Source organism: Aeromonas cavernicola, assembly GCF_002795305.1.
Lineage (GTDB): Bacteria > Pseudomonadota > Gammaproteobacteria > Enterobacterales > Aeromonadaceae > Aeromonas > Aeromonas cavernicola.
On record NZ_PGGC01000154.1, the window covers coordinates 1 to 57,671 of the forward strand.

Below are 57,671 nucleotides of genomic sequence, written 5' to 3' on the forward strand. Positions count from 1 at the left end.
TCACAAACATGGGCCTTTAGCTGGCCCACGGCGCTGGTGCTGATCGCCAGCCTCTGGTCCCTCTGGTATCTGCTGCGTAGCCGCCAGATCCGCGATTATGCCGCCGACCAACCCCACTAGCGGGGCTGATGCCTTATTGGCGAGTGACTCGGATTTGCAGGGTCTGCCGCTCGCTCTGGCTGCCACGCCCTCCCTGGAGCTGGGTACCAAGGCGGCTCCCCTGATCCGCAGAGCGGGTCGAGAGTTCCCCTACCGTCAGCCACTGACCCGGAGCACCGCTCACTTCGGTGCCACTCTGCCCCGTGCTGACGGTGCCTTGCTCTAGCCTCGCTTGTTCGCTGCTAAGAGCAATCTGCACCCGATCACCCATCAAGGTGGCGGTGGCATAGAGGCCGTTGACAAGCGGCACCATCCCCACCACCGCCCCCCCGTTCCACTGATAGAAGGTGACCGGCTGATAAGACCCCATCTGTAACAACACGGGGCGGCCCGACAAGCCGCGCACCTGCCAGTTGTCATTCTGGCTGCGCTGGTACTGCTGGGCATTGCCATCGAGTAGCCACTGCCGTTTGGCCTCGCCGCGACGGAGTGTCCCCCCCAGTTGCTCGCCGCTGGCGACCTCCTCTACCCGCCACTCAATAAGCAGGCTTTGCGGTGGTTGGTTGAGCTCGGCCAAGGTTGCCTTGGCCTCTCGCAACTGCGCGGGTGTCCCGCTTAAGACCAGCTGATTGCCCATAGCACTCACCCCAAGCTGGGGGTAGATCTCCTTGAGAGTCTGTACTACGCCGGGGCCATCGAACACCGGGATCACGCTGACCTCTGCCCATAACGCAGGGCTCCAGCAACAGAGCCACAGCGCCAGATAACCTTGCCGACCGATGATGTTGTTCATGATATTCCCCTTGCGCTGATACCAGACCCCATTGACCATGCCGATACTCAAACGTGGGGCTCCCGCCTAGCGTCGATTATCGCGTAAGATAACGCCCTGTTTTCCTAATCGGGCCCATCCATGTTGAAAAAACTCTGTTTGCTCTCCCTCACGCTGTTGTTGGGGGGCTGTTCCCTCACCCAGTACAACGTCAGCGAGAGCGAAATCAATCAATACCTCAAAGAACAAGTGGCTTTTGAAAAGCAGCTTGGTATCCCTGGCATCATCTCAAGCAAAATTCGCTTAGACGAGATGCAAAGCCGAATTGGCCGCAGCCAAGCAGACCGCATCGAGTTAGATGCTGCGGGTGATCTGCAGGTAAGCAGCCCCCTTGGCAGTCAGCAGATGAAAATCCGCTTCGCGCTGCGAGCACGGCCTGACTATGTGGCTGACCAAGGCGCCATCTATCTGCGTGACCTTGAGCTTATCTCGGTCAAGACCGAGCCGGCCGACATCGGGGCTGCCCTCACCCCGCTGCTGCCCACCTTTAACCAATCGTTCTCCCTGTTCTTGTCACAGACACCGGTCTACCGGCTCGACAGTCGCCGCAAGAACGAAGCCATGATCAAGGAGAAGGTCGAGGCGTTAAAAGTAGAACCCGGTCGGCTGGTGATCCCGTTCAAACTGCTCTGACCCTGACCCGTCAGGCACTATCCCTATCGGCGGTGTTTTCGGTGCTCACCTCATGCACCGCCCTCCTCTCTTCGCAAAGCCATCCCCTTCAACCTGCTGTTGACGCAGATTAACGACCTGTTAGCCCTTCTCAAATGGCCATGCAAAGCACATAATGCACTCCATTCTCATTTAGATTTATATTGATACGTATCAAAATAACATGAAGGTAAACAAAGACATGAGAAAGACCGTATTGGTACACTCCATGGCTTGCGCGCTGATCAGCGGTGGCGTTCACGCCGCCGTCAAGGTGACAGACAAGACATTCAATACCGCCGCTAGCATGCTGGCCTATACCGAATTTGAGCTCTCCGGTGAGCCGTTGGCCGAAACACTGGGGCTGGATCTGGATGTGCTGGATGCAAACCGTGCCGATGAGCCGACCCCGTTCGACTTCACCGCCGGCATTGAATCCTACGAATACTCCGAAGAGGCGATGTACGCCCTTAACTACCAATCCGCCATGGGCCCTCATCTGGTGAACGGGCCGCAAAATATCGCCCGTGGCGGCACCTTAGCCGATCTTGGCAAACGGGTCCTGATCATGGCAGAGGCGGTGGGCTTCCCTGCCGATGAGATCCCACAAGGCATGTATCCCCTCTCTTTTCCTTATGCCTCAGCTAATCCCGCCTTTGCCCAAGCGGTCAATACCGCTCCGGTCAATGGCGACCAGCTCACCATCAAGACTGCTAAAGGCACTGAGAAAACCGTCAAGACTCAGGTGCCCGCCTACTTCCGTGACTACAGCACCCTGCGTTGGAGCGGCAGCGACAACCTGCTGGTGCCCGCCGCCGTGGGTGGCATCCTGCTCAAAGAGGTGATGTGGTCGCAGGACTTCCTCGGCGGTATGCACGTGGCCGAGACCGATGAAGAGGTCGAAGCCGCCTCCGCCACCATGGATCAGGATGGCAAGCACAAGCTGGGGGTCTCTGCCGCTGACGGCTTCAACGGCATGATGCTAACCGAGCAGTCCATCGACAAGCTGGCCATCATGCAAAACCAGCTTGGTTTTGATGGCAAGCAACTGGGCGCCAAGATCACCCCGCAGTACGATCCGGCCAAGGGTGTCGTCTACTTCCCCCATCAGGTGAAAGTGACCGAAACCCGCAACAACGAGGTCGGCGCCATCGGCAAGCTGGAGGTAGTAGATGGCTCCGCCCAGTTGCGTGATACTTGGATGCTGCTGTGGCCACTCGCTGAGTTTTATGCCTTCAGCGATCAGCGCACTGCCAACACCAACCAAAACCCCGCCTTCCACGCCGTGTTTGACGGCGCGCCATTTGCCGCCGCACCCGCTGCCAACCAGGCCAATGACTTGGCCAACGCCGTCGTGGGCAGCGATGCTTTCTCGCTGGCGCTTAACCTCTCCAACCTCACCGTCAAAAACCTAGCCGCCCTGCACTTTGAGCCAAAGAGCGGCACCTTGGTCGATAGCTGGCAAGCCGGCAAACAGGGCCAGCACGTCACCACCTTCGATGCCGCTTACGTACTGGTCGCCCTGCAGATCTTCCAGCGCGCTCAGGATGCGCTGCCAGTCGGTTACGCCGCCGGTGACAATGGCGAGCTCAACCTCAAAACTAAGCAGGGCCAGCAGGCCCTTGACTTGATCCGCAAGCAGGCGGATTTCATCTTGGCCAATCTCAAAGGTCAAAACGGCTTAGTTCACGATGGGCTTACCTTGGGCGGTCAGCGCGATGCAGGCCAGTCTGTCGATGCGCAGTTTGCCGCTATCCGCGGGCTAACGGCCGCCTTCCTCGCCACCGCCGATGCCAAGTACCGCACCGCCGCCCGCGAGCTGTTTATCGCCACCGACAAGTCCTATTTCAATGCCAACGCGGGCACTTGGCTGGCGGGTAAACAGGGGGAATACACCCCCTGGACTCAGGCTGCCATCTCCGGCGCCCTGCGCTCTGCCATGCTGAACCTGCGCAACGAAGGGGCCGAGCAGGCACCCGAACTAGAGCTGGCTAAGCTAAGTGGCCAGTACGTCAGCTGGTTCCGTGGTACCGTCAACGGTGGTATGCAGATGGCTGAGTGGATCGGCGACTCTGGTGAAAACGTCATCGAAGGGGCTGGCAGCGATACCGATGAGGATGGTGTACCGCAAGTGACCGCCGCCGGTGGCCAGCATGGCACCGCCATGGTGATGGCCACCCAAGCCGTGGTAAGCGAATAGTCCCGACTATTCATGCCCGCGCCTTAGCACCGATGACAAAGGGAGCCAATATGGCTCCCTTTTAGCCCCCTACTGCCGATCCGCACCGAACGAAGGTGTAGGTGGATCACGTTCCCGTGATAGTGCGGCTCACGCCAGCTTGCTGAGCATCTCTTTGGTCACCAACACAATGCCCAGCTCAGAACGGTAGAAGCGGCGGCTATCTTCATCGGCATTCTCCCCCACCACCAAGCCATCTGGTAGCTTGCAGCCTTTGTCGACCACCACTCGCCGCAGTCTACAACCCGCCCCAATCTCGACCCCCGGAAAGATGATCGCTTGATCAAGGGTACAAAACGAGTGCACCCGTACATCAGTAAACAGCACCGAGTTGAGCACAAACGAGCCGCTGACGATGCACCCGCCCGAGAACATGGAGTTGATCGCCATGCCATGTTGGCCGTTGCGGTCCTGCACAAATTTTGCCGGCGGCGTCATGGTTTGGCTAGTCCAAATGGGCCAGTTTTGATCATAAATATCGAGTTCAGGCACTACGGAGGCCAGATCCATGTTTGCCTCCCAGAATGAATCTAAGGTGCCCACATCGCGCCAATAAGGCTCCTTCCCCTCTTTGCTGCCAACACACGACATGCTAAACGGGTGGGCAAACGCCTTACCCTCACCGACGATACGGGGGATCACATCCATTCCAAAATCGTGTTTGGACTCCAGATTAAGGATGTCCTCTTCTAGCAGTTGGTAAAGGTAGTCAGCCTCGAAGATGTAGATCCCCATCGATGCGAGCGAGCGATCATCGCGGCCCGGCATGGCGGGGGGATTGGCGGGTTTCTCCACAAAGGCGCGGATTTTGCGCTGCTCGTCGATATCCATCACCCCAAACGCTGATGCTTCGGCCCGCGGCACTTCGATACACCCCACGGTCACCTTGGCCCCAAGGCGCACATGGTCCAGTAGCATGGCAGAATAATCCATCTTGTAGATGTGATCCCCCGCCAGTACCACTATGTATTTCGGACCATAATCCCGAATAATATCAACGTTTTGGTAGATAGCATCCGCCGTGCCACGATACCAGCTCACCTCATCGACCCGCTGCTGGGCTGGCAGCAAATCAATGAACTCGTTCATCTGATAACGCAAAAAAGACCAGCCAGATTGCAAATGACGCAGCAAACTGTGGGACTTGTACTGCGTCACCACGCCGACCCGCCGAATGCCAGAGTTGATGCAATTGGAGAGCACAAAATCGATGATCCGAAATTTGCCACCAAAATGGACCGCAGGCTTAGCGCGATTGTCTGTCAATTGCTTGAGCCGACTACCACGCCCCCCTGCGAGCACCAACGCCATACTTTGATTTAATAATTGCCGTGCTTTCGCAGTATCTACTGGCTCTAACAACATGATTTATCCCCACCTTTTTATTTCATCTATTTGCAACCCATCTTCGCTTGTTGGGCCGAGCATGACCGTGGTTTTACTCACATTTTGTTGATTTCAATTGAACCTTTTTCACATCTTGGAAGAGTATCCATCCCTACCAGTGATAGCTCTCCCCCTTTTTGTTCATCTCGTCACCACCTATGAGGGTGCAACGCTCACCTCCTCTCTGCTGTGATCATCGTCGGCCATGGCCTTATCAGCCCTTCATTAGCGAGGCGTTCTAAGCCGAAGCAGCGTCAGAATCACTTCATTGAGCTGGCGATAACGTTCGAGTTCTTTCTGGTCATAGCGCGTCGCCAACGAGGTAGGATTAGTGCGATTTTTAAGGTAACGATTGAGCTGCAGCCGATTAAAACCAGCCACTTGATAGATTTTGCCAAGTAAGAGGTTAAGTTCATCATCGGCTAATCCAGCGCGAGTGAGATAGTCAGGCTGACTCGGGCTCTCGATCTGATAGTGCCACGTTGCAATCCGCCCAGTCTCCGCCAAATAACTCAGCCACTGCTCGATATAAAGCGGTTTGCATCCTGCTAACAGATTAAAAAAGCCCACGGCGTCGCAGCGACAGCCGCTCAGCAGGATCACGGCCAAGGTGTCGTCATCACACTGAAAACTCACGGGGCCGCCTTGCCCCCAGTCTAACGCTTGGACTAGGAGGCGCGCGCTCCCTCCTGCAATTCCCGTGGCCTCGAATAGAAACATGCTACCCCCTTGGCAAAGCATTGATGATGGCTCATCCAACGACAGCTGCACAGGCTTATCTTGGTCATGGGCGTCGTCCGTGATAGCAATATTGGGGCCTGATTGCCCACCAATCTTGCCATCTATCCCTCTGTCTCCCCCTGCCTGTGGCTGGTGAAGGACGCCAATTGAAAGCGACAAGTACCCACCACCAGTGGTAGATTAATAAATCAAATTAAATAGATAGCATTCATCCGGTTTTACTATGCAACGCTGGCCCAGTCTAAAACAACTGCAATACCTGGTTGCTCTTGATGAGCACAAGAATTTCAATCGTGCAGCCAAAGCCTGCCATGTCAGTCAGTCAACCCTGAGCACCGGCATTCAAACGCTAGAAGATATGATGAACCTGCAGCTGGTCGAGCGGGACCATAAAAGCTTTATCATGACCCCTGTCGGCATGGATATTGTTGAGCGAGCCCGTCACTTGCTCTCTGATGCGCGGGATCTGATGGAGCTAGGCCAACATCAGGGCGGCGTGATGAGCGGCACGGTTCGGTTAGGTTGTATTCCCACCATCGCCCCTTTTCTGCTGAGTAAGTTATTGCAAGAGTGTGGCACTGCCTACCCAGAACTAGAGCTTCTGTTGCGGGAAGATACCACCACCAACCTCCTCAAGCAGTTAGAGCAAGGGGTGCTTGACCTGCTGATCTTGGCATTACCGGTTGAAATCAGCGGCTTTCACTGCAAGACCATCGGCCAAGACCCCTTTCACATGGTGATGCCTGCGGATATGGCAGCCAATTTACAGGCGCCCTTTGACTATAAGGCGCTACCCAACCAGAGCATCTTCTTACTGGAGCGGGAACACTGCTTGACGGAGCACGCGGTCAGCGCTTGCCGTTTGCGGGATAAAAGCAAGATCAACCCATTTGCGGCAACCAGCCTACACACGCTGGTGCAGATGGTGGGCGCGGGACTGGGCACCACCTTTTTGCCGCAAATGGCGATAGATTCGGGCATTTTAGATAACACGGATTTGGTCGCCCTGCCGCTGCCTGGGGAGAAACCTTATCGAGAAATCGGCTTGGTCTGGCGACCCAGCACAACCCGAGTGCAAACCTTTTATAAACTGGCCGAACTCCTGACCCAGTTCATGACAAGCAAGGCACCCACCGCTTCGTAACCGTGTCGTGGTCAAGACAGCGGCTCCTGCAACCCCACACCGCTGACCTCACCGCGCGGTGCAGGGGTCGTTTACTCATCCAAACGCTCAACCTGATGCAGCATGTCCTGAAAAATCAGCGCAAGCACGCCGCCTGGGGCAAATTGTTTTTTGATCCACTGCGTCACCTGACCGGTGGCCGTGTGCTGAGTGGCTAATAACATCTGGGAATCTTGCCGCGGATTGTGAATATGGCGAATGAGTAATAGCCCCTCTTCCACCGGCCCCTTCACTAAATAATCGGGTAAAAAACCGATGCCCTCACCGAGGATTTGGCACTGACATTTGGTATTAAAGTCAGGCACCATAATGGCCTCTTGACCATGTAATAACCAACCAATCTTTTTATTGATGGTGTGCGCTGTATCCTCCACCATGATATTTGGATATAGCCTTAATTGACTTTCTGAAATAGGTTCCGGCATAAAAGCCAGGGGGTGATCGGGCGAGATTGCAAATACCCAACGAATCGCCCCGATCTCGGTATAGTCAATCCCACCACCATCCAGCAGCGTATCGGGTGCACCGATGGCAATATTAGTTTGGTTATTAATGATGGCATCCCACACGCCATTATATACTTCGGTGGTCACCGTAATATGGCAGGTGGGAAATTTCTGCTTTAACACTTGCAGTAATTTAGCCGTATGTCGTGGTGTATAGAGCAATTGATTAATACAAATACGCACTCTGGCCTCAATGCCTTGCGAAATGGTATCAATACCTTGGCGAATAGCATCAAAATTATGCAGTAACTCGGAGGCTTTTCGGTACAAATAAAATCCAGACTCGGTCAATTCAATACTACGGGTGGTGCGGGTAAAAAGTACAACATCGAGTCCAGTTTCCATCCGTTTAATCGCATAACTGATCGCTGACGTGGTTAAACCGAGCTCCTCTGCCGCTTTACTGAAACTGCCATAGCGAGCTGTCGTCGTGAATGCCAGCAAATTTTCCTCGGTAAAAATAGAATTCATAAGCACTGACCTATTATTTATTTTCGCAATCTGGCGATTGCCTAACCGCGTTATTATCGGTGAGTCATGATAAATTATCAGAGTGATATTTACATGGCTGCTACATTTAGGTAGACATAGCTCACAGTTTCTCAATTTATGATCTATTGAAAGCCGTCATCCTATTTACTAAGCAACAATAACCCGCCCCCCTATTTTTAGCTTAAACGGTATTTTCATCATTTTAAAAAGTGTGCCATCGCACATTTTAATGCGATTATTGAATTATTTTCAACAATCGTTTGCCTTCCGGTGAATGCTTTTTAAGCGGATTTCTTTCCATAAATAAGGTTGCTATTCTAATTTCCGTCAATTCAACCAAGTAACAGGAGCAGCACCATCCATGTCTCACCATGAACTTGTCAGCAATTTCCTACAAGCTGCAGAGCAAGGGCAAGCAGATACGTTAGCGCAGTTGCTGGCACAGGGGGTCGATATTAATGCGACCAATCGTCAAGGCCGCACTGCCATTGTGATAGCTAGCCTCAATCGACATTATGATTGTGTACAACTGTTAATTAATGCGGGCGCTGATATTAATAAGCAAGATCAAACCTGTTTTAATCCGTTTTTACTGAGCTGTTTAAATAACGATCTTACTTTGCTTAAATTAGTATTACCCGCTAAGCCTGATTTAGAAAGACTGACCCGGTTCGGTGGTGTTGGTATTACCCCTGCCAGTGAGAAAGGACATGTTGAAATTGTCCGGGAACTCCTCGCCAATACCGATATTAACGTCAACCATACTAATTTTGTTGGTTGGACGCCGCTCTTAGAAGCGATCGTATTAAATGATGGTGGCCAACGACAGCAAGAGATCGTGGCCTTACTATTAGCCCATGGGGCAAATCCGCACATGACGGATAAATATGGTAAAAAGCCGCTCGAACTTGCCCAAGAAAAAGGTTATCACGAGATTGCTGAGTTATTAATTGCTGCTGGTGCATAACGCCATCGCTCACGCAGTAAAATAATTCGAGATAGCCTGTATCTCTCACTGTATGCAGGCTATCAATGAAATATGTCATCACTTATGTGCATTACCATAATGGCATAATTCACGTTATCACTCAGCAGATCTACACTAACAGCTTATTTTTATTAACTGATGCAGTCTGTCTTTATTTCAGCGAACACCATGACGTCTCATCGTTTGTTAGCAATGTCATGATGATATTGAAACACCGCTGCACGTTATTTTATTTACCTCACCCTTGATAGGAGGTTGATTATGGCTATTGATGTAATCATAAAAAGCAATACTTATTTTGACTCAGTATCACTGATGTCTATCTCAACTAAAGCCAATAAACTGGATGGGGTTGAACAAGCATTTGTGGCGATGGCAACCGATATGAATAAAGGGGTGCTAGAAAATTTAGGTTTATTAACAGCAGAGTTAGCCGCTGCTAAAAATGGCGATTTAATGATTGTTATTAAAGGCGTGAGCCGTGAGGCTAATGCGGTCAACATTAAAGAGATTGAAAACCTATTTACGCAAAAAGAGACTCGTCAGCACCATGAAGCGAGTTACGCCACCCTGAGTAGCGCGAAAAAACATCTCCCAGAGAGTAATTTGGCGGTGATCTCGGTTAATGGTCAGTTTGCGGTGCGTGAAGCCCGGCAGGCGCTAGAAAACGACCTGAACGTGATGCTTTTCTCCGATAACGTATCACTCGATGATGAGCTTGCACTGAAGCAGTTAGCCCATCAAAAAGGGCTGCTGATGATGGGTCCAGATTGCGGTACGGCCATTATCAATGGAGCGGCAATATGTTTCGGTAATGCGGTACGGCGCGGCAACATCGGCATTATTGGCGCATCTGGCACCGGTAGCCAGGAGCTGAGTGTGCGGATCCACGATTTTGGCGGCGGCATCTCGCAATTAATTGGCACCGGTGGCCGCGATTTAAGTGAAAAAATCGGCGGCATGATGATGCTCGATGCCCTCGGCATGTTAGAGCAAGATGAACAAACCGCGGTCATTGTGTTGGTCTCGAAACCACCAGCCCCTGCGGTGGCGAACAAGGTATTAGAACGAGCAAGGGCCTGTCGTAAACCGGTCGTGGTCTGCTTCTTGGGCAGGGATCTGCCTCCTGCTGACGAGGCCGGTCTCCAGTTTGCGCGCGCCACCAAAGAGGCCGCCCTCAAAGCGGTGCTATTAACTGGGGTGAGTAAAGATTCCCTCAATTTGCACTCGCTCAACTGGCCTTTGATTGAAGAGGTGCGGGCACGCTTAACGGCGAAGCAAAAATACATTCGCGGGCTATTTTGTGGTGGCACCTTGTGTGATGAAGCCATGTTTGCGGCGATGGAAAAACACTCTGAGGTGTACAGCAATATCCATCCTGATCCCGCATTTCGTCTTGCGAATATCAACCAAAGCCAAGGCCACACCTTCCTTGATTTTGGCGACGATGATTTTACCAACGGTAAGCCCCATCCCATGATCGATCCGACTAATCGGATCAGCCGCCTCTTACAAGAAGCGCAGGACCCCGAGGTGGGGGTGATTGTGATGGATTTTGTGCTCGGTTTCGGTTCCCATGAAAATCCTGTCGGAGTGATGATTGAGGCAATCAAAGAGGCAAAAGCCATCGCGGCGGCCGAGCAGCGTCCGTTAGAAATTCTGGGTTATGTGCTTGGCACCGATTTGGACACCCCCTCACTGCAGCAGCAATGCCAAATGCTCACCGATGCCGGTGTTATTTGGGCCAGCAGCAGTACCAATACCGGGTTACTGGCACGTGAATTTGTCTGCAAAGAGGAGAGAGCATAATGAGTCAGACTTTATTTAATCAGCCACTGAACGTGATCAATGTGGGTATTGCCATGTTCAGTGACGATTTAAAGAAACAGCATGTTGCCGTGACCCATCTTGATTGGACCCCGCCCGGCCAAGGCAATGCCATGGTGGTTGCGGCTTTAGATAAGATAGAGGCCCCGCAATGGGCCGCCAGGATCGCAGCGGCAAACCAACTGGCGCTAGAGCGGATTATTCAGTCTCATCCGGTATTAATTGGTTACGACCAAGCGATCAATGTTGTGCCGGGCATGACCCGCAATACCATTCTTCACGCGGGCCCCCCCACCTCGTGGGACCAGATGTGCGGCGCCATGAAAGGCGCCGTAACCGGCGCCTTGGTGTTTGAAGGGTTAGCCAGCGATTTGGACGATGCGGCCAGGTTAGCAGGCTCTGGCGAGATTATTTTCTCCCCCTGCCATGAACATGATTGTGTGGGTTCGATGGCGGGCGTGACCTCTGCCTCGATGTTCATGCACATTGTGGAGAATAAAACCTACGGCAACCGCGCCTACACCAACCTAAGTGAGCAGATGGCAAAAATTCTGCGCATGGGGGCCAATGATGAGAGCGTGATCACCCGATTAAATTGGATGCGTGATGTGCTCGGCCCGATGCTGCGTGATGCGATGAAGTTGGCGGGCGAGATTGATCTGCGCTTAATGCTGGCGCAAGCGCTGCACATGGGGGATGAGTGCCATAACCGTAACAATGCGGGCACCACCTTACTCATTCAGGCCCTCACCCCTTGGATCATTCAAACCGGCTATCCGGTCGAGCAGCAGCGTGACGTCTTCGAGTTCGTCGCCAGCAGTGATTATTTCTCTGGCCCGACTTGGATGGCGATGTGTAAAGCGGCCATGGATGCCGCCCATGGGATTGAATACTGTACGGTGGTGACCACCATGGCCCGCAATGGCGTCGAGTTTGGCCTGCGGGTCAGTGGTCTGCCCGGCCACTGGTTTACCGGTCCAGCACAGCAGGTCATTGGGCCTATGTTTGCTGGCTATAAAGCGCAAGACTCTGGCCTTGATATTGGCGACAGCGCCATCACCGAAACCTATGGTATCGGCGGTTTTGCCATGGCGACAGCGCCCGCTATCGTGGCGCTGGTGGGGGGAACGGTTGAAGAAGCCATTGATTTTTCCCGTAAAATGGGGGAAATCACCTTAGGGGAGAACCCCAACATCACGATCCCCCTGCTCTCATTTAGTGGGGTACCGACCGCGATTGATATTACCAAAGTCGGCAGCAGTGGCATTTTACCGGTCATCAATACCGCCATTGCTCATAAAGATGCTGGAATTGGCATGATTGGGGCTGGGATTGTCTACCCCCCCTTCACTTGCTTTGAGAAAGCACTATTAAAATTTAGCGACGTTTATTGCCAATAGAACATAACGAGGCCATTGATATGGCCTCATCTTTACTCCGGCCGCCCGATGTGGGGCGCCCTGAGTGTTTGCTTATCGCAGAGCGGATTTATTGTATAAAGGAATTCTCATGAGCAAAATTCAGCTATGGCAGCGCGGTGATTGGGCTGCTTATTTTGGGTTAATGACCAATAACCTCACTAATTTAATTACGATGATGGGACTACTTATTTTTGTAGTAGGTATTCCCAAAGAGATGGTGTACGGCCAAATCGCCCCCGCGTTTGGCATGGCCGTGCTGGCCGCGAGTATCTGCTATGCCTGGTTTGGGGTGCAGATGGCACGTCAAAGTGGCCGTAAAGATGTCACCGCGCTCCCTTCTGGCCCCAGCGCCCCCTCTATTTTTACCGTCACCTTCTTGGTCTTGATGCCGGTTTATCAGCAGACCAAAGATGCCCAGTTTGCTATTCAGATCGGCTTGGTTTGGTGCTTTGTCGAAGCCTTGATCCTCAGCGGTGGCTCATTTTTGGGTGAGACCATTCGTAAAATGGTGCCGCGCACCGTGCTGCTGTCATGCTTGTCTGGCTTGGGATTGCTATTACTGGCGATGAACCCGATGCTGCAAGCCTTTGAGGCACCCACCGTCTCTTTTATTGTGCTGCTGCTGATTTTCATCAACTGGTTTGGTAAAAAACCCATCTTCGCCCGCATTCCAACCGGTTTACTGTTATTGATTGCTGGGACATTGCTGGCTTGGGTATCTGGCTTACAAAGCCCTGAAGCGATCACCGCATCGGTTGCCTCATTTGGTTTTAATCCACCACAATTTCATGTCGACAGCTTTTTGCAAGGGCTGCCCCACGCATTGCCCTACTTAGCCTCGGCGATTCCGCTTGGCTTGGCTAACTACATCTTTGATTTGGAAAATATTGAGAGCGCTCATGCGGCTGGGGATGAGTACAACACCCGTAAAGTGATGCTCGCCAACGGCTTATCGTCTATTTTTGGCTGCCTGTTAGGTAACCCGTTCCCCGTCACCGTCTATGTTGGCCATGCTGGCTGGAAAGCCATGGGGGCAAGCATTGGTTATACCTTGGCCTCGGGCATTACCATGTTTATTGTGCCGCTGCTGGGGCTTGGGGCATTTATGCTCGCCATTATTCCGATGGCCGCTATTGTGCCGATCTTGGTGTTTATTGGGGTAGTCACCGCCAACCAAGTGGTGCGCGAGACCCCAAAAATCGAGGTGCCGGTTATCTTTATTTGCCTCTTTCCGTGGATTGCGAACTGGGCACTGACCATGGTCAATAACGTGATGGGGGCAGCGGGTACCTCGGCTGCGGTATTGGGAACAGAAGCACTGCTCAAGAAGGGGGTCTACTACCAAGGGTTGGTTCACTTGGGCAATGGTGCCCCGTTAGCCAGCATGTTGTGGGGCTGTATCGCGATTTTTGCCATCATGGATAAACCATTACGTGGCGCAGTATCTGCCTCGGTGGGGGCGCTGCTCTCGTTATTTGGTATTATCCATGCCCCTATGGTGGGGTTTTCCAAGGGCAACTCGCTATTATTTGTGGTGGCCTATTTAATGATGGCTGCGTTATTTGTCGTAAAACAGGTGATCGACCAACGCGCGCGACAATTAGATCCCGTTATTACACACGATAAAGCAGCATAACTTCCCTCCTTTATTGTGAATAGTTAGGTTGTGGCAAACAATATAATATCAATTTGCCACAACCTATTTTATATCCAGCCTCCTAGTTAACGTTAGCCGGTGGTTATTTAATGATCGTTATTTATATCAAAATAACTAATATCTCCCGCCATGATATTTAACTAACATCAGTGATTGGAGTAATAACATGAAAGAGTTGGTCGTTGTGGCCATTGGTGGCAATAGTATTATTAAAGATAACGCCCATCAATCGGTAACCCATCAAGCTGCTGCGGTAAAACAGGTTGCTGCCGCCGTGCTTGAAATGCTTGAGCTCGGTTACGATATTGTATTAACCCATGGTAATGGTCCTCAAGTTGGCCTCGATTTACGTCGTGCCGAAATAGCTCATGAAAAAGAAGGGTTACCGCTTACCCCGCTGGCTAATTGCGTAGCGGATACCCAAGGTGGTATTGGTTATTTAATTCAACAGGCACTGAATAATTTACTAGTTGAACGTGGCTATAAACATGCGGTGGCGGTAATTACCCAAGTCGAAGTAGATCAACACGATCCCTGCTTTGCCCATCCCACTAAACCGATCGGGGCATTTTTTGATATCCAGCAGCGTGATGCGCTGCAGCAGGCACATCCCGATTGGCATTTTATCGAGGATTCAGGGCGCGGCTATCGCCGCGTTGTTGCCTCGCCTGACCCCAAACGTATTGTGGAAGCCGATGCCATTAAGGCACTCACCGAGCATGGCTTTGTGGTGATTGGTGCCGGCGGCGGCGGGATCCCAGTGATCCGTACCAAACAGCAAGGGTATCAAGGGGTGGATGCGGTGATCGATAAAGACCTCTCAACAGCACTGTTGGCACAGGAAATCGCCGCCGACATCTTAGTCATCACCACCGGCGTTGAAAAAGTGTGTGTCAATTTTGGCAAACCATCACAACGAGCATTGGATGTGGTCACCACCACAGAAATGGCCAAATTTATAGATGAAGGTCATTTTCCCGCAGGAAGTATGCTGCCAAAAATAACAGCGAGTCTGGATTTTTTAAAAAATAACGGTAAAAAAGTCATTATTACATCGCCTGAGTGTTTACCTGCTGCATTACGTGGGGAAACCGGCACTCATATTATTCATCACGCCTAAGCGGAGTATTATATGCAAATTGATCGTCGACAATTTTTACTTAGCGGAACCAAATTAGCCACTGCCGCCGCATTATTTGCGGCCACACCTAATATTGCCACGGCAGCGACAAATAGCTCTCCCAAAAATACTTTCCCGGGCAGTACATTGACCGCCAAGCATTATTATCTCGACAATGTGCTATTAGAGTCTGGCTTTAACTACAATAATGGCCGCGTGGTCAACACCATCACCGAACTACAGACCTTAGAAATTAAAGATGGCAAGGTGGTGGCCATTAATAAAAATGGCCTTCATACGGTGAGTGGCATTCCGGCTTATGATGCCGCCGGTAAATTAATGTTGCCAACCATGCGTGATATGCACATTCATTTGGATAAAACTTATTATGGTGGGCCTTGGCGCGCATTAGATCGGCCAGATGGAACCACCATCAAAGATATGATCCGCCTCGAACAAACATTATTACCCGAGCTACAGCCCTTCACCCAAGCGCGGGCAGAAAAGCTGATTGACCTATTGCAGTCCAAAGGCAGCACGGTCGCCCGTAGCCACTGCAATATTGAGCCGACCTCTGGGTTAAAAAATCTGGAAAATCTGCAAGCGGCGTTGGCCCGCCGCCAGTCTGGCTTTAGCTGTGAAATTGTGGCGTTTCCCCAGCATGGGTTGCTCTTCTCAAAATCCGAAAAACTGATGCGAGAGGCAATGCAAGCAGGGGCCCATTATGTCGGTGGGCTCGATCCGACCAATGTGGACGGGATGATGGAAAAATCCCTCGATACCATGTTCCAAATCGCCTTGGACTACAGCAAGGGGGTCGACATTCACCTGCACGAGACCGGCCCCTCTGGGGTGGCAGCCATTAATTACATGCTCGATACGGTAGAGAAAGAGCCAAGGCTAAAAGGAAAATTAACCATCAGTCACGCCTTTGCGCTAGCGCTCATGGATGAGCGCCAAGTGGATGAGGTCGCGGCTCGGATGGCCGCCCAGCAAGTGACCATTGCCACGAGCATTCCCCTCGGTCAGCTACACATGCCGCTCAAACAGCTCCGAGATAAGGGGGTGTTCGTGATGCCAGGCACCGACAGCGTGATCGACCATTGGTCTCCTTATGGCTTGGGGGATATGTTGGAGAAGGCCAACCATTATGCCCAGCTCTACATCCGACCCAATGAATTTACCTTGTCACGCGCCCTCTCTATTGCGACTGGCGGGGTGCTGCCTCTGGATGATAAAGGGGGACGGCAATGGCCTGCTATCAATGATGAGGCCAGCTTTGTTTTAGTTGATGCCAGTTGCTCCGCCGAAGCCGTGGCACGGATTTCCCCACGCACCGCGACCTTCCATAAAGGGGAGCGAGTGTGGAGCCAGAGCTAACGCCCACGGCAAGATCCCCCGAACAAACCTAAAAACGCAGAGGCCGACAATCATGTCGGCCTCTTGGGTAGTCAGATCATCCAATCCATAGCAAGAATGGACGATTACTCGTCTTCAGCCCAGCGGCGTGAACGCTCAACCGCTTTTTGCCAGCCACGGTAGCGTTTATCACGATCGGCATGGTCCATCTGCGGAATAAACTCGCGATCCACACTGAATTTATCGTGCAGCTCATCAGCACTTTTCCAAAACCCGACCGCTAAACCGGCTAAGAACGCCGCGCCCATGGCGGTGGTTTCGACGCGAGTCGGCCGGATCACTGGCGTGTGCATCATGTCTGACTGGAACTGCATCAGGAAATCGTTGGCAACCGCACCGCCATCTACTTTCAAGGCGGCGAGCTTGATACCGGAATCTTGCTGCATGGCATCGAGGACATCGCGGCTCTGATAGGCGATAGACTCGAGGGCCGCACGGATAATGTGGTTGCGGTTGGCGCCACGGGTCAAGCCAACCATGGTGCCACGGGCGTACGGGTCCCAATAAGGCGCACCCAGCCCCACGAAAGCGGGGACGAGGTATACACCATTGGTATCCCCCACCTTGGACGCAAAGTAATCGGTATCTCGGGCATCGTGAATGATCTTGAGTTCATCACGCAGCCACTGAATGGTGGCCCCCCCCATGAACACCGCTCCTTCCAAGGCGTAATTCACCTCCCCTTTCGAGCCAATCGCCACAGTAGTGAGTAGGCCATGGCTAGAACGCACTGGGGCAGTACCGGTGTTCATCAGCAAGAAGCAGCCGGTACCATAGGTGTTTTTCGCCATACCTTTTTCAAAGCACAGCTGACCAAATAGCGCTGATTGTTGGTCGCCGGCAATGCCAGAGATTGGGATACGTGTACCGCCGCCCCGAGTGGTGTAACCATAGATTTCGCTAGAGGATTTGACCTCTGGCAGCATGGAGAGAGGAATACCCAGCTCATCAAGCATCCGCTCATCCCATTTCAGGTCACGGATGTTATAGAGCATGGTGCGTGAGGCGTTGGTTGGGTCAGTGACGTGCACTTCACCGTTGGTCATCTTCCACACCAGCCACGTATCTATGGTGCCAAACAGCAGCTCGCCGTTCATGGCTTTCTCACGGGCGCCTTCGACGTTATCCAAAATCCATTTGACTTTGGTGCCAGAGAAGTAGGCATCCAGTACCAGGCCGGTATTTTCGCGCACGTACTCTTCGAGACCACGGGCCTTGAGCTCTTCACAGATCGCCGCGGTACGGCGGCACTGCCACACAATGGCGTTGTAGATCGGCTTGCCGGTGGCCTTCTCCCACACCACGGTCGTTTCACGCTGGTTGGTGATGCCGATAGCGGCAATCTCTTCACTGTGCAAACCGGTTTTCGCCAGCACCTCGGTAAAAACCGAGGATTGACTTGCCCAGATCTCCATCGGGTCGTGTTCAACCCACCCTGCTTTCGGATAGATCTGGCTAAATTCCCGTTGGCCAGTACCGATGATGTTGGCATCTTGATCAAACACGATGGCGCGAGAGGAGGTCGTTCCTTGATCCAGCGCGACGACGTATTTCTTTTCTGTAGACATGGTGTACTCCACGGATAATGGGGCCGCTCTAAGCGGCGGCCTCTTCTTTAACGGTTTGAGGGGCTTGCTCGGTGGTGATAACTCGGTTACCAGGCACACACGGAGCCAATACTTTTACATAGAGAGCGGTACCAATCTGAGCACCAACAATGGGGCCAAAGATCGGAACCCAGAAGTAGGGGTTGTCGCGGCCACCGGTCAGGGCAACATCGCCCCAGCCCGCGAGGAAGGCGAAAAGTTTGGGTGCAAAATCCCGGGCAGGGTTCATGGCAAAACCGGTTAATGGCCCGAGCGAAGCGCCAATAACGGCGATTAAAATGCCGATGATCAGCGCAGCCGCAAACCCTTTGGGTGCGCCATTGTTGCTATCTCCTAGAGCCATGATGCCCAACATCAATACGGCGGTGATCACCACTTCGACGGTAAACGCTTGCAGATTCGACAGCAGCGCATGGGGGTAAGTAGAGAAGATCCCGGCGCTGCCAAGGCTCTCTACACTGCCGCGCACGACGTTGTGGGTCACTTCCCACTGGCTGAACAGGTTGCTGTATAAGAAGTAAACCAACGCAGCGGCGCAAAATGCGCCAGCAAGCTGGGCAAGGATAAACGGCACCACTTTGCGCTTAGCAAACCCCGCAAAGGTCATCAACGCCAAGGTCACCGCAGGGTTGAGATGCGCCCCCGAAATCCCCCCACTGACATAAATAGCGATCGCCACCCCGAAACCCCAAGTAATGGAGATCTCCCACTGGCCAAAGTCGGCGCCAGCAAGCACTTTTGCCGCCACGCAACCAACCCCAAAAAAGATAAGCAGGCCGGTTCCGATAAATTCGGCTAGGCATTCACCAAACAAGGTATTGGGTCTTTGTATGTTCATCGATGTTTCCTTATCGCCATGCAGCTGGACATGGTCAGATACTCGCACGTCTTTTTGTGATGACCTTGCCCGGCAGCTATTTTGTTACCAATTTGACACGATATGTAAACAAAATGTTCGTTTTTGCTCGTTGCTGGGCGTGAGAGAAAATACGCCTTCTTACTAAATTCGCATCCCCCAGCCCTATGAAATGTGCTCGAGATCTCATTTATTGCTAACAAGATGTGACACAAAGCAAGAAGGCATCCCCTATTACCACCTAATAGGTAACAAAAAACCTTGCTAAGACAAGGGCTTCCCGTCAGAAAGCGATACTCAATAGAGACAACTTCTTTGCAATAAAACTGCAATATTTGAGCCTTTGTCACAGATATGATGCGCACATACGCGCACAATGACGGTAACAATGGTTCATTTGAGTTCACATTTGTGGGCTTAATGTTGTAGATAACAACCAAGGAAGTGGAAAATGCTCACTCTTTTTAAGCCTGCGGCACACATTGATCGGCTACCAACCGAGAGGGTTGATCCTTTCTATAAGCGGATGCGCTGGCAGGTCTTTTTTGGGATTTTCCTCGGCTATGCCGGCTATTACCTAGTGCGGAAAAACTTCACCTTGGCCATGCCGTACCTGATCGAGCAAGGCTTTTCCCGTGGCGATCTGGGGGTGGCCCTGTCTGGTGTTTCCATCGCCTATGGCCTCTCTAAATTTTTGATGGGTAATGTGTCTGATCGTGCCAACGCCCGTTATTTCCTCAGCGCAGGCTTACTGCTCTCGGCCGGTTTAATGTTCATGATGGGCACCCTGCCTTGGGCAACCTCTAGTATCGGCATTATGTTCGTGTTGCTGTTTCTCAATGGCTGGGCACAAGGCATGGGCTGGCCCCCCTGCGGCCGCACTATGGTGCATTGGTGGTCACAAAAAGAGCGGGGCAGCGTAGTTTCGGTCTGGAACATCGCCCATAACGTGGGGGGCGGTATGATAGGCCCGCTGTTCATTCTGGGGATGGGGTGGTTCAACGATTGGCGCAGTGCTTTTTATGTGCCAGCCGCAGTGGCCGTGGCCATCGCCGCCATCACCTTTTTAGTGATGCGCGATACCCCACAATCAGTCGGTTTACCGCCCATTGAAGAGTACAAACAGGACTATCCGCAAGATTACAGTGAGCACCACGAGCAGGAGTTCAGTGCCAAAGAGATCTTCATGAAGTATGTGCTGCACAACAAGCTGCTCTGGTACATCGCCATCGCTAATGCCTTCGTGTACCTGATCCGTTATGGCGTGTTGGATTGGGCACCGACCTATTTAAAAGAGGCCAAGGACTTTAGCGTTGATAAATCCTCTTGGGCTTACTTCCTCTATGAGTGGGCGGGGATCCCGGGCACCCTGCTGTGTGGTTGGATTTCTGACAAGCTATTTCAGGGGCGCCGCGCCCCAGCGGGTATCTTGTTTATGGTCCTCGTCACCATCGCGGTACTGGTCTACTGGTTTAACCCCGCAGGCCGGCCCACCGTTGATATGTTGGCACTGGTGGCGATTGGCTTTCTGATTTATGGCCCCGTCATGTTGATCGGGCTCTATGCCCTTGAGCTGGCGCCCAAGAAGGCTGCTGGCACTGCCGCCGGATTTACTGGGTTGTTTGGTTACCTAGGCGGCGCAGTGGCAGCAAACGCCATGCTCGGTTATACCGTGGACCACTTTGGCTGGGATGGCGGCTTCATGGTGCTGACGGTGTCGTGTGTGTTGTCGATCATTTTGCTGGCAATGACCCTCAAACATGAGAACCAAGCGATTGCCATGAAGAGGGCGACGCATCAGGCATAAAAGATGATCCTGACCTTATCGATCCCAACAGGGATCAGGTAAACTCTAGGCCCCGCCTCTGCCGGGGCTTTTTTTCGTCTTACCATCGGAGTACCAACGTGAAGCAAACCCAACGACATCTGGAGATCTTGGACGTCCTGACGCGGCAAGGCTTTGTCTCAACCGAAGATTTAGTCAGCCAGTTTGATGTCAGCCCTCAAACCATTCGCCGTGATTTGAACGACCTCGCTGAGCAGAACAAGGTCCAACGTCATCATGGTGGGGCGTCGTTGTATTCGAGCACGGTCAATACCGCCTATAGCGCTCGCAAGGTATTACAGCTGCAAGAGAAAGAGCGGATCGCGCGGCAGGTCGCCGCCCATATACCCGATGGCTCATCGTTGTTTATCGATATTGGTACCACCACCGAGGCCGTGGCGCGCGCCCTGCTCGATCACCGTGACCTGCGGATCGTGACCAACAACCTTAACGTCGCCAGCATCCTCACGGCGAAGGATGATTTCACGGTGATCATTGCCGGCGGTGAAGTACGCAACCGAGATGGCGGGATTGTCGGGGAAGCGACCCGTGATTTTATCGGCCAATTTCGTATGGATTATGGCGTGATCGGTATTTCTGGTATCGACAGTGATGGCTCCCTGCTCGATTTCGACTATCACGAGGTCAAAATCGCGCAAGCGATCATTGCCCACTCACGACAAGTATTTTTGGCCGCAGACCATACCAAATTTGGCCGCAATGCCATGGTCAACCTCGGTAATCTAACCCAAATTCATGGCCTGTTTACCGATCAACAACCCTCCGACAAGCTGATGCGGTTAATGTCCCAGCACCAGATTGCTTGCCACATCTGTTAACTCGCCGCGCTTGCTCGCCAATGTGCTCAAGGCCGTCGTAGGCGGCCATATCCCCTCGGTGCCAGATTGCCCTCTCTGATTACCGTTGCCCGCCGCAGAGGCGCGCTGGCTCTCCTGCTCGCCCCTGTCCGTCCCGCTCAGTGTCACTATCAGTGACACACTCAGCCACCATGATCGTCAGATTTGTTAGCGTATGGCTAATAAAGATGATCTCTTTTTATCATCAAATGTTCGTTTTTCTTTCTTTATGCTCTAATATGAGCGAAATAATACATTTCCATCTCTGTTCACACCAAGATAAGAAAGTAGGTAAACATGAGCGAACATTATGATCTGGTTGTCGTTGGCGGCGGCATCAACGGAGTCGGCATTGCAGCCGATGCGGCTGGACGTGGCCTGAAAGTCGCGTTGTTTGAGGCACAAGACCTTGCCTCCGCCACCTCCTCTAACTCCAGTAAGTTGATCCATGGCGGCCTACGCTACCTTGAGCATTATGAATTTCGTCTGGTAAAAGAGGCGCTAGCGGAGCGCGAAGTGCTGCTTGGCATGGCCCCGCATATCGCCCGCCCGATGCGCTTTCGTTTACCTCATCGCCCCCATCTTCGCCCCGCTTGGATGATCCGTGCAGGCCTCTTCTTGTATGACAATTTAGCTAAGCGCGACAAGCTCAAGGCCAGTTGTGGCGTGCGCTTCTTGCCACAAGATGGGCTAACTGCGGGTATCAATAAGGGCTTTGAGTATTCCGATGCGTGGGTCGATGATGCGCGTTTGGTGGTGCTCAATGCCATGATGGCCCGTGACAAAGGGGCTGATGTGCAAACCCGTACCCGCTGTGTCAAAGCGGTACGCGGCTCAAAACATTGGACCTTGACCTTGGCACGGGAAGGGGGCGAGCAATTTACCGTGACCTGTCGCGGTTTGGTTAATGCCGCAGGTCCTTGGGTGAAGACCTTTTACGATGAGAGCCTCAACGAGAAATCTCCCCGTGGTATCCGCTTGATTAAAGGGAGCCACATGATCGTGCCCCGCATTCATGAGCGGGCAGAGGCGTACATCCTGCAAAACGAAGATAACCGGATCGTCTTCGTCATTCCTTACCAGCAGGACTACTCGCTGATCGGCACAACCGATGTGGAACATCACGGCAGCCCACGGGAAGCGGCAATCAGTGAGAGCGAGATCGATTATCTGTGCAAGGTGGTCAATGCCCATTTCACCCGCCAGATCGCCCCTTCTGATGTGATTTGGACCTATGCAGGGGTGCGCCCGCTGTGTGACGATGAATCAGACTCGCCACAAGCGGTCACCCGCGACTACACCCTTGAGCTTTCTGGTGAGTCAGACGGTGCGCCACTGCTGTCGGTATTTGGCGGCAAACTCACCACCTATCGCAAACTTGCCCAAGCGGCCTGCAACAAACTCAAACCTTGGTTTAGCCAGATGGGTGGCGATTGGACCGCCACCAGCCGTCTGCCAGGCGGTGAGTTTGATTGTGCCATTGCTGAGCTCGCCCGTGCTTATCAGCTCGAATTTGACTGGCTCGATGAGCGCAGCGCCCACCGGATTGCCGAAGCCTACGGCAGCCATGCTCGTCTGTGGCTTAACGAGGCACCAGGTCAGCACTTTGGTGGCGGTTTGTATGAGTCAGAAGTGCGTTATCTGATCGAGCGGGAGTGGGCCTATACCCTAGAAGACATCCTGTGGCGCCGCAGCAAGTTAGGGCTGCGTCTGACCACGGCCGAGCAGCAGCAGTTGCAAGACTGGCTTGAGCAACACCATCAGACCTTGCGCAAAGCAAGCTGATGAAAATGGGTGGACAGCGCCCCGCTGTCCACCGTAAAACTGCAATCATCCTCTGATATATCAATCCCCTACCCACAATAATAAAATGAGTATCAAAGATGAAAAAACCGATCGTAGACCTAATTGCATTAGGCCTTGGGGCCTCCCTTTCATTGCCGTTGCTGGCCGCCGATGAAGGCAAGATTGTGATTGCTCATCGCGGCGCATCGGGTTATTTGCCAGAACATACCTTGGCCTCAAAGGCGATGGCCTATGCCATGGGTGTGGACTATTTAGAGCAAGACTTGGTGATGACCAAGGATGATCAGCTCGTGGTGATGCACGATCACTTCTTGGACGGCATCACCGATGTGGCCAGCCGTTTCCCCAGTCGCGCCCGTGCCGATGGTCGATATTACGTGGTGGACTTTACCTTAGACGAAGTGCGCTCCTTACGGATGACCGAGCCCTTTCAACTCGTCGATGGCAAGCAAGTCCCCGTCTATCCTGAACGTTTTCCCTTGTGGCAATCCAATTTTCGGATTCATACCTTCCAAGAAGAGATCGAGATGATCCAAGGGCTAAACAAAAGTACCGGTAAACAGGTCGGTATCTACCCCGAAATCAAAGCGCCTTGGTTGTTTCGCCACGAAGGTAAAGACATCTCCAAAGCGGTGCTCAGGGTGCTCAAGGAGTACGGCTATACCAGCAAAGAGAGCCGTGTCTATCTGCAAAGCTTCGATGCGAACGAACTAAAGCGGATTGACCGTGAGTTGATGCCTGCCATGGCTATGGATCTCAAGCTGGTACAGCTGATGGCGCAAAGCGATTGGAACGAGACCATGGTCTACGATGCCAGCGGCAAGGCGACGCCCTACAGCTATGACTGGATGTTTAAACCGGGCGCCATGCAAGAGATTGCCAGTTATGCCGAGGGAATTGGCCCTTGGAAACCCATGGTCGTCACCGAACCTGGCACCTTGGGCCAACCTATCATGACGACCTTGGTAAAAGATGCCCATGCGGCAGGCCTAAAGGTGCATCCTTATACCTTCCGCCAGGACAAGGGGCAGATCCCCGCCTATGCGAAAGACTTCACTGACCTGCTCACTATCTTCCTGTATCAAGCTGGCGTAGATGGCGTATTCAGTGACTTTCCTGACAAAGCCGTCGCGGTGATCAACGCCCACCGTGAATGAGACGACGAGCCCATTACCGAGACCTACCGCCTCAATGTGATCAATCTGTGTGAGGTCAGGGGGACGGGAAATAGGCGAGAACTGTGCTCAAAATGGTCAAATAACGTCATAGTGTGCCAGATCTCGCCTGATTTGCGGTCTAGATCGCTGGTATCAAAACGGCGGAGCGGTTAGTCTAGCGACGTTTAACTCACCCAAGAGGTATAGATGAAAACCGTATTGCGTTTTAGCCTGCTGGGCGCCTTGTTACTAGGTGGTCATGCCTTCGCCGCCGAACCGAAAAAATTTGACATCAGCATGTTTCCCGCCGCTGAGGTGAATCAGGAGCGGGTGGTGATCCGACTGCCTGAAGTCGACAACGAAGCAGACATGATGGTCGAGCTACAAGTTGGCAAGAAGATGCAAGTTGACTGTAATTTGCCCCGTTTTGCCGGCAATTTGGAACAGCGCAGCGTCAAGGGCTGGGGCTATAACTACCTGCAATTGGGGAAGGTTTCTGACCCTATTAGCACCTTGATGGCTTGCCCTGATGGCCAGAAAAAAGAGGCGTTTGTCCAAATCTACGGCCAAGGCTTCTTCGTGAACTACAACTCAAAGCTGCCATTCGTTATCTATGTGCCGCAAGAGTATGAAGTACGCTACCGCTTGTGGCGGGCCGATGCGCTGGCTCAACCCGCCATGATTGAATAATCGGCTAACCTCACTCCCCCTCCCTTTGCGAAAAAAGAGCCGATTAAGCCTCTTTTTTCGCTCATTAGCAGCGTTCGTGCCCATTCTTACGGGATGCGCATGAGTCATTGCTTCGCTATTTTTTAGGCTCTTTTATGTGAATTTTCAAAAGATTATGCTCATAGCTAGACCAAACATAGTTCGATGAATTAATTTTATTAACATGGCAAAAAAATTGATTTTGCACTCCGCTGTTGCCTGATGATACTTCCCCGCAAAGGTCAAACTAACTAGAAAAAGAGCACTATGAGCTTCGAATCAGACAAGCGTTTCAACGACTTCAAGCATTTCCCTCGTGGCCTGCGTCGCAGTGGTGAGTTCACTGTCGCCGAAGCGGACAGCCTAGAAAAATTTGGCACTGTCATGCTGGCTCTGTATCAAGGCAACCTTGCCCCCCGTGATGAGACCGAAACCGCGTTTATCGCACAGGTTAAGTCAGGCGAGGCGGGCAGCAATCCCCACGCAAAGGTGTGGTTCAAATACCTCAAGGTCATCGGTCCTAAGCGCGTGCATCGCCTCTGTACCGTAGCGGGCGGCGCCAACGAAGATACCGGCGCAGGCAGCTTTGAAGGCGGCAGTACGGGCGGCGGCAGTGATGAGTCCATTGATTAATGGATACCGAACTGCTTCGAACCTTTATCGAGGTCAGCAAAACGCGGCATTTTGGGCGAGCCGCGGAGAACCTCTATCTGACCCAGTCCGCGATAAGTTTTCGTATTCGCCAACTGGAGGAGCAGCTAGGGGTCAGTCTGTTTGCTCGCCATCGCAATAATATTCGGTTAACGGCTTCTGGCGAACGCTTACTGCCGTACGCTGATGCCATCTTGCATACTCTGGGCCGTGCCAAGCAGGATGTCGCCCTCTCCCCTGGTTTCAGTCAGCAACTTGCTATCGGTGCGCCGGCGGTATTCTGGGAGCTCGATTTTAATGATTGGCTAAACCAGGTTTATGGCTTAGTTCCTGGCTTGGCGATTCGCCTTGAAACCGCCTCCCGCGAGCACTTATGCCGTCAATTGCTGGAACGCACCCTTGATTTAGCACTGCTATGCGAACCCACCAAAATCGATGAAATAGCCCTTCACCCAGTGGGCGAGCTGGTCTTTGAGCTGGTTAGCCGCGATCTATCGACCACCACAGACGACCTGATGCAAATGCCCCATATTCACCTCGATTGGGGCACCCATTTTGAGTTACAGCCAAGTCCTTTGCTGAGTCTGCAAAAAACCCCTGTGTTGCACTCCACCTCTGCCAACATGGCGCTGCAATTTGTGCTAACCCATGGTGGCGCCGCTTATCTCCCCAGACGAATGGTCAGTCACCACTTGACCCAAGGTATCCTGCATCAAGTGGCAGGCAGCCCAGCGTTGAGCCGCCCGCTCTATCTGGCTTACTTGGAGAAATCAGACCGACGCGAGCTCATTGATCAGCTACTCGCGTTGCCACTATGCTGGGCTGACGCCGATTTGCACCAACCCGAGTTAACGTAAGCTGACCACATAACAAAACCCACCCTAGCCCGGTGGGTTTTGTTGTTTTAACGGGATGAGGTCACGTTATTGGTAGCAAAACGTTGGCTCTGCCAGCGCATCTGGATAACGTTGCCAGTCCGATGAGCAGATCAGCATAACAAGGAAGAGTGGCGGTGATCGATTTTAGTCATCCTCAATGGCGGGCCTTAGCGCAACAGCTTCTGACCCAAAGCTCGGTCATGATCCGAGCGCGCCAATGGCAACCACTGCTAGGGCTATTAAAAGACCACCAGCTGCTGCGAACGCTGGAGCCCCATTACTATGAACTGACCCCAGCGGGGCGCCGTTATCTGACCCGCGAGCTCACGCTAGCCACCTTGGCCAATGCCCCGATGGCACCGGAAGAGTGGCTCCAGCATCAAGGTTGGCAACTGGGGGAGCAGGTCAATAAACGGGTACTGGCCGCCCTTTATCGCAAGGCGGAGGTGGATTTTACCCCTGCAGAGCAGATCGACTTTGAGGATAAAGGCGTTCGGCTTTGTAGCGATCAGCTGGTACGTTTGCGCGCCATTGAGCCATTTAGCCTATTTATCAGTGGGGGTGCCTTACTGGATGCCGCCCCTTGGTTGCAGGCACTGGGTGAAGTAGCCCTCTCAGCACGCACCCTACATCGGCTGGGTAAAGTATTATGGCCCGAAGGCGAGCTACAACGGATCATTAGCACCGATTGCATTGGCGCGTTTGCAGAGCTACGCCTGACACCAGGCACCTTACTGGTGTGGGCGCCAGCCACCTTGCCAGCGGCGCTACAGCAGGTTGTTGCGGCGTTGCCATCTAACGTGAAGTGGAGCCACATGACATCAATTGACCCCGCAGGGGTTGATCGGGTGCTGATGTTAGCTCAGCGGCTAGGGCGACCTGCCAGTTGGTGGTTACCGCTGGCGTTACCCGCCATTATCTCCGCCTACAGCCTGCCATTACGAGACGCCCGACCTTGGGAGCCGAGCCGTCTCCCTAAACCTTTGTTAGCATTATGTAGCGAGTTGGTTGCATCTGGTGGTGGTCTGTCTGCCGAGGTGTGCGCCCTGGCGCCAGAGTGGTCTGCTGTTGGTTAACCGTGCCACATATCTGTTCGAAAAGCGGTTTTCCCTTGTTACACCCGATGATATAAAGAGTTGACGATGCGCTCACACCCTCGCGCTGCTGTTTGTCATAAACACTTATTCGCTAACGAACTCAACGGAATACAGGGAATACCATGTTTGAAAAGGTTGTTGCCGCCCCAGCGGATCCGATCCTGGGCCTGACCGAAGCCTTCCGAGCTGACGCTCGCAGCCACAAAATCAATCTAGGCGTCGGCATTTACAAGGATGAGACAGGTGCCACCCCCATTTTGCACTGCGTCAAAAAAGCCGAGCAGAAGCTACTTGCTAACGAGCAGACCAAAAACTACCTCGGTATTGAAGGCAATCTCGAATATGGCCGCATCGTGCAGCAACTGCTGTTTGGCCAGCACGCCTCGCTGATTGCCAGTGGTCGCGCCAAGACCGCGCAAGCACCGGGCGGCACCGGTGCCCTGCGCATCGCTGCCGAGTTCGTGGTACGCAATGGCTTGGCTAACACAGTGTGGATCTCCGATCCGACCTGGGCTAACCACGTCAGCGTCTTCCAAGCCGCAGGCCTCACCGTTAAGTGGTACAAGTACTACGATGCCGCCAGCAAAGGGCTCGACTTTGCCGCCATGCAGGCCTCGCTTGCCGACGCACAGGCGGGCGATCTGGTACTGCTGCACGGCTGCTGCCACAACCCAACCGGGATCGACCCCACCAGCGAGCAGTGGCGCGCACTGGCTAAGCAGAGCGCTGCAGCAGGCTGGCTGCCGCTGTTTGACTTTGCTTATCAAGGCTTTGCCCGTGGTATCGAAGAGGATGCAGAAGGGCTGCGGATCTTCGCCGAGTGCCACGAGGAACTGCTGGTAGCAAGCTCGTTCTCCAAAAACTTTGGGCTTTACAACGAGCGGGTCGGCGCCTTTACCTTGGTCAGCGCCAGCAAAGAGATTGCCGATGTCGCCTTTACCCAAGTCAAGACCGTGATCCGTGCCAACTACTCCAACCCGCCGTCACACGGTGCGGCGGTCGTGACCACCATCGTGAGCGATCCCGCACTCTATGCCGAATGGGTGGCAGAAGTGGCCGCCATGCGGGTGCGCATTCGTGAGATGCGCGAGCTGCTGGTAGCAAAACTCGCCGAACGGGGCGTGAGCCAAGACTTCAGCTTTATCCGTGGCCAAAATGGCATGTTCTCCTTCTCGGGCCTCTCTAAAGAGCAGGTAGAACTGCTCAAACGTGAGTTCGCTATCTACATCGTCGGCTCTGGCCGGATCAGCGTGGCAGGGATCACCCGCGCCAATATTGATCCCCTGTGCGATGCCATCGCCAAGGTCCTGTAAGCGCACGGTTCACCGCTACCGCCCTATCGCCTAACGAGGCCATATACGACAGCCCGCCCTGCAACCACCGGCGGGCTTTTTTGTACCTATCCTAGCCCTGGCTTGGCTTGACTTGGCGCGCCAAGGATGACTCGCTGGTCCGCCAATAAGCCTCATCACGGCGTCAATCCGCTCTCTTTCGCGATGCGCAAGGTATCTCCCTTACTCAGAGCGCTCGATACAGCGAAACAGGTTCGTTAATGCCCAATAAATCACCATCTGCACGGCCTCCCCTTCGCTCTGCCCGCTCGATGGTTTACCATGCAGGCCATGCGGTGCACGACACCGTCCACGTGGGCGCCTAACGCCACGCTATCCCAGCCGCCGATGTCGGAATTTATGAGCCAAACAGCACCCTCAGGCAACCAGCCAACCTTCTACTTCCACGATTACGAGACCTTCGGCATCAGCCCCGCTAAGGACCGGCCGGCGCAGTTTGCCGGTATTCGTACCGATGCAGATTTCAATCTCATCGGCGAGCCGCTGGTCATCTATTGCAAGCCACCAGCGGACTACCTGCCGGAGCCGGAGGCCTGCCTCATTACCGGTATCACGCCGCAAAAGGCGATGAAGGATGGGCTGTGCGAGGCGGATTTTATTCGCCAGATCCACGAGCAGTTCGCCACTCCGAATACCTGTGTGCTGGGCTACAACAGCATCCGCTTCGATGACGAAGTGACCCGCTACACCCTCTATCGCAACTTCTATGACCCCTACGCCTACGCTTGGCAAAACAGCAACTCCCGCTGGGATATCCTCGATATGCTGCGGGCCTGCTATGCCCTGCGCCCAGAGGGAATAGCGTGGGCCTTTGACGAGGAGGGCAAGCCGAGTTTCCGGCTGGAGAAGCTGACGGTCGCCAACGGCGTAGCCCACGCCAATGCTCACGATGCACTCTCGGACGTACTGGCCACCATTGAGATGGCCAAGCTGGTGAAAAAGGCTCAACCCAAGCTGTTCGGGTACCTGTTTGACCTTCGCAACAAGAACAAGGTGAAGGCCCTCATCGACGTGGTGACCATGAAGCCACTGGTGCACGTTTCCGGCATGTTCTCCCCGTGGCAAGGGTGTGTGAGCTGGGTGTCGCCGCTCGCCTGGCACCCCACCAACCAGAATGCGGTGATCATGGTGGATCTCACCCGTGACCCGACCCCGCTTATCGAGCTCACCAGCGAAGAGATCCGCGAGCGCCTCTATACCAAGAAAGAGGAGCTGGGGGATCTGGCGGGTATTCCGGTCAAACTGGTGCACATCAATAAATGCCCGGTGCTGGCACCGGCCGACAGACTTACCGCAGAGCGGGCCGATGAGCTGGGTATCGATAGAAAGCAGTGCCGCAAGAGCTTGGATCTACTGCGGGCCCACCCCGAGGTGCGGGAAAAACTGGTGGAGGTGTTCACCCAAGAGTTTGCTGGCAGCAATGATAGCGACCCCGATACCCAGCTCTACGCCGGCTTCTTTGGCCACGGTGACAAGTCCACCATGGATCTGGTGCGCGCTACCCCAGCGGATCTGCTGGGTGAACGGGAGTTTGCCTTCACCGACTCTCGGCTGCCGGAGATGCTGTTTCGCTACCGCGCCCGCAACTGGCCACACACCTTAAGCGAGGCCGAGCAAAAGCGCTGGCGCCTGCACTGCAGCGACTACTTCAGCCGTCGTCTGCCAGACTATGTGCCCCGTCTTGAAGGGCTCGCTGAGCAGAATCAGAGTAACGAGCACAACTTTGCCATCCTCAAAAGCCTCTATCACTACCTAGAAACCTTATGAGTGAATGCGCATCGCGCCACCATTACGGCATGCTGCATGGCTGCGAGGGTTACAAACGTGCCCTGAAGCGGCTAAGAGGGTGTGCGGTCACGCCGCAAGGGGCAGAGGGAATGCTAGGTGGCTGACCTTAGCGTGGTGTTGCCAACATATCGCGAGGACGAGGGAACGTAAGATGAGTCTCAAACGAACTGATTTCAGCTGTTATTGTTTTAATGCTGATGCTTCCCTGCTCTGTTAAACTGGCGTTTCACTCACCTCGTTACCAAGTTGAGGCTCATCAGCCCATGTTAGCTGCCTTGCTCTATCTGCGTGACTTTATGGTCATTGTTGCCTGCCTGCTGGTCGGTAAAGCGGTCTCGGCCATCCTGCCTTTTACGTTTCCCGGCAGTATTATCGGCATGTTACTGCTGTTCGTGCTGCTCTCGTTGCAACTGATTAAGTTGCAATGGGTGGAGCGCGGCGCCGGCTTGCTGCTGCGCCACATGGGGGTGTTGTTTGTGCCGGTGGCCGTTGGCTTGGCGGCGTGGTTAGACACACTCTCTCAATATTTTGGCCTGATCATGTGCTCTGCACTGCTCGGGGTGGTGCTCATCCTGATGACCGTTGGCCGACTTTATCAAAGGATGAATCGATGATGTTCTGGCTGGCTATTCCACTGACCTTGGCTCTCTATGTTGCGACGCGGGCCCTCTATCGCTATCTACCTTGGCCGATCATCAATCCGGTCTTGGTGCCGACCGCCGTTATCATCGGACTGTTGCTGTGGTTCCCGCTGCCACTGGCGGACTATCAAAGCGGCACTCGCCCTATCACGGCACTGCTTGAACCGGCCGTGGTGGCGCTAGCCCTGCCTCTTTATCAACAAGCACGCCAGATCCAGGCCAAGCTCAAACCGATTGTGATCTGTACCCTCGCCTCAGTCCTGATCTCAATCTGCACCACCCTGCTGATCGGCCATCTGATGGGCGCCGACCCTAGCTTGCTGGCCTCCCTTGCCACCAAGTCCATCACCACCCCACTCGCCATGAGTGTCAGCGAATCCATTGGTGGCATTCCCGCGATCGCGGCCGCCATGGTGGTCGTGGTGGGGATCAGCGGCGCCTTGCTTGGTTATCCACTACTTAAGCTCATCAAGGTAACCGACCCTGAAGCGCAAGGGCTAGCGATGGGGGCATGTGCCCATGCCATTGGCACCGCGGCCTCCGCAGAGAAGGGGGTGACGCAAGGTGCGTTTGCGTCACTGGCCATGGTGATGTGCGGCATTCTGACTGCGGCGGTGGCGCCTTTGCTCTTTGCTCTCTATCACTGGCTCACCTGAACGATGCACCCATCATGGCGGGCCGCTTGCCCGCCGAGCATAGGGCAAACGTTTCTCTCTCACTCCCCCCTGCACCTACCTATAATGCCGTGAGATGAGTCACACATTTCAGCCAAGTGACTCCCTACAATAGCCAGCCATTGGCTCTTTGAGGACACACTATGCATCCCCGTTTTATCAAGCCACTCGATACCCTGCCTATTCCACTCAGCACCGCGCTACAGCCGATACTCGCAAGCGCTGGATTTTGCGGCCAGTTTACCCCAGCCCACGTCACAACCCTGAAAAATGCCAGTGCCTTGGATGATCGCGCTTTGCGTTTGGCGCTGCTGCCGGTGGCCGCCGCCTACTCCATCGCCCCGATCTCGCAGTTTTTTGTCGGTGCCATTGCCTGTGGCAACAGCGGTGCTTGGTATCTGGGCGCGAACATGGAGTTTGCTGGCCAAGGGCTGTTTCATTCGGTTCATGCTGAGCAGTCGGCTATCTCACACGCTTGGCTTTCTGGCGAGACAGGGATCGCGGAAATCACCGTCAACTACACCCCTTGTGGCCACTGTCGGCAGTTTATGAATGAGTTGAATACCGCCCGCACCCTGCACATCTCCTTGCCCAACGACAGCAACACCCTGTCTGGGTTTCTTCCTCACTCATTTGGCCCCGCAGATCTGGGGATCACCGATGCCCTGATGAGCCCACACTCCCACCACGCGCTGCAACTCGATAGCGATGATCCACTGTGGCTGGCTGCATTAGCGGCGGCCCAGCAGAGCTATGCGCCCTACAGCCAAGGGTATGCGGGCGTCGCGCTGCAATTTGCCAATGGCCACATTGTCTGCGGCCGTTACGCTGAGAATGCCGCGTTCAACCCCAGCTTACCGCCCATGCAGATGGCGTGTGCCCACGGGGTACTGCGCGGTGAAGATCTCGCCAGCTTGCGCCGAGCGGTGCTGCTAGAGAGCCGCAACGGCAGCATTAGCCAGCGTGATGCCGCGCAATCGACCCTCAAGGCGCTCGGCTCAGTGGTGTTGGAATACCGGGCCGTGTAGCCCCGCCGCTGGCTCATGCCCCGTCAACAGCAACAGCCTGGGCGTGGCTGGCGGCATAACCGGATGATCCGGTGGCGCCATCCGGTCGTTTAACCTGCAAAGACCGGAGGCCAAAGGAAAGATGCACCGCAAGCCCCATTTGCCTGAAAAAATCTGCCCCGTTTGCCAACGCCCATTTCGCTGGCGACGCAAGTGGGCCCACCACTGGCACGAAGTACGCTACTGCAGTGAACGCTGCCGTCGCCAGCGTGCTCATCCCGCCACAGGAGTGCCTCTCTGATGGAACTGCGTTTAATTTTGGGGGATCAGCTCAATGCCAGTCATAGCTGGTTTCGCACCCCAGACCCAACCGTCTACTACCTGATCGCCGAGTTACGTCAAGAGACCGATTATTGTCGCCACCATCGGCAAAAAGTGCTGGCCTTCTTTGCGGCGATGCGCGCCTTTGCAGCGGCGCTCACCCAAGCTGGGCATCAGGTCTGTTATCTGACCCTGGATGACACTGCCCACTGGCCAGATTTACCGAGCCTGCTAGAGAGCCAACTGCAGCAACATCAGGCCAGCTCTTTTGCTTGGCAAAGTCCTGATGAGTGGCGCTTAGCCAACCAGCTGACCCAGTGGGCGGCCGCGCTCCCGCTCGCCACCCGCGAAGTCGACAGCGAGCACTTTCTGACGCCCCGGGATGGCTGGCAGCGCTATCCACACAGCCGGATGGAGTTCTTCTACCGCACACTGCGTAAACAGTATCAGGTGTTGCTTGATGCGGCGGGGCATCCCCTCGGGGGCCGCTGGAATTTCGATGGCGACAACCGCGCCAAACTCCCCCGTGACTGCCCGATCCCCGCCCCTCTGCTCTTTGCCAACAAGGTGCACGACATTGATGCCATGCTGACACGCCACGGCGTCCAGACCATTGGTCAAGCCGATGCTAATGCACTCCCTTGGCCAGTCACTCGGCGTCAAAGTCGGCAGTTGCTCGACCATTTCCTCAGCCACTTATTGCCCTCATTTGGCCGTTATCAAGATGCCCTCAGCGAACGGGGCTGGAGCCTATTTCATAGCCGCTTATCCTTCTCCCTCAACAGTAAAATGCTTCATCCCTTGGAGGTGATCCGCGCCGCAGAGGCGCACTGGCAAGCCAATCAGCAGCTCATTACGCTGCCTCAAGTCGAGGGCTTTATCCGCCAGATTTTGGGCTGGCGCGAGTTTGTGCGCGCCCTCTATTGGGAAAAAATGCCCGCCTATCGCGACAGCAATTTTTTACATGCCCAGCGCCCCCTTCCCCCCTATTTCTGGCATGGGCAAACCAAGATGGCCTGCGTGCGTCACGCCATCACTCAGTCCCTTGAACACGGCTATGCCCATCACATTCAGCGGCTGATGGTGACCGGTAACTTCGCTCTGCTGGCAGGGATCAACCCAACGGAGGTTGATGAGTGGTATCTGGGGATTTACGTCGATGCCATCGAATGGGTAGAGCTGCCTAACACTCGTGGCATGAGCCAATTTGCCGACGGCGGCTTGATGGGGAGTAAGCCCTACGCCAGCAGCGGCGCCTATCTTGATCGCATGGGGCACTACTGCAAAGGGTGCCACTATCAGGTCAAGGCCCGCAGTGGCGAAGGCTGCTGTCCCTTCAACCCCCTGTATTGGCACTTTTTGTGGCGCCATCGTGACCGTCTTGGCAGCAATGCTAGGCTCGCCCTGCCCTATGCTAACTGGGACGCGCAACCCCAGGCGCAGCAACAAGCGGTGCTGGCCACCGCCGAGCACTATCTCAGTCAGCTGGCATCGCTGTGAGTGTGCCCAAGCCGTGGCGACCTTGAACGGTGACACCTTAGTTTTTTATACCGACTTACGTCATTATGGGCACACCTCATGCCAATAAAGTGCTAGTAGCCAGATGGAGATCCCAATCCTCACCAGAGTAGTTGAATATCCTGTTGTGGCTGATTAAGGTGTCACCACAGCAAATAGGTGAGTCAAGGAAAGACATAATGGAGATAGTTGTTCTCGGTGGCGGCGTCATTGGCGTAACCAGCGCATGGTATCTGACTAAAGCAGGTCACCACGTCACCCTGCTAGAGCGGCGCAGCGGCGTTGCTCTGGAAACCAGCCACGCGAACGCCGGCCAGATATCCCCCGGCTATGCAGCGCCTTGGGCCGCCCCTGGGATCCCCCTCAAAGCCGCCAAATGGATGTTGCAAAAACACGCCCCTTTTACGGTTCGTCCCACCGCCGATCCTTTCCAGTTACGCTGGATGCTGCAGATGTTTGCTAACTGCACGCCGGCCGCCTATGCCACCAACAAAGGGCGCATGGTCCGGCTTGCACACTACAGCCGTGACTGCATGAAGACGCTGCGTGACACGCTGGCCATCGACTATGAGGGCCGTCAACTGGGCACCTTGCAACTGTTTAGAAGCCAGAGTCAGCGGGATGCCAGTCTGCGGGATATCGAGGTGCTGGAGGAGTATGGTGTGCCGTACCAGTCCCTTGATGGCGCAGGCTGTGAAGAGGCTGAACCTGCGCTGGCGCGGGTACGCGGCAAGATCGTCGGCGGCCTACGCTTACCGGGTGACGAAACCGGCGACTGCTTTCGCTTTACCCAAGCACTGGCCGCCGAGGCGCAGCAACTCGGGGTCAAGATGGTGTTCAATTGCGACATCGACGAGATTGAGTTAGCACAAGGCCGCGCCGTGGCCGTGCGAGCGGGTGAACAGCGCTTTCAAGCCGATGCCATTGTCTGTGCCCTTGGCAGCTATGCCACCGGATTTTTGCGGCCACTGTTACGGCCACTTGGGCTGGATCTGCCGGTCTACCCCGTCAAGGGCTACTCCCTGACCCTGCCGATGACGAACCCTGACGCCGCACCGCGCAGCACCGTGTTAGATGAAACCTACAAGGTCGCCATTACCCGCTTCGATGAACGGATCCGCGTCGGAGGCATGGCCGAATTGTCCGGCTATAACCTTGCTCTCAACCCCAAACGTCACGACACGCTAGCGATGGTGGTGGGGGATCTCTTCCCCGCAGGCGGCGACCTTAGCCGCGCCGAGTTCTGGACTGGGCTTCGCCCGATGACACCGGATGGCACCCCGCTGGTAGGGCCAAGCCCGATCCCTGGGCTATGGCTGAACACCGGCCACGGCACCCTAGGCTGGACCATGGCGGCCGGTTCAGGGCGCTTACTGTGTGATCTTATTAGCGGCACCCCACCGGCCATCAGCGACGAAGGGCTGACCTTGGCCCGCTACGGCTAACGGCGCTATCGGCGGGCATACTGCGGTATCCCGCCTCTGTTACACCGTACCTGAGCAGATTGAGATCGCCGACTTGAAATAGCGTGACACACGGGGTATAACCACCCGCTTTTAGTCGGGTATTAAGTGAGCAGTATGATGCAAGCCCCTTTTTGGCAAACCAAAACCCTGTCGCAGATGAGCGAATCCGAGTGGGAATCCCTGTGCGATGGCTGTGGCAAATGCTGCCTCAACAAACTGATTGATGAAGATACCGAGGAGCTGGTCTTCACCAATGTCGCCTGTGATCTGCTCAACACCAAGACCTGCCAGTGCTCGGATTATGCCAATCGCTTCCAAAAAGAGCCCGATTGCCTGCAAATCACCTACGACAAAATTGCCGAGTATGATTGGCTACCCGCCAGTTGTGCCTATCGCCTGCTTGCCGAAGGGGGCACCCTGCCCGCATGGCACCCGCTGTTAACCGGTAGCCGTTCCGCAATGCACCAAGCGGGACAATCTGTGCGGGGTAAAGTGGTCCATGAAGCACAAGCAGGCGAGTGGATTGACCACATCATCACCTGGGCTAGTTAACATCCCCTCCCCTAGGCAGAACCCACACACCCGCTGCTCATTGCTGCGCTGACATTCGCAGGCCGTGCCGTGACCTCGCGTCCTGTTACGGCAGGCCCATGGCTGATCCTAACGGCGCCCTGCTCGTGCCCCTCCTTCTGCTGGTCATGCCCTCGCCCCATGGCGCTTAGCCCCATTATGCTTGCCACGCAGGCGCTCTGGGCTAATACCGACGTAGGCCACTCTCGCTGGCTGCCTGCGCCGTTGCCGCGTCTCCCACCACCAGCCGCCACGCAGCCCGCCGATCCGGCTCCATCCACGATGCATTTTTATTTTAATGCTCAGCGCTGAGCGCCGCGAAATGGGCTGCCAGCACTGATATTAATAGGGTTGTGTAATAAGCGAAGGCCAGCGGAGCAACCAAAAATGTTGTACGATGGGTTTTATCACCGCAGAGATGGCAAAAGCTGTCGCTGAGCAGTTTTGTCAGTAAAATCTGACCTTATCGCCGCAAGAGAGTGATTTTTCACGCGCATTAATCGTAATAACGACAATACTTCGTGCCAAAAATAGAGATAAACCCTTTTGAAATCAATTAAATAAAAACAAACAAACAGGGCCCGCCACAAAAAGGCGACAAAATAGCCTAACATCGTCAAAAATAAGTCACTCACCATACACAACACAAAAACAGCTCATTTATTCATGTTATCCCTTGTTTTACCCGCTCAATGTGGTATCTTGACATTATCAACAGTTAACCAAGGGAGAAAAAAGATGAAAGAGTTTGTTGTTACTGCCATTTTTACGGTGTTCTTTACTCTGGTTGCTGTCTCTCTACCCTCATTGTCACAGTTCTAAGCCGGATAGAGAGACATTCATCCGGTCTGTAATCGGTCGCACCGCTGCTTTAGTAAGCAACGACCATGCATTTCTTGCCATTGCAGAAAAATAGCCACCCGAGTGTCGATTTCTTCATGTCTACGCTGATATTTCAGCCGCTTCACTGATTGCCTATCGTTTATCGACCCCTGTTGAGGGGAGCCATGCTCCCCTTGCTTATCCCGACCCACACCGCTTGCTTCACCATGACCCACGGCTAACAGGCCTCGCTTGCCACCCCACGGGGAACTGGCACCTTTTTAGCTCACTCCAGATAGCAAAAAGCCCTCACCTTGCGGTGAGGGCTGACCAATAAACCCTAGGTGTCTGGGATGGACTATTTCTGCCAGCGCGCAGGGTCGTACTCTGGGCTGAAACGATCCACGATCACCGCACAGGCGGCATCACCAGAGATATTGAGCGCAGTACGGATCATGTCGAACAGGCGATCGAGTGCAAACAGCAGCGGTAAACCTTCGATCGGGATACCCGCGGCGAGCAGCACGGCCACCACCAAGAAGCTCGGGCCCGGTACCCCCGCTTGGCCAATGGCCCCCAAGGTAGAGGTCAAGATGATCGCAGCCCACGCACCGGCACTGAGATCGATGTTGTAAACCTGAGCAAAGAAGATGGCAACCAAACCGTAATAGATGGCGTTACCGCTCATGTTAATGGTGGCACCAAGGGGCAGCACAAAAGAGGCGGTGGCATTGCTCACCTTCAGATCCTGCTCGCAGGTCTCCATATTGACGGGCAAGGTCGCCATCGAGGATGCGGTGGAAAATGCCACAATTTGCGGCTTCTTCATGGCCGAGAGGTACGCCTTCACAGGGGTTGTCGAGAACAGGCCCACCAGCAGGGGATAGACCACAAAACCAAAGATCAAGATGGCGGCGACATAGACCACAAACAGCTTGAATACCAAGGTCAGCACATCAAAGCCATAGGTGCCGATAGCATCAGCCATCAAGCCAAAGACCCCGAGTGGGGCAATCAGCATCACCTTGTTGATCATCCAGACAAAGGCATCAACCAAGGTGTTTAAGCCATCCACTAACGGCTTAGCCCGCTCACGAGGTTGCTTGGCTAAAGCGATTCCCAAGAACATACAGAACACCAAGATCTGCAGGATATTGGCCTCGCTTAGCGACTGGAAGACGTTGGTTGGGATCATCCCAAGCAGGGTCGAGACCGCATCCGGCAAGGCCCCTTTGTCGGCATAATCGCCAGAGAACATCGAGGACATCGCATCGGGCTCAAGGCCCACGCCGGGTTTGAACAGCTGCCCCATCACCAACGCCAGCAGCACGGCCAAGGCGGAGGTGATCAGGAAAAATGCCAGGGTGGATACCCCTATTTTACCCGCCGCAGGGCTGGCACCGAGATTAGCTGCGCCAGAGAGGATCGCCACCGCCACCAGCGGGATCACCAGCATTTTAATCAGCTGAATAAACAGCGTCCCCAGTGGGGCAAAGAGGCTGGCTTGCTGACCCATCAATGCGCCAACCAAGGCTCCCAACACCATGGCCACCACCACTTGGAAGCCAATGTTTTTAATGATTCCTTTTTTTAACACAAAATATTCCTTTTTCTATCATCTGCAACACTTCATCGGTTAAATCAACACGTAGGTGGCGAAATAACCTATGAATTACCGTAATTTAGTCGATTTATCTCATATTTTGTGACGGTTTAACATCACCAAATCAGGGTTCTGGGGGATTGATCGACATCGATAAAATCTGACGTTCAGGGCAAAGGGGGCCATATTCAGGCGATTCCTTCATGACAACGGCTAAAAAACTGTGCTAGCTTGGCCCTCCAATTGTTCCAACAAGGATGTAAAGATGCTGAAAGTTAACGAGTATTTTGACGGTAATGTAAAATCCATCGGTTTTGAGCACGCCAGTGACAAATCTACCGTGGGGGTGATGAATACAGGTGACTACCTATTTAACACCGGCGCCCCTGAGCGGATGACCGTGATCAAAGGGGCCCTGACCATCCAGCTGGCCAATGACGATAAGTGGCACACCTATGAGCAGGGTCAATCCTTCCACGTCGCGGGTGACTCCTCGTTCAAACTGCAAGTGACCGCGCCCACTGCCTACCTGTGCGAATTTCTCGATTAATCGCCCTTATGCTGACGCGGGATGCCACCCAGCGCATCCCGCGTCATCTGCCCTAATCCAGCCCTGACGGCTGATCACCGCCTGCTCACCTTCGCTTTTCGCCACCTTTGCCCACACCCAGCGCGTTTGTCGCTGTGCAACGCCGACAAAAAATTTACAATGCCCTCACAAAACTCATCAGTGGAGTGGTGTCATGATCAGTGTCTTCGATCTGTTTTCTATTGGGATCGGCCCTTCTTCTTCCCACACGGTAGGACCAATGCGCGCCTCGTGCGCCTTCGTCAACCAACTTAAACAGCAGGGCTACCTGCGCCACACTCATCGGGTGGAGGTCGAGTGCTACGGCTCACTCGGCCAAACCGGTAAGGGCCATGGCACCGGTAAAGCGATCATCCTAGGGTTAGCCGGATTTGACCCCAGCACCGTCGATATCGATGCCATCCCCGCCTTTCTGAGCGCGGTGGAGCAACACCAAGCACTGCTGCTCGCAGGCGAACAAGCCAGCTATTTTCCCCGCAGCGGCGCCATTATGTTCAATCGGCGCAAGACCCTCGCCGCTCACACCAACGGCATGACCCTTCGGGCGTTTAACGCCAACGATCAGCTACTGCTGGCGCAAACCTACTACTCCATTGGCGGTGGCTTCATCATTGAAGAGAGCCAGTTTGCCGATGCTAAACAGGCCGCGGCCGAGCTCGATGCCCGTCATCCGGTCCCCTACCCCTTCGACAGCGCTGCCCAGCTCCTGACTCACTGCCAAGAGAGCGGTCTCTCGGTGTGTGGCGTGATCTTGGCTAACGAGCGAATGTTTCGCAGTGACGAGCAGATTAAGGCGGAGCTGCGTGCCATTTGGCAAACCATGCAAGGCTGCGTCGAGCGGGGTTGCAAAAGCGAAGGGGTGCTACCGGGCGGGCTTAAGGTACGTCGCCGAGCCCCTGCGCTCTACCGCCAATTAAGCAGTGAAACGAATTTCAACAAGGACCCGCTGATGGTGATGGAGTGGGTCGATCTGTTTGCCCTAGCGGTCAACGAAGAGAATGCCGCCGGCGGGCGGGTCGTCACCGCCCCCACCAATGGCGCAGCGGGGATCATTCCCGCCGTGTTGCACTACTACGATCGCTTCGTCCACAAGGTGGATGACGAGGTATTGATCCGTTACTTCCTGACTGCCGCCGCCATCGGGGCCCTGTATAAGAAAAATGCCTCGCTATCAGGGGCCGAGGTCGGCTGTCAGGGAGAGGTGGGGGTCGCCTGCTCGATGGCGGCAGGTGCCCTGACCGAACTGCTGGGTGGCAGTCCCGCCATGGTGGAGAATGCCGCCGAAATCGGCATGGAGCACAACCTTGGCCTCACCTGTGATCCAATTGGCGGTTTGGTACAAGTGCCTTGTATCGAGCGCAATGCCATGGGGGCAGTCAAAGCGATCAACGCCGCTCGGCTCGCCCTGCGCGGTACGGGGGAGCACAAGGTATCGCTGGATAAGGTGATCAAAACCATGTGGGAAACGGGTAACGACATGAAAACGAAATACAAAGAGACCGCCCGAGGCGGCTTGGCTGTCAACCTAACCGAGTGTTAATACCAAGCGCGGCTCAGCGAGCGTCGATCACAAGGGGCAAGCCATTGGGTCGCTTGGCTTACGCTGCCACCGCCCCGCTAGCGCCACAAACGCAAAAAAGAAAAGGTGGTTTGCTTGCACAAACCACCTTACGACTTGGTTAACCCACCCCTTAACAGGCTGCGCTAACCAGCAACCGACCCCTTAGAGCGAGGCGGTGAAGGTCCGCGTGATCACGTCCTGCTGCTGCTCTTTGGTCAGCGAGTTAAACCGCACCGCATAACCAGACACCCGGATGGTCAGCTGTGGATACTTCTCTGGGTCTTCCATGGCATCGAGCAGCATCTCACGGTTCATCACGTTAACGTTGAGGTGCTGACCCCCTTCCAAGTTGGCTTCATGGTGGAAGTAACCATCCATCAGGCCAGCCAAGTTGGCTTTCTGGGATTCCATATCTTTACCCAGGGCGTTCGGCACGATGGAGAAGGTATAGGAGATACCATCTTTGGCGTAAGCGAACGGCAGCTTGGCCACCGAGGTCAGGGACGCCACGGCACCCTTCTGGTCACGACCGTGCATCGGGTTAGCGCCAGGTCCAAACGGAGCACCTGCACGGCGGCCATCTGGGGTATTACCGGTCTTCTTGCCATACACCACGTTGGAGGTGATGGTCAGCACAGACTGGGTCGCTACCGCGCCACGGTAGGTGTTGAGCTTCTGGATCTTCTTCATGAAGGTCTCAACCAACTCACAGGCGATGTCATCAACGCGCGCGTCGTTGTTACCAAACTGCGGATATTCGCCAGTGATCTCGAAGTCAACGGCCACGCCGTCTTCGTCGCGAATCGGCTTAACCTTGGCATATTTGATGGCCGACAAGGAGTCAGCCGCTACCGACAGACCGGCAATACCACAGGCCATGGTGCGATAGACATCACGGTCCATCAGTGCCATCAGCGAGGCTTCGTAGCTGTACTTGTCGTGCATGTAGTGGATGATGTTCAGCGCCGCTACGTATTGCTTAGCCAGCCAGTCCATGAAGTTATCCAGACGGGTCATGACGTCGTCGTAGTCGAGGTACTCAGAGGTGATCTTGTCAGTCTTTGGACCAACTTGGATCTTGAGCTTCTCATCCACCCCGCCGTTGATGGCGTACAGCATGGTTTTGGCCAGGTTGGCACGGGCACCGAAGAACTGCATGTGTTTACCGACAACCTGCGGGGAGACACAGCAAGCGATGGCATAGTCATCGTTGTTGAAGTCTGGACGCATCAAATCGTCGTTCTCGTACTGCACAGATGAGGTTTCGATAGAAACCTTGGCGCAATACTTCTTGAAGCCGATTGGCAGCTGCTCAGACCACAGAATGGTCAGGTTTGGCTCAGGGGACGGGCCCATGGTGTAGAGGGTGTTGAGGATACGGAAGCTGTTTTTGGTCACCAGCGTCCGGCCATCCACGCCCATCCCGGCCAAGGTCTCGGTCGCCCACATCGGGTCGCCAGAGAACAGTGAATCGTATTCTGGGGTACGCAGGAAGCGCACCATACGCAGCTTCATCACCATGTGGTCGATGAGCTCTTGGGCTTGTTGCTCGGTGATCAGACCCTTTTGCAGGTCGCGCTCAATGTACACGTCCAAGAAGCTGGAGGTACGACCGAAGGACATCGCAGCCCCGTTTTGCGACTTCACCGCCGCCAAGTAAGCGAAGTAAGTCCACTGGACCGCTTCTTTGGCCGTGCTGGCTGGCATGGAAATATCACAACCATATTTGGCAGCCATCACTTTCATCTGGGCCAAGGCACGGTGCTGCTCAGAGATCTCTTCACGCAGACGGATGGTGGCTTCGAGGTTGACGCCGTTTTCCAAATCCGCTTGCAGGGACTTGAACTGGGCCAGTTTGTCGGCCATCAGGAAGTCCACGCCATACAGCGCGACACGACGGTAGTCACCGATGATCCGGCCACGGCCGTAGGCATCCGGCAGACCGGTGATCACCCCGGATTTACGGCAGTTGAGGATGTCTTTGGTGTAAACGTCAAACACGCCTTGGTTGTGAGTCTTGCGGTACTCACTGAAGATCTTCTCAACCATGGGGTCAAGTTGACGACCGTACACTTCGCACGAGGTTTTCACCATCTTGATACCGCCGTTGGCGATGATGGCGCGCTTGAGCGGCTTGTCGGTCTGCAAACCCACGATCTGCTCTAGGCTCTGATCGATATAACCGGCATCGTGTGCGGTAATGGTGGAGGGCAGGTCGGTATCAAAATCGACCGGCGCGTGGGTGCGGTTTTCGATTTTGATCCCTTCCATGACCTTGTCCCACAGCTTGGTGGTCGCGTCGGTCGCACCAGCCAGGAAAGACTCATCACCTTGATATGGGGTGTAGTTCTTCTGGATGAAGTCACGGGTGTTGACAGAGGTCTGCCATTCACCGGCCGCGAAACCTGCCCATGCTTTTTGGAACTGCTCGTTAAGTTCTGCCATTTTCATTACCTCACACGGTATTGATGTTGTATCCCGCAATCATCCTTAATGATGACGACGGAAGATAAACCAGTACGTCAAACCAACCATCATGCCACCGCCAATGATATTTCCGATGGTGACCGGTACAAGGTTGTATAAGACGAAATTGGATACGGTCAGGTCGGCAAATGCTGCTGGATCCTGGCCGATGGCCTGCCAAAACTCCGGGCCTGCAACGCTATGAATAGCGATACCGACCGGGATCATAAACATGTTGGCGATACTGTGCTCAAAGCCAGAGGCGACAAACATCGCAACCGGCAGCAACATGACTAGCACTTTATCGGTCGCGCTGCGAGCGCCAAATGCCATCCACACAGCCAGACAGACCATCAGGTTACAGAGGATGCCAAGAGCAACCGCTGCGAAAAAAGTGTGATGGATCTTATGCTGCGCCACTTTCAAGGCGTTGAGACCCCACTGGCCATCGGCAGCCATGTACTCGGCTGAGATGACGATCAAGGCCACGATGATCAGCCCACCGATCAAGTTGCCGAAATAGACAACCCCCCAATTTTTGAGCAATTGGCCCCATGTGATGCGATTGGCTGCCTTAGCCACCAGCGTCAAGGTAGTGGAGGTAAATAGCTCGCCGCCGAGCAGTACACAGAGGATCAGACCCAAGGAGAAGCAGAGACCGCCCACCAGCTTGGCCATCCCCCACGACATGGTCGAGGAGCCAGTGGTGACCGTAATGTAGAAGACGAACGCGATGGCGATAAAGGCGCCTGCGGTAATGGCGAGGGGAATGACTTTTGCTGCCGGCTTGGTCGCCTTGGCATAGGTGATGTCTTCAGCCAATGCAGCAATGGCTTCGGGCTTGAGACAATCGAATGGGGATTCAGCTTTCACTATATGTTCTACCTGAATTAGGTTGCCTGCCGAAATAATAACAAAGGGGCCATCAGCCAAAATTGACCTCGATCAATTTTTACAAAAAGGCGTATGTAATTTTACTACAAACCCAAGTGCCGATTGGCCATAACTATTTACACCTAATTTCAACTGAAATAACTAATCACTATTTTTAATATGATGATTTTAAATCATTTATTCTCAGCTAACGCCAAGAGGGAGTGGCAAGATAGGGTTGCACCAAGGGCTGGCCTAGCCGTGGTTCTCTCCCCTTGCTAACGCCATTTTGTGTTTTTAATTTCATCTTTAGTGCGACCACACCAGCGACTCACCCCACCAGAAAAAGGGGCCGATAGGCCCCTGATGACGTGCGCTTGGTTACGCCCACTGGTGGCCACGCTTGGCCTGTTGCAATTTTTCGTAGGCCGCCAGCAGCTTCTGGTGCAGCGGGAACTGAGAAAGCGACAGGTCAGCCGCCTCCAGCCCATGGAAGCGTGCTTCGCCACTGGCGTTGGCCCATGCCTGGGCCAGCGTCTGCTCGCCATACATACGGCTAAAGACCGCGCGATACTGCTCCGGATCCCGCTCCTCGTCCAAGAACAGCTCAACGCAAGCGCGCAGGGCGCGGTAGTAGCTGGCCCGCTCGGCCGTGAACACCGACTGGTTGAACTCCATGGTCCAGTCGATGAGATCAAGCGCGCTCTCCAGCTCGCCAGCGGCCAGCGCTAACATGGCTTTGAGCTCGCCCACCCGCAGGGTGTGCAGCACGCTGCCCTTGGCGGCAGCGATGCCCAGCAGCTCGCGCACTCGGGTGCGCTCGTCGTGCCCCTCTTCGTCCAGCTGATCGAACAGCGCCATGTATTGCTCGGCCTCCCAGTCGAGCGCCGGCAGCGCCAAGATGGTCTCGCGTAGGTGCGCGCCCATGGTGTTGTTGGCCAGCAGCAGATCCTCAGCCGGATAGATATCAGACATGCCGGGCACCAGAATACGGCAGGCGTAGACACCAAGGTGCTCGTAATCGGCGATATAAACTGGCTGCTCCAGCTCATGGAAGATGCCAATCAGGTGATCAAACTCCTGTTGCGAGGTGCCGCGAAAATCCCAATCGGCAAACGCGAAATCAGCCTCTTCCTTGAACAGATCCCAGCTGATAAGGCCTGAGGAGTCGATGAAGTGGGTCTCAAGGTTATGGTGATCCGCCACCTGCTCGTTATCAAACGAAGGGGGCACGAACACATCCAGATCTTTGAGGCTCCGCCCTTGCAGCAGCTCGGTGACGGTGCGCTCAAACGCCACTTCAAACCGTGGATGAGCACCAAAAGAGGCAAAACAGGTGCCGTTGCTTGGGTTGAGCAGCACCACACAGATCACCGGATAACGGCCACCCAAGGAGGCATCGAAGCTGTAAATCGGGAAGCCTTCGGCTTCCAGCGCCGCAATGGAGGCTGCAATCCCCGGATAACGGGCAATCACTTCGCTCGGGATCTGCGGCAGGCTGATCGCCTCCGCGATGATCTTGTTCTTCACATGGCGCTCGAACACCTCAGAGAGCGCCTGGGTGCGCGCCTCGGTTTTGGTATTGCCCGCACTCATGCCGTTGGAAACATAGAGGTTGCCGATGATGTTCATCGGGATGTAGACGGTCTCATGATCGGACTGGCGCTCAAACGGCAACGCCACAATCCCGCGCTCCTCGTTGCCAGACTGCAAATCCACCAGCATCTCGGCGGTCACTTCACCATCTGGGTTGTAAAACTTGCGGGTAAAGCTGTCGAGCAGATCTGCTGGCAATGACTCCCCCGTGATGGGAAACCACTGCTCGTTGGGATAGTGGACGAAATCGCCATTAGCTACCTGCTCACCCAAATAGAAATCGGCGAAGAAGTAGTTAGTGGAAAGACGCTCAAAATACTCACCAAGGGCCGAGGCCAACGCGGCCTTCTTACTCGCTCCCTTACCATTAGTGAAACAGAGCGAGCACGCTTTATCACGGATATGCACCGACCAAACATTAGGCACCGGATTGAGCCAAGAGGCCTCTTCGATATCGAATCCTAAGGCTTGCAACTTGGTTTGAAAGCGCTCAATGGACTCTTCCAGTGCTGCGTCCTTGCCGGGAATAAAGGTGTGGTCAGTCATCACAATATCCTGAGGTTATGGCTCATGTTTGGCCGCAGATAATAACAGGAGCCAACCACTTTGGCAGGGAAAAACTGTGGCAGCGCGGGCAAGCGCAGCAGAGGTAGCCCATTCCTCGCCATGACCAGCAGATATTGCAAGCCACGGCACAGAATATTGCGCAATTCGACTTGCGCCCGTCGCTACAATCCGTAATGTGGGCAGACACATTTTTACTGTGCTTATTGTGTGATTGAGTTGTAAATAGCCCGCGCTATCGCAAGGATCACCGTCGGTACAATGCATTTTTTAGTCGCAATCCAGGGTAGGACATTATGAAAAAAGTAGGTTTGGTCGGTTGGCGGGGCATGGTGGGTTCGGTTCTGATGAGCCGGATGCAAGAAGAGCAAGATTTTGCCCATATTCACCCCACCTTCTTCACCACTTCCCAAGCAGGTGAAGCCGCGCCGAATGTCGGCGTGGATGCGGGCACCCTGCAAGATGCCTTTGATCTCAAGGCCTTGGCAGCGCAGGACATCATCATCACCGCCCAAGGTGGCGATTACACCAAGGATGTCTATCCCCGCCTCAAAGCCGCCGGCTGGCAGGGTTACTGGATTGACGCCGCCTCCTCCCTGCGGATGGAGAAAGACGCCGTCATCATTCTGGACCCCGTCAACGGCGACGTGATCGAACAGGCCCTGAGCAACGGCATCAAGACCTTTGTCGGCGGTAACTGCACCGTCAGCCTGATGCTGCTGGCCCTAGGTGGTCTGTTTAAAGCCAATTTGGTCGAGTGGGTCAGCGTGTCCACTTATCAGGCCGCCTCCGGTGGCGGTGCCCGCCATATGCGCGAGCTGGTCACCCAAATGGGGATGCTGCGCGACGAAGTGGCGGTTGAGCTGGCTGATCCCGCCTCCGCGATTCTCGATATCGAGCGCAAGATCACCGAAAAGACCCGCTCCGGCACCCTGCCAGTGGACAACTTCGGCGTACCGCTGGCCGGTGGCCTGATCCCTTGGATCGACACCAAACTCGACAACGGCCAGAGCCGCGAAGAGTGGAAAGGCCAAGCAGAGACCAACAAGATCCTCGGCATAGAACAGGCCGCGATCCCAGTGGATGGCCTGTGCGTGCGGATCGGCGCCCTGCGCTGCCACAGCCAAGCCTTTACCATCAAGCTCAAGAAGGATGTACCGCTGGCGGAGATCGAAGCGCTGCTGGCTGCCCATAACGACTGGGTAAAAGTGATCTCCAACGATCGCGACATCACCGCCCGCGAGCTGACCCCTGCCGCCGTCACCGGCACCCTCAGCATTCCGGTCGGTCGTCTGCGCAAACTCAATATGGGCCCAGAGTATCTGGCCGCCTTCACGGTAGGCGACCAGCTGCTGTGGGGCGCTGCTGAGCCGCTGCGCCGCATGTTGCGTATCCTGTTGGCCCGCAGCTAAGCTGGCCGCTTAAACCGATAACACCCTAGCGGGGAGTCACACTCCCCGCTTTTTTATCCCTATCCCTGCAGCGCATAATCCGGCCCGTCAAGCAAACAACCCCCTCAACATCGTCAGCCGCCTACACTCTGCGCTAACGCCCTCGCCACCCTAACACCCCTTTTTGCGCCACCAGCGCCAATCGGGCGCCGCAGATCAGCGGGTTACCCACTAACCTTGAACACAGTGTCTGATATGAGCCAGCAGTGGAGCGCCATATGTACTCTTACACCCTCAGCTTCAAAGAAGAGGTCGATCGCCTAGCCGCCCCAGAACAGGCGATCGCCTTGCAAAGCCCCGCCCAAGCGGGCGACTTCGTTATCCTCTCCGACGGCAGCCGCCACCAGATCATGTTTGTCACCCACCGCGCCCACTACAGCAGCCTCTACCTCGACAAAGGGGTCAGGGTGCCGCAAAGCTGACGGGCGTGTGGGCCATATCAAACAACTTGTCGAGCACACGCGCACGCAAACCAGGCAAATAGAAAAGCGGCCCGTTGGCCGCTTCAGTTCAGATATATGGCGAGAAACGCTGTCATGGCATTGAGATGGCTATTCGCTCTTTAACACCGGCTGGCGCACTATCTCGACACCTTTTTTATAGACCACCAGCATCCCGGGCGAGCTATCAGGCACCCTTGTCACGGTCACGTCACAATCATACCGATAAGGGCCACTGGTGAATTGATATCCCCAGCCCTTGCCTCATCTCTGCTCCCCTACTCTGTTTTCCTCCCTTCATCGTTTTTTCTTATCAGCATGTTTTTGTCGTGACCATTCTTCAATGATTGGCTCCAACAAGATGTTGTTCGCCACAAGAGCCGTTTCCCAATCATGCCAATCTGTGTCCCCAGCAAAGGCAACACAGCCCTCGCCATACTTCCTACGTGAATCCAGTGCTGCGGCTACCATTTTTTTGTCCGCATGGTCATGGATTACAGCAAGCAAAGGAGGTTGCAACACACCATGCCCATGTTCGTCATAGGAGACGTCGACGTTATCAACAGCAGCTGTGCTCCATTTGTGAATCACTACCTGAATACCGAAGTCGTTAAAGCCCAGCTTATGTTCGTATTCGTCGTAGATACCATTGGCTGAGTCTAAAACTATCCGGGATGGACTCTCCTGAAAATCACACAGCCATTGCCATACCTGCATTCTCAAGTTGGGATCAGTCGGGGTTGCATCAATATCTTTAGGATGCGTAGGATCAGCAGCACTAGCGGCAATCAGCACGTTGGTATCAATCACATAGCGATCCCTCATGCCTGACTCTCCTGCTGGCGCGTAAACATCAATCGTGCCTGCTCACGAGTCTCCCCCAGTGCATCCCCGAAGAAACTTTCTGGCCAGTTTTGCACTCTACCGAAATCATCTAGCTCTAACGACCGCAAGCGGGCAACACTCCCTTCACGCTCAACAAAATACATTGCAGCGTCTTGGGGCTTGATGCTCTGTCTGGCGATCAGTGTTTGCATTCGCCGGAATAGGTGTTCGGAATGGCTTTCAACGATGAACTGAACGTTTCGCTCTTTACTTACCTCGACAAACAACTCGGCTAACACTGACTGCGCTAACGGATGCAAGTGTATTTCCGGCTCTTCAAGGATTATTGTGCTGCCACTCGGAGCGAAATAGGCGATAGTCAAGACGGGTAAAACTTGTGAAATACCAATGCCCACATCGCGCAAGTTTGCTTCGACACCATCACGGTGTACCACCAATTCGTAGCGTGTTGAGCGCCCCACTTGTTTAACTTCCAGCTTGTCAGCAACCTTCATTCGTACAAGCCACTTCGACACACCTTCAATGATGCGATTTTGGTCATCGCCTTTTATCAAGGCGCTGGCGAGGAGCACATCAATGGCGCGATGGCCATCACTCCCCATCTCACCAGGGTTGGATTTGTTCCAAACATAATCTCTTTCTGGCTTACGGCGAAGTGGGCCGAGATAGATGATATTTTCCAACTCACGGCGAATCGCTAGGCTCAAATCTTCAAGCACTGCGCCATCCTGTCCCAGCGCTACAATTGCTTCAGCGGACAACGATACCGAGCGTTCTGGACATATATGGCGACCTTTAGCCCGAGGTTGAATCTCTTTATCAACAGTAAGTGAATATGCACCTTTCTCACGGCGAATAGACTTAAATTGCTGTTCATTTGTGCCGACGCGCCATTCTTGAATAGCCACACCACCTGCCGAATTCTGACCATAACTACAGAAAAAAGTCCCGTTATCAATGCGGGAGGATTCGGGCGAGAGAAAGGTAAAACTCAACGAAAATTGACGATCGCCAACGAACCCTTGGTGTAATACGTCGTCAAATTCACCAAAATTAAATAAATCATTGACTTCATCACCACCAAGATTGAGATGAATGCTGCGATCAGGTGATCGCACGGTTTGTTTGAGTAGTAACAGGCTTTGAATCAATGTTGATTTGCCAGATGAGTTAGTGCCTAGCAACATGGTGACAGGCTTCAAATTAACGATCCCTGTATCTTGCCATGCTTTAAAATTTGTTAATTTGAGTCCGGTGAACATTAGTTTAATTCTCCTGCTTCCGGTTTATGCCAGACGTTCATTTCTGACCGCTGGGTTTGGTTTTGTTATTACGCACCTTCGGTCGTTTTTTTTGCAACAATCTTTCCGGTCGTGTTGTCCATGCGGTAGTGCGAGATTGTCCCATCCAGAATATGGTGAATTACTTCAAGGATGGTTGCCAATGGAGTATGGAACCACTCTCTCGGGGCATAGCTGGTGCCATCAACCCCCTTCAAGGTGATATCGAGGCGCTGCTTGGCGAGAAAACCGTGCACCAAGGTCTCCAACTTGTGGGTGTTCATGTTGAAACACTGGAAGGTCGTGATGATCCTGACCGGGGCTTGCAGGAACGTCTTATCTATTTCGGCGTGTTTGATCCGCTCTTCGACCGCTCCCTCGGTGAAACCTATTTTATAGAGATGTTGTTTGAAGGGCATCAATATAGGGTCCGTGCTTTTTGTCGCGAGCACATAGACAAAGCCGCTTGGAATAGGCGCGTCATTTGGCAAGAGGAGTTTGTCACCTAGCATGACCTTACGGCCTTCTTTGTCACGAATAAGCCCCTGGGTCAGTGACTGGTAGAGCATGTGTAGTTCAGTGCCATTATCAAAAACCAGGTGAAGTCGTGCGTTATACCGTTCGTACTGGTCCAGTCGCGCCCCCGCGCTATGCACATAACCCATCACCCCATTTAAGATGAAGAAATCACCGACTTGAAACCCGTGTTCGTTGCGATAGCGCACAAGCGAAAACGCGCCACCTTGCAGGCCCGTTTTCACGGTCTCAAACAGCGGCGCAAAACGAGCGAAATCAGGACAGGGCTGGCGCTGGGCTATCTCGTCAGGTAACGCCTTTTTCTCCCTAGGCACATGCTGCATGCTGAATATATCGGGAGCATCAAAATCCAATAACCCGAGATCATCGTCGGCAAAAATATCGTCAAGCGAGGTCACTAGCTCAGACGTGTCAACGGTCGATGCATTCACCGCCTCAGCAGCGACATCCTTTGCATGATACTGCTCATGCTTCTCTGCCACACTCCCAACAACCTCGATCCCTGCCAACAGGCCATGGATATCCTGACCTGAAAGGGCACGGCATTGATCTGGATCTGTGCGTATCGCCTGCAATCGCCTTGCAAGAAGCTTCTCGGACATATCGGCAGAGTACGAGTTCTGAGGGGCTCTACCGTGTTGTTCAAAAAACGCCACTATGTCACCAAACTGGTTGCTCACGAGGTCAACTGGCACACTTCTCGGTTTTAGGGGCGCTACATCAAGCAAACCCAATACATCGTCTTCGGCGAAGATATCTTCAAGAGATGCTTTGGGTTTGAGCTGATGTGATCGCAACAGGATCATGACTTAGCTCTCCTGTTTAGCCGCAGATTGTTGTTTCTTCTGTTTGATGTAGGCCAGCGCTTCTGCCAGTCGTACCTCGATGGGATCAGGCGCATGCAACGAAGGAGCCCGCTGGTTTTGCTGTGTAAACTCTTTGATTCTTGGCCACAGCATCACGGCCTCCTCCTCGGAGAGTTGTGACTTGCTGGCGCTGACCGCCTCCTGAATGGTTTTGAGCATGGTGGCCGTCACGGATTTGGAGAGGATTTCATAGGCCCCATGGAACGGGTTAACCGATTCGATCAGGTCGATGCTCAGGTTGTCGATGTTGATGAACTTCTCGCCGATTTTTAAGAACTGCTTACTGGCCGTTGCTTCATCCTTGGGTACATCGGGTCCAGTCCCTCCGGTAGAGGTTGGACGCGGGCCTCCTACAATCTCGGCATTGGGAGGCAAGTCACTCTCATGGATCAGCCCGCCCTGCTGATTGATATACATGCTTTGCAGCAGGCCGGAACGAACTTGCTCTATCTCATGGGGCAATAGGTCGGGGTAGAGTTCCTGAATGACCGAGGGCAGTTCTAACTGAGTAAATACCTCGGGCGGAGCTGTTTCAGTAATGGCCTCTTTGACCACCTTCTCCTTGGCCATCAGCGCAGCCAGGATCTCCTCTTTGCCACCATTGAGAATATTTAACACTGTTTGCGACACTGGCACGGTCTCATCACCCACGAGCACGGTATTGGGTGGCAGTACCTCCCCAGTCCATTGCGAGCGAGGCTTGAACTGAATACTGGGAGCCAAGATCTGCTCCATCAGTAGGGAAGTGGTGATCGCCTTGAGCATGTTGTTGACCGACACCTTCACATCGTCATCTTGGGCATCAGGCTGGGCAATCAGGTTGGTGAACTGGGCGTGGGTCTTACCAGGACAATCACGGGTCGCACGACCGATGATCTGCACGACTTCGGTCAGCGAGCTGCGATAACCAATGGTCAGCACATGCTCGCAATAGGGCCAATCAAAACCTTCTTTTGCCATGCCAAGGGCAATGATGATATCCATGTCATCGGCTGATTGGATTGTACGTAAATAAGCCTGCACCTTGGGGCGCTCATTGGCATCGTCATCCACTAGATTGGCAACCTTGAGCCGCTTGCCATCTTCATGTCGTTTCACCAAGTAGATGCCAGTGTCGGGATCTTTCGACTGCACCTCGCCCAGCACATCCAAGATCGCATCGACCTCGGTGTGCTTGTCCTTGGTGGACTCGCCAGAGTTCACGTTCGGGATGTGGATAATGGTTTTCAGTGAAGCGTCCAACACCGAAGGCAAAGCACCGATATATTGACCCTGGTAGAAGTGGTAACCAATCCCGAGCGATTTCAGGTGTTGATAGCCGTTCAGTTGCTCGTAATAGGTGTAGGTGACCTTGGTAAACTTGGCTTCATCCTCTGGGGTCAGGATGGGCACGGTATCGCCACGGAAATAAGATCCTGTCATGGCCACAATATGTGCATTGGACTGCTGGATTAAGCCATCGAGTAGCGCGCCGAGGCGGCTATCTTCACTGGCGGAAACATGGTGAAACTCGTCGATGGCAATCAGACAATCGTTAAACGAGGCGATATCTACCTCGTCAAAAGCGAAACGCAGGGTTGCGTGGGTGCAGACAAGGATCGGGTCATCACGCTCCATAAAGCGCTTAAACGCGGCCACCTTGCTCTTTTCACCGCCATGAATGCAGAGATTGTTTTCCGGTTTAACCTGCCAGTTCGCAAAGAATCCATATTCGGTCAATGCAGTGTCTTTAAACGATGCGCCGATAGACATCTCAGGCACCGCGACAATGACTTTGCGCAAGCCCTGATTGAGCAGCTTGTCCAGCCCCAAAAACATCAGTGCACGGGATTTGCCGCAGGCGGGTGGCGCTTTGATAAGCAGGTAGGGGCTGTTGCGTTGAGCGAAGGCACGGGCTTGCATCTCCCGCATTCCCATGCTGTTGATCGCCGAGCTCTGCCCGTTCTGGGCATAGGTCACTTGCAAGATGTTTTCCATAACAGAGTCCTTATCAACATTGGCTAGCGGGTAGCAGCGGTGAGCTTTTCATAGAGCCCAAGCAGATGGCTTACCCGCTCTGCCGCATCCTTAAATGGGCGGTCCCGATAGAGCTTATCGACAGCGTTATCCAGTACTCGGTGTGCTTCAAGCAGGCCAGCAGGCATCTTGTCGGGGTCATAGAGTTCGGCTAGCGTTTTGCCGGGGTAATCCTCCCGGACCAGCTCAACTTCCTCTGCCAATCGCTCAATTTCTTGTCGCTGAGCTGTGCTGGCAACGGGCCATGGAAAGGTGTTGTAAACAATGGTCGCCGTGTAGCGGTAATCACTTTTCAAGCGACCAGCAACTAAGCGCATCCAGTCGTTATGTAGTAGAGAAGACAAAATCCCAAATTCATACCGGGAACCATTAGGAAGGATATTATTCAGGTCCGTGCTTATCGTTCCAGAATCAAAGAATCCCATCGGCACATATGTGCGACGCTCAGATGAGACCCTCGGAACAAGGATGTAACTAGCTGGATTATTGAGATCGCGGAACAAATGTGGCCGCTCAGCCAATTTCTGAGCCCCTTTATCAGGGCTTTTTCTACGAGTTTCAGCCACTTTTTGTATACGACGGGTAACCAGTGGCATTAACTGCAATTCATCGTCAGTTATCCCAACCAGCCATAGGCACCAGCGCTCCTTTGCATTCAAAAACTCAGTGGCCCCAAGTACCTTTTTAACCCAACGTGCCGCTTGAGGCTCAAGCCTCAGTAATTCATCGCGCTCTTCACGAGTGAGGAATAGATGGCCGCCATCAGTCGGTTTATTGCCATAGATAAGCGGCGGAACATCGCTTACTAATGGCGTGCTTCGTGCTGCAACCGCAATGTTACTGCCCTCGACCAAGTAGGGGCTGATATTGGATACATTGCTGCTATGCCACTCACCATCAACTTGTTGGAACAGTTGCCTGGACTTTGAGCGAGAAGAGAGCCCCACGATCACCACATGGACCGCGGCCTTATCACGCGCATTGTTGGCCCATGTAAAGGTGGGATAAGCGAGATGAATATGGAGTCCCAGCGCAAACATTCTGGGCCAGAGTGTGGCGACCTGTTCACCTTGGCAAATGGAGTTGGTGGACACCAACGCCAGTTCAGCCCGCGAGTGTTGAATATAGTGCGCCCCTTTCCAGAACCAGCAGGCGACGAAATCGAGATTACCTAGCGTGGTATCGCCAAACACAGCTTGCATGTCTGCCCGCTGCTCGTCCGAACGACCCAATGTGCCCAAGAAGGGGGGATTCCCGATCACATAGACCTCATCCTCAATCCCTTTGGGGCAGACCTTATGCCAATCCAAGGCCAAGCTATTACCGCTCACGATGTTGCCAGATGATCTCAGCGGCAACGCAGGGCGAGCATAGCCAAAGGTTTGCTCCCACTGTTTGTTAAGTTGGTGTTCGGCCAGCCAGAGTGCAAGGCGGGCGATCTCACAGGCAAAATCGTCAATCTCGATACCGTAAAACCGATCGAGGTGCAGACTGCTCATGGAGAAGCCCTGCTGTGGTTCAAGCTGTTGCAAAGCTTGAATAACCATCCGCTCCAAGGTGTGCAACTCCTTGTAGGCAACGATTAAGAAGTTGCCGGAACCACAGGCGGGATCGAAGACCTTGATGTTGCCGAGGCGCACCAGCAGTTTCTTAAGGCCATTGACACTCTTTCGATTTTTTTCCAGATCGCTGCGCAGTGAATCCAGAAACAGCGGTTGGATCACCTTCATGATGTTGCTGTACGAGGTGTAGTGCTGGCCCAGATTGCCGCGCTGCTCGACATCAATCACCGCTTGGAACATTGAACCGAAGATATCCGGGTTGATGTCCCCCCAGTTCATCATGCAGCACTCCAGCAGGATCTTGCGGCCCTGCTTGCCGAGCGCCGGGATGGGCTCATCCACCGCGAACAGCCCGCCGTTGACATAGGGGAAGGCCGCCAGATGGGACGGTAGGGTTTTGCGTAACTCGCTATTGGGTTCGCTGTTCATGACGGCGAACAAGCCTCTCAAGAACTGAGCGAGGTCGCTGCCGTCCTCCTCGGTGTAGCCTTTAATGGCAGAGGTGAACTGGCCCTGATTAAAGATCCCCGTATCTTCGGCAAACAGGCAAAATAACAGCCGGGTCAGGAATACGTTGAGGGCATGAATATCCTCAGGTCTACTCAATTCATTGAGGCTCTTGATGAGATCGAAGAGCTTGCCCATCTTCTCGGCGGCCTTCACATCGGCAGGGTTCTCGGCACCCAGAATCGCCTTCTCAAGGCCTGCTAAGGGCAGGAAGAAACCATATTCGCGGAACAGTTCGCCGAGTTCAGTATCGAGTCGCTCTTCAGTCAGTACGTCCCACGCGAGGAAGCGAACAAAATCGGTGAGGATGACGAAGCGGTATTTGTGCTTGGTGCTGGCACACGCTGCAATCCGCTGTTCAAAAAGGAGCTCTATATCGGCCCCTTCATCCACCGGCTGAAAGTAGAACTTTGAATTGATACCAACGTGGCCCGCTTCTTTGGCCAGGTTGCGGCTCCCCCCTTGCCTGATATGCGTGATCGTGGCCTTGGGCAGTCCATAGGCGGCCATAAAGCCAAAGATAAATGCGGATTGGTCAGGTGCGCTGACCAGCGCTTTCAAGTCATCGGAGATTTTGGTCTGATTGACGGCCATGATGATCCTTGGTGCTCTACTGCAATGCCGCACCCACGGTAAGGAGGGCAGTGTTCATATTCGATTGGGCGCAATGGTAAACCATTGATGCAGCAAGAGACGATACCCAATGTTTCAGAATCAGAACGGTGTATAGAGAATGAAGTCACAAAACGCCA

46 protein-coding genes are annotated in these 57,671 nt (G+C 54.0%); 31 read left to right on the top strand and 15 right to left on the bottom strand.

Annotated features, from left to right (window positions below; translation table 11 throughout):
- The coding region (locus CUC53_RS15445; RefSeq protein WP_157798298.1) for a DUF2919 family protein at positions 1 to 120 on the top strand (120 nt) is incomplete at its 5' end.
- A 13-nt stretch (positions 121 to 133) separates the two neighbouring features.
- On the opposite strand, the gene CUC53_RS15450 is transcribed toward CUC53_RS15445, so the two are convergent.
- The gene (locus tag CUC53_RS15450) at positions 134 to 892 is read right to left on the bottom strand and encodes a hypothetical protein (protein WP_236757939.1); all 759 of its coding nucleotides are present in this window, start codon (positions 890 to 892) and stop codon (positions 134 to 136) included.
- A 120-nt stretch (positions 893 to 1,012) separates the two neighbouring features.
- Here CUC53_RS15450 and CUC53_RS15455 point away from each other — a divergent pair, with 120 nt between their 5' ends.
- Together CUC53_RS15455 and CUC53_RS15460 are read left to right on the top strand one after the other, a co-directional pair.
- Positions 1,013 to 1,564 carry a lipoprotein gene (locus tag CUC53_RS15455; RefSeq protein WP_100294971.1) on the top strand — a complete coding sequence of 184 codons (552 nt, stop codon included), beginning with the start codon at positions 1,013 to 1,015 and terminating at the stop codon, positions 1,562 to 1,564.
- Between the two features lie 220 nt (positions 1,565 to 1,784).
- Entirely contained in the window at positions 1,785 to 3,782 is a 1,998-nt protein-coding gene (locus CUC53_RS15460) for a hypothetical protein (protein WP_100294972.1), read from the top strand.
- Positions 3,783 to 3,911: 129 nt separating this feature from the next.
- On the opposite strand, the gene glgC is transcribed toward CUC53_RS15460, so the two are convergent.
- Positions 3,912 to 5,186 carry a glucose-1-phosphate adenylyltransferase gene (glgC, locus tag CUC53_RS15465; protein WP_100294973.1) on the bottom strand — a complete coding sequence of 425 codons (1,275 nt, stop codon included), beginning with the start codon at positions 5,184 to 5,186 and terminating at the stop codon, positions 3,912 to 3,914.
- A gap of 246 nt (positions 5,187 to 5,432) precedes the next feature.
- On the bottom strand, positions 5,433 to 5,927 hold the full coding sequence (locus CUC53_RS15470; protein WP_100294974.1) for a hypothetical protein: 495 nt from the start codon (positions 5,925 to 5,927) through the stop codon (positions 5,433 to 5,435).
- A gap of 244 nt (positions 5,928 to 6,171) precedes the next feature.
- Between CUC53_RS15470 and CUC53_RS15475 the strand changes: the two genes are divergently transcribed.
- Positions 6,172 to 7,092 (top strand): hydrogen peroxide-inducible genes activator, encoded by a 921-nt coding sequence (locus CUC53_RS15475; RefSeq protein ID WP_100294975.1) that lies wholly within the window; start codon positions 6,172 to 6,174, stop codon positions 7,090 to 7,092.
- Positions 7,093 to 7,163: 71 nt separating this feature from the next.
- Here CUC53_RS15475 and CUC53_RS15480 read toward each other — a convergent pair whose 3' ends face one another.
- Positions 7,164 to 8,108: a LysR substrate-binding domain-containing protein gene (locus CUC53_RS15480; RefSeq protein WP_100294976.1), complete on the bottom strand. Its 945-nt coding sequence runs from the start codon at positions 8,106 to 8,108 to the stop codon at positions 7,164 to 7,166.
- A 382-nt stretch (positions 8,109 to 8,490) separates the two neighbouring features.
- Here CUC53_RS15480 and CUC53_RS15485 point away from each other — a divergent pair, with 382 nt between their 5' ends.
- From CUC53_RS15485 to CUC53_RS15510, 6 genes are all read left to right on the top strand, one after another.
- A complete protein-coding gene (locus tag CUC53_RS15485) occupies positions 8,491 to 9,096 on the top strand; it encodes an ankyrin repeat domain-containing protein (protein ID WP_100294977.1) in 606 nt (201 codons plus the stop codon).
- Between the two features lie 282 nt (positions 9,097 to 9,378).
- Entirely contained in the window at positions 9,379 to 10,926 is a 1,548-nt protein-coding gene (gene fdrA / locus CUC53_RS15490; RefSeq protein WP_100294978.1) for an acyl-CoA synthetase FdrA, read from the top strand.
- Positions 10,926 to 12,344, top strand: coding sequence for a YlbE family protein (locus CUC53_RS15495; RefSeq protein WP_100294979.1), 1,419 nt, complete (start codon positions 10,926 to 10,928; stop codon positions 12,342 to 12,344). Before fdrA ends, CUC53_RS15495 begins: the two co-directional genes overlap by 1 nt.
- A gap of 109 nt (positions 12,345 to 12,453) precedes the next feature.
- Complete coding sequence (locus CUC53_RS15500) at positions 12,454 to 14,001, top strand: xanthine permease (RefSeq protein WP_100294980.1); 1,548 nt, start codon at positions 12,454 to 12,456, stop codon at positions 13,999 to 14,001.
- 187 nt (positions 14,002 to 14,188) lie between these two features.
- Positions 14,189 to 15,142, top strand: a complete 954-nt coding sequence (locus CUC53_RS15505; protein ID WP_100294981.1) for a carbamate kinase family protein — start codon at positions 14,189 to 14,191, stop codon at positions 15,140 to 15,142.
- A gap of 12 nt (positions 15,143 to 15,154) precedes the next feature.
- A complete protein-coding gene (locus CUC53_RS15510; RefSeq protein WP_100294982.1) occupies positions 15,155 to 16,522 on the top strand; it encodes an amidohydrolase family protein in 1,368 nt (455 codons plus the stop codon).
- A 104-nt stretch (positions 16,523 to 16,626) separates the two neighbouring features.
- Here CUC53_RS15510 and glpK read toward each other — a convergent pair whose 3' ends face one another.
- Together glpK and CUC53_RS15520 are read right to left on the bottom strand one after the other, a co-directional pair.
- Positions 16,627 to 18,129 carry a glycerol kinase GlpK gene (glpK, locus tag CUC53_RS15515; protein WP_100294983.1) on the bottom strand — a complete coding sequence of 501 codons (1,503 nt, stop codon included), beginning with the start codon at positions 18,127 to 18,129 and terminating at the stop codon, positions 16,627 to 16,629.
- Between the two features lie 28 nt (positions 18,130 to 18,157).
- On the bottom strand, positions 18,158 to 19,006 hold the full coding sequence (locus tag CUC53_RS15520) for an MIP/aquaporin family protein (RefSeq protein WP_100294984.1): 849 nt from the start codon (positions 19,004 to 19,006) through the stop codon (positions 18,158 to 18,160).
- 469 nt (positions 19,007 to 19,475) lie between these two features.
- Between CUC53_RS15520 and glpT the strand changes: the two genes are divergently transcribed.
- The 17 genes from glpT to CUC53_RS15605 all read left to right on the top strand — a co-directional run bounded on the left by glpT (position 19,476) and on the right by CUC53_RS15605 (position 37,322).
- Positions 19,476 to 20,831 carry a glycerol-3-phosphate transporter gene (gene glpT, locus CUC53_RS15525; protein ID WP_100294985.1) on the top strand — a complete coding sequence of 452 codons (1,356 nt, stop codon included), beginning with the start codon at positions 19,476 to 19,478 and terminating at the stop codon, positions 20,829 to 20,831.
- 98 nt (positions 20,832 to 20,929) lie between these two features.
- On the top strand, positions 20,930 to 21,688 hold the full coding sequence (locus tag CUC53_RS15530) for a DeoR/GlpR family transcriptional regulator (RefSeq protein ID WP_100294986.1): 759 nt from the start codon (positions 20,930 to 20,932) through the stop codon (positions 21,686 to 21,688).
- Positions 21,689 to 22,003: 315 nt separating this feature from the next.
- On the top strand, positions 22,004 to 23,491 hold the full coding sequence (gene glpD / locus CUC53_RS15535) for a glycerol-3-phosphate dehydrogenase (protein ID WP_100294987.1): 1,488 nt from the start codon (positions 22,004 to 22,006) through the stop codon (positions 23,489 to 23,491).
- A gap of 98 nt (positions 23,492 to 23,589) precedes the next feature.
- Positions 23,590 to 24,669 (top strand): glycerophosphodiester phosphodiesterase, encoded by a 1,080-nt coding sequence (gene glpQ, locus CUC53_RS15540; RefSeq protein ID WP_100294988.1) that lies wholly within the window; start codon positions 23,590 to 23,592, stop codon positions 24,667 to 24,669.
- Positions 24,670 to 24,876: 207 nt separating this feature from the next.
- Entirely contained in the window at positions 24,877 to 25,359 is a 483-nt protein-coding gene (gene eco, locus CUC53_RS15545; protein ID WP_100294989.1) for a serine protease inhibitor ecotin, read from the top strand.
- A gap of 285 nt (positions 25,360 to 25,644) precedes the next feature.
- Positions 25,645 to 26,010, top strand: coding sequence for a MaoP family protein (locus CUC53_RS15550; RefSeq protein WP_100294990.1), 366 nt, complete (start codon positions 25,645 to 25,647; stop codon positions 26,008 to 26,010).
- On the top strand, positions 26,010 to 26,885 hold the full coding sequence (gene hdfR, locus CUC53_RS15555) for an HTH-type transcriptional regulator HdfR (protein ID WP_100294991.1): 876 nt from the start codon (positions 26,010 to 26,012) through the stop codon (positions 26,883 to 26,885). The genes CUC53_RS15550 and hdfR overlap by 1 nt, the downstream gene beginning before the upstream one ends.
- 155 nt (positions 26,886 to 27,040) lie before the next feature.
- Positions 27,041 to 27,982 carry a hypothetical protein gene (locus tag CUC53_RS15560; RefSeq protein WP_167386775.1) on the top strand — a complete coding sequence of 314 codons (942 nt, stop codon included), beginning with the start codon at positions 27,041 to 27,043 and terminating at the stop codon, positions 27,980 to 27,982.
- 143 nt (positions 27,983 to 28,125) lie between these two features.
- Entirely contained in the window at positions 28,126 to 29,316 is a 1,191-nt protein-coding gene (locus CUC53_RS15565) for an amino acid aminotransferase (protein ID WP_100294992.1), read from the top strand.
- Positions 29,317 to 29,694: 378 nt separating this feature from the next.
- Positions 29,695 to 31,122 carry an exodeoxyribonuclease I gene (sbcB, locus tag CUC53_RS15570; protein ID WP_100294993.1) on the top strand — a complete coding sequence of 476 codons (1,428 nt, stop codon included), beginning with the start codon at positions 29,695 to 29,697 and terminating at the stop codon, positions 31,120 to 31,122.
- A 284-nt stretch (positions 31,123 to 31,406) separates the two neighbouring features.
- Entirely contained in the window at positions 31,407 to 31,757 is a 351-nt protein-coding gene (locus tag CUC53_RS15575) for a CidA/LrgA family protein (protein ID WP_100295014.1), read from the top strand.
- Positions 31,754 to 32,440, top strand: a complete 687-nt coding sequence (locus CUC53_RS15580) for an LrgB family protein (RefSeq protein WP_100294994.1) — start codon at positions 31,754 to 31,756, stop codon at positions 32,438 to 32,440. The genes CUC53_RS15575 and CUC53_RS15580 overlap by 4 nt, the downstream gene beginning before the upstream one ends.
- A 161-nt stretch (positions 32,441 to 32,601) precedes the next feature.
- On the top strand, positions 32,602 to 33,486 hold the full coding sequence (cdd, locus tag CUC53_RS15585; RefSeq protein ID WP_100294995.1) for a cytidine deaminase: 885 nt from the start codon (positions 32,602 to 32,604) through the stop codon (positions 33,484 to 33,486).
- A gap of 121 nt (positions 33,487 to 33,607) precedes the next feature.
- Complete coding sequence (locus CUC53_RS15590) at positions 33,608 to 33,766, top strand: DUF2256 domain-containing protein (protein ID WP_100294996.1); 159 nt, start codon at positions 33,608 to 33,610, stop codon at positions 33,764 to 33,766.
- A complete protein-coding gene (locus CUC53_RS15595) occupies positions 33,766 to 35,286 on the top strand; it encodes a cryptochrome/photolyase family protein (protein ID WP_100294997.1) in 1,521 nt (506 codons plus the stop codon). The genes CUC53_RS15590 and CUC53_RS15595 overlap by 1 nt, the downstream gene beginning before the upstream one ends.
- Positions 35,287 to 35,483: 197 nt before the next feature.
- Positions 35,484 to 36,749: a D-amino acid dehydrogenase gene (locus tag CUC53_RS15600; protein WP_100294998.1), complete on the top strand. Its 1,266-nt coding sequence runs from the start codon at positions 35,484 to 35,486 to the stop codon at positions 36,747 to 36,749.
- A gap of 138 nt (positions 36,750 to 36,887) precedes the next feature.
- Positions 36,888 to 37,322: a YcgN family cysteine cluster protein gene (locus tag CUC53_RS15605; protein WP_167386776.1), complete on the top strand. Its 435-nt coding sequence runs from the start codon at positions 36,888 to 36,890 to the stop codon at positions 37,320 to 37,322.
- A 1,198-nt stretch (positions 37,323 to 38,520) separates the two neighbouring features.
- On the opposite strand, the gene CUC53_RS15610 is transcribed toward CUC53_RS15605, so the two are convergent.
- Positions 38,521 to 39,759 (bottom strand): dicarboxylate/amino acid:cation symporter, encoded by a 1,239-nt coding sequence (locus tag CUC53_RS15610; protein WP_100295000.1) that lies wholly within the window; start codon positions 39,757 to 39,759, stop codon positions 38,521 to 38,523.
- Between the two features lie 271 nt (positions 39,760 to 40,030).
- Between CUC53_RS15610 and ppnP the strand changes: the two genes are divergently transcribed.
- Both ppnP and CUC53_RS15620 read left to right on the top strand, forming a co-directional pair.
- Complete coding sequence (gene ppnP / locus CUC53_RS15615; RefSeq protein ID WP_100295001.1) at positions 40,031 to 40,315, top strand: pyrimidine/purine nucleoside phosphorylase; 285 nt, start codon at positions 40,031 to 40,033, stop codon at positions 40,313 to 40,315.
- A 193-nt stretch (positions 40,316 to 40,508) separates the two neighbouring features.
- Complete coding sequence (locus tag CUC53_RS15620; protein ID WP_100295002.1) at positions 40,509 to 41,894, top strand: L-serine ammonia-lyase; 1,386 nt, start codon at positions 40,509 to 40,511, stop codon at positions 41,892 to 41,894.
- A gap of 183 nt (positions 41,895 to 42,077) precedes the next feature.
- On the opposite strand, the gene pflB is transcribed toward CUC53_RS15620, so the two are convergent.
- From pflB to ycaO, 3 genes are all read right to left on the bottom strand, one after another.
- Positions 42,078 to 44,360 (bottom strand): formate C-acetyltransferase, encoded by a 2,283-nt coding sequence (pflB, locus tag CUC53_RS15625; protein ID WP_100295003.1) that lies wholly within the window; start codon positions 44,358 to 44,360, stop codon positions 42,078 to 42,080.
- 45 nt (positions 44,361 to 44,405) lie between these two features.
- On the bottom strand, positions 44,406 to 45,254 hold the full coding sequence (gene focA / locus CUC53_RS15630) for a formate transporter FocA (protein WP_100295015.1): 849 nt from the start codon (positions 45,252 to 45,254) through the stop codon (positions 44,406 to 44,408).
- 381 nt (positions 45,255 to 45,635) lie between these two features.
- Positions 45,636 to 47,396 (bottom strand): 30S ribosomal protein S12 methylthiotransferase accessory factor YcaO, encoded by a 1,761-nt coding sequence (ycaO, locus tag CUC53_RS15635; RefSeq protein ID WP_100295004.1) that lies wholly within the window; start codon positions 47,394 to 47,396, stop codon positions 45,636 to 45,638.
- A 314-nt stretch (positions 47,397 to 47,710) separates the two neighbouring features.
- Between ycaO and asd the strand changes: the two genes are divergently transcribed.
- Both asd and CUC53_RS15645 read left to right on the top strand, forming a co-directional pair.
- Positions 47,711 to 48,826, top strand: a complete 1,116-nt coding sequence (gene asd, locus CUC53_RS15640) for an aspartate-semialdehyde dehydrogenase (protein ID WP_100295005.1) — start codon at positions 47,711 to 47,713, stop codon at positions 48,824 to 48,826.
- 257 nt (positions 48,827 to 49,083) lie between these two features.
- Complete coding sequence (locus CUC53_RS15645) at positions 49,084 to 49,287, top strand: hypothetical protein (protein WP_100295006.1); 204 nt, start codon at positions 49,084 to 49,086, stop codon at positions 49,285 to 49,287.
- Between the two features lie 315 nt (positions 49,288 to 49,602).
- On the opposite strand, the gene CUC53_RS15650 is transcribed toward CUC53_RS15645, so the two are convergent.
- From CUC53_RS15650 to CUC53_RS15670, 5 genes are all read right to left on the bottom strand, one after another.
- Positions 49,603 to 50,130 (bottom strand): hypothetical protein, encoded by a 528-nt coding sequence (locus tag CUC53_RS15650; protein ID WP_100295007.1) that lies wholly within the window; start codon positions 50,128 to 50,130, stop codon positions 49,603 to 49,605.
- On the bottom strand, positions 50,127 to 51,413 hold the full coding sequence (locus CUC53_RS15655) for an AAA family ATPase (RefSeq protein ID WP_100295008.1): 1,287 nt from the start codon (positions 51,411 to 51,413) through the stop codon (positions 50,127 to 50,129). Before CUC53_RS15655 ends, CUC53_RS15650 begins: the two co-directional genes overlap by 4 nt.
- A gap of 68 nt (positions 51,414 to 51,481) precedes the next feature.
- Entirely contained in the window at positions 51,482 to 52,774 is a 1,293-nt protein-coding gene (locus CUC53_RS15660; RefSeq protein WP_100295009.1) for a GIY-YIG nuclease family protein, read from the bottom strand.
- A gap of 3 nt (positions 52,775 to 52,777) precedes the next feature.
- Positions 52,778 to 54,811, bottom strand: coding sequence for a DEAD/DEAH box helicase (locus CUC53_RS15665; protein WP_100295010.1), 2,034 nt, complete (start codon positions 54,809 to 54,811; stop codon positions 52,778 to 52,780).
- A gap of 23 nt (positions 54,812 to 54,834) precedes the next feature.
- Positions 54,835 to 57,513, bottom strand: a complete 2,679-nt coding sequence (locus tag CUC53_RS15670; RefSeq protein WP_100295011.1) for a class I SAM-dependent DNA methyltransferase — start codon at positions 57,511 to 57,513, stop codon at positions 54,835 to 54,837.
- Between the last annotated feature and the right edge of the window lie 158 nt (positions 57,514 to 57,671).

What these genes read in the sequence shown, in the direction of transcription:
- CUC53_RS15450 (WP_236757939.1), bottom strand. Translation starts at nt 892, where the DNA reads ATGAACAACATCATCGGTCGGCAAGGTTATCTGGCGCTGTGGCTCTGT.
- CUC53_RS15455 (WP_100294971.1), top strand. Translation starts at nt 1,013, where the DNA reads ATGTTGAAAAAACTCTGTTTGCTCTCCCTCACGCTGTTGTTGGGGGGC.
- CUC53_RS15460 (WP_100294972.1), top strand. Translation starts at nt 1,785, where the DNA reads ATGAGAAAGACCGTATTGGTACACTCCATGGCTTGCGCGCTGATCAGC.
- glgC (WP_100294973.1), bottom strand. Translation starts at nt 5,186, where the DNA reads ATGTTGTTAGAGCCAGTAGATACTGCGAAAGCACGGCAATTATTAAAT.
- CUC53_RS15470 (WP_100294974.1), bottom strand. Translation starts at nt 5,927, where the DNA reads ATGTTTCTATTCGAGGCCACGGGAATTGCAGGAGGGAGCGCGCGCCTC.
- CUC53_RS15475 (WP_100294975.1), top strand. Translation starts at nt 6,172, where the DNA reads ATGCAACGCTGGCCCAGTCTAAAACAACTGCAATACCTGGTTGCTCTT.
- CUC53_RS15480 (WP_100294976.1), bottom strand. Translation starts at nt 8,108, where the DNA reads ATGAATTCTATTTTTACCGAGGAAAATTTGCTGGCATTCACGACGACA.
- CUC53_RS15485 (WP_100294977.1), top strand. Translation starts at nt 8,491, where the DNA reads ATGTCTCACCATGAACTTGTCAGCAATTTCCTACAAGCTGCAGAGCAA.
- fdrA (WP_100294978.1), top strand. Translation starts at nt 9,379, where the DNA reads ATGGCTATTGATGTAATCATAAAAAGCAATACTTATTTTGACTCAGTA.
- CUC53_RS15495 (WP_100294979.1), top strand. Translation starts at nt 10,926, where the DNA reads ATGAGTCAGACTTTATTTAATCAGCCACTGAACGTGATCAATGTGGGT.
- CUC53_RS15500 (WP_100294980.1), top strand. Translation starts at nt 12,454, where the DNA reads ATGAGCAAAATTCAGCTATGGCAGCGCGGTGATTGGGCTGCTTATTTT.
- CUC53_RS15505 (WP_100294981.1), top strand. Translation starts at nt 14,189, where the DNA reads ATGAAAGAGTTGGTCGTTGTGGCCATTGGTGGCAATAGTATTATTAAA.
- CUC53_RS15510 (WP_100294982.1), top strand. Translation starts at nt 15,155, where the DNA reads ATGCAAATTGATCGTCGACAATTTTTACTTAGCGGAACCAAATTAGCC.
- glpK (WP_100294983.1), bottom strand. Translation starts at nt 18,129, where the DNA reads ATGTCTACAGAAAAGAAATACGTCGTCGCGCTGGATCAAGGAACGACC.
- CUC53_RS15520 (WP_100294984.1), bottom strand. Translation starts at nt 19,006, where the DNA reads ATGAACATACAAAGACCCAATACCTTGTTTGGTGAATGCCTAGCCGAA.
- glpT (WP_100294985.1), top strand. Translation starts at nt 19,476, where the DNA reads ATGCTCACTCTTTTTAAGCCTGCGGCACACATTGATCGGCTACCAACC.
- glpD (WP_100294987.1), top strand. Translation starts at nt 22,004, where the DNA reads ATGAGCGAACATTATGATCTGGTTGTCGTTGGCGGCGGCATCAACGGA.
- glpQ (WP_100294988.1), top strand. Translation starts at nt 23,590, where the DNA reads ATGAAAAAACCGATCGTAGACCTAATTGCATTAGGCCTTGGGGCCTCC.
- eco (WP_100294989.1), top strand. Translation starts at nt 24,877, where the DNA reads ATGAAAACCGTATTGCGTTTTAGCCTGCTGGGCGCCTTGTTACTAGGT.
- CUC53_RS15550 (WP_100294990.1), top strand. Translation starts at nt 25,645, where the DNA reads ATGAGCTTCGAATCAGACAAGCGTTTCAACGACTTCAAGCATTTCCCT.
- hdfR (WP_100294991.1), top strand. Translation starts at nt 26,010, where the DNA reads ATGGATACCGAACTGCTTCGAACCTTTATCGAGGTCAGCAAAACGCGG.
- CUC53_RS15565 (WP_100294992.1), top strand. Translation starts at nt 28,126, where the DNA reads ATGTTTGAAAAGGTTGTTGCCGCCCCAGCGGATCCGATCCTGGGCCTG.
- sbcB (WP_100294993.1), top strand. Translation starts at nt 29,695, where the DNA reads ATGAGCCAAACAGCACCCTCAGGCAACCAGCCAACCTTCTACTTCCAC.
- CUC53_RS15575 (WP_100295014.1), top strand. Translation starts at nt 31,407, where the DNA reads ATGTTAGCTGCCTTGCTCTATCTGCGTGACTTTATGGTCATTGTTGCC.
- CUC53_RS15580 (WP_100294994.1), top strand. Translation starts at nt 31,754, where the DNA reads ATGATGTTCTGGCTGGCTATTCCACTGACCTTGGCTCTCTATGTTGCG.
- cdd (WP_100294995.1), top strand. Translation starts at nt 32,602, where the DNA reads ATGCATCCCCGTTTTATCAAGCCACTCGATACCCTGCCTATTCCACTC.
- CUC53_RS15590 (WP_100294996.1), top strand. Translation starts at nt 33,608, where the DNA reads ATGCACCGCAAGCCCCATTTGCCTGAAAAAATCTGCCCCGTTTGCCAA.
- CUC53_RS15595 (WP_100294997.1), top strand. Translation starts at nt 33,766, where the DNA reads ATGGAACTGCGTTTAATTTTGGGGGATCAGCTCAATGCCAGTCATAGC.
- CUC53_RS15600 (WP_100294998.1), top strand. Translation starts at nt 35,484, where the DNA reads ATGGAGATAGTTGTTCTCGGTGGCGGCGTCATTGGCGTAACCAGCGCA.
- CUC53_RS15605 (WP_167386776.1), top strand. Translation starts at nt 36,888, where the DNA reads ATGCAAGCCCCTTTTTGGCAAACCAAAACCCTGTCGCAGATGAGCGAA.
- ppnP (WP_100295001.1), top strand. Translation starts at nt 40,031, where the DNA reads ATGCTGAAAGTTAACGAGTATTTTGACGGTAATGTAAAATCCATCGGT.
- CUC53_RS15620 (WP_100295002.1), top strand. Translation starts at nt 40,509, where the DNA reads ATGATCAGTGTCTTCGATCTGTTTTCTATTGGGATCGGCCCTTCTTCT.
- pflB (WP_100295003.1), bottom strand. Translation starts at nt 44,360, where the DNA reads ATGGCAGAACTTAACGAGCAGTTCCAAAAAGCATGGGCAGGTTTCGCG.
- ycaO (WP_100295004.1), bottom strand. Translation starts at nt 47,396, where the DNA reads ATGACTGACCACACCTTTATTCCCGGCAAGGACGCAGCACTGGAAGAG.
- asd (WP_100295005.1), top strand. Translation starts at nt 47,711, where the DNA reads ATGAAAAAAGTAGGTTTGGTCGGTTGGCGGGGCATGGTGGGTTCGGTT.
- CUC53_RS15645 (WP_100295006.1), top strand. Translation starts at nt 49,084, where the DNA reads ATGTACTCTTACACCCTCAGCTTCAAAGAAGAGGTCGATCGCCTAGCC.
- CUC53_RS15650 (WP_100295007.1), bottom strand. Translation starts at nt 50,130, where the DNA reads ATGAGGGATCGCTATGTGATTGATACCAACGTGCTGATTGCCGCTAGT.
- CUC53_RS15655 (WP_100295008.1), bottom strand. Translation starts at nt 51,413, where the DNA reads ATGTTCACCGGACTCAAATTAACAAATTTTAAAGCATGGCAAGATACA.
- CUC53_RS15660 (WP_100295009.1), bottom strand. Translation starts at nt 52,774, where the DNA reads ATGATCCTGTTGCGATCACATCAGCTCAAACCCAAAGCATCTCTTGAA.
- CUC53_RS15665 (WP_100295010.1), bottom strand. Translation starts at nt 54,811, where the DNA reads ATGGAAAACATCTTGCAAGTGACCTATGCCCAGAACGGGCAGAGCTCG.
- CUC53_RS15670 (WP_100295011.1), bottom strand. Translation starts at nt 57,513, where the DNA reads ATGGCCGTCAATCAGACCAAAATCTCCGATGACTTGAAAGCGCTGGTC.